The 54,447-nt window shown below is 68.5% G+C and carries 57 protein-coding genes and 1 riboswitch; of the genes, 36 read left to right on the top strand and 21 right to left on the bottom strand.

Translation table 11 applies throughout. From position 1 onward, the window contains the following. Nucleotides 1-76: 76 nt before the first annotated feature. On the top strand, nt 77-1,939 hold the full coding sequence (locus ACFCV3_RS34355; protein ID WP_376037378.1) for an alpha/beta fold hydrolase: 1,863 nt from the start codon (nt 77-79) through the stop codon (nt 1,937-1,939). A gap of 42 nt (nt 1,940-1,981) precedes the next feature. Here ACFCV3_RS34355 and ACFCV3_RS34350 read toward each other — a convergent pair whose 3' ends face one another. Beyond that, complete coding sequence (locus ACFCV3_RS34350) at nt 1,982-2,482, bottom strand: GbsR/MarR family transcriptional regulator (protein ID WP_376037376.1); 501 nt, start codon at nt 2,480-2,482, stop codon at nt 1,982-1,984. 74 nt (nt 2,483-2,556) lie between these two features. Here ACFCV3_RS34350 and ACFCV3_RS34345 point away from each other — a divergent pair, with 74 nt between their 5' ends. The 7 genes from ACFCV3_RS34345 (at nt 2,557) to ACFCV3_RS34315 (ending at nt 12,144) form a co-directional block, all read left to right on the top strand. Further along, nucleotides 2,557-3,456 carry an ATP-binding cassette domain-containing protein gene (locus ACFCV3_RS34345; RefSeq protein ID WP_376037373.1) on the top strand — a complete coding sequence of 300 codons (900 nt, stop codon included), beginning with the start codon at nt 2,557-2,559 and terminating at the stop codon, nt 3,454-3,456. Next, nucleotides 3,453-5,051, top strand: a complete 1,599-nt coding sequence (locus ACFCV3_RS34340; RefSeq protein ID WP_376037370.1) for an ABC transporter permease — start codon at nt 3,453-3,455, stop codon at nt 5,049-5,051. The genes ACFCV3_RS34345 and ACFCV3_RS34340 overlap by 4 nt, the downstream gene beginning before the upstream one ends. A gap of 92 nt (nt 5,052-5,143) precedes the next feature. Further along, nucleotides 5,144-9,022 (top strand): hypothetical protein, encoded by a 3,879-nt coding sequence (locus tag ACFCV3_RS34335; RefSeq protein ID WP_376037368.1) that lies wholly within the window; start codon nt 5,144-5,146, stop codon nt 9,020-9,022. 30 nt (nt 9,023-9,052) lie between these two features. Beyond that, nucleotides 9,053-9,436: a TIGR03618 family F420-dependent PPOX class oxidoreductase gene (locus ACFCV3_RS34330; RefSeq protein ID WP_376037365.1), complete on the top strand. Its 384-nt coding sequence runs from the start codon at nt 9,053-9,055 to the stop codon at nt 9,434-9,436. Next, complete coding sequence (gene cbiE / locus ACFCV3_RS34325) at nt 9,426-10,691, top strand: precorrin-6y C5,15-methyltransferase (decarboxylating) subunit CbiE (RefSeq protein ID WP_376037363.1); 1,266 nt, start codon at nt 9,426-9,428, stop codon at nt 10,689-10,691. Before ACFCV3_RS34330 ends, cbiE begins: the two co-directional genes overlap by 11 nt. After that, nucleotides 10,688-11,428: a precorrin-4 C(11)-methyltransferase gene (cobM, locus tag ACFCV3_RS34320; RefSeq protein WP_376037361.1), complete on the top strand. Its 741-nt coding sequence runs from the start codon at nt 10,688-10,690 to the stop codon at nt 11,426-11,428. The genes cbiE and cobM overlap by 4 nt, the downstream gene beginning before the upstream one ends. Beyond that, nucleotides 11,425-12,144 carry a cobalt-precorrin-6A reductase gene (locus ACFCV3_RS34315; RefSeq protein ID WP_376037359.1) on the top strand — a complete coding sequence of 240 codons (720 nt, stop codon included), beginning with the start codon at nt 11,425-11,427 and terminating at the stop codon, nt 12,142-12,144. The genes cobM and ACFCV3_RS34315 overlap by 4 nt, the downstream gene beginning before the upstream one ends. Here ACFCV3_RS34315 and ACFCV3_RS34310 read toward each other — a convergent pair. After that, nucleotides 12,132-12,830, bottom strand: a complete 699-nt coding sequence (locus ACFCV3_RS34310; RefSeq protein WP_376037356.1) for a class I SAM-dependent methyltransferase — start codon at nt 12,828-12,830, stop codon at nt 12,132-12,134. The genes ACFCV3_RS34315 and ACFCV3_RS34310 overlap by 13 nt on opposite strands. Nucleotides 12,831-12,902: 72 nt before the next feature. On the opposite strand from ACFCV3_RS34310, the gene rpe reads away from it, so the two are divergent. Continuing rightward, a complete protein-coding gene (rpe, locus tag ACFCV3_RS34305; RefSeq protein ID WP_376037354.1) occupies nt 12,903-13,565 on the top strand; it encodes a ribulose-phosphate 3-epimerase in 663 nt (220 codons plus the stop codon). Here rpe and ACFCV3_RS34300 read toward each other — a convergent pair. Continuing rightward, nucleotides 13,533-14,747 (bottom strand): MFS transporter, encoded by a 1,215-nt coding sequence (locus tag ACFCV3_RS34300; protein WP_376037352.1) that lies wholly within the window; start codon nt 14,745-14,747, stop codon nt 13,533-13,535. The two genes, rpe and ACFCV3_RS34300, sit on opposite strands and share 33 nt — an antisense overlap. Nucleotides 14,748-14,789: 42 nt before the next feature. On the opposite strand from ACFCV3_RS34300, the gene ACFCV3_RS34295 reads away from it, so the two are divergent. After that, nucleotides 14,790-15,584 (top strand): HAD-IIA family hydrolase, encoded by a 795-nt coding sequence (locus ACFCV3_RS34295; RefSeq protein ID WP_376037350.1) that lies wholly within the window; start codon nt 14,790-14,792, stop codon nt 15,582-15,584. Here ACFCV3_RS34295 and ACFCV3_RS34290 read toward each other — a convergent pair. From ACFCV3_RS34290 to ACFCV3_RS34275, 4 genes are all read right to left on the bottom strand, one after another. Further along, nucleotides 15,574-16,299, bottom strand: a complete 726-nt coding sequence (locus tag ACFCV3_RS34290) for a polysaccharide deacetylase family protein (protein WP_376037348.1) — start codon at nt 16,297-16,299, stop codon at nt 15,574-15,576. The two genes, ACFCV3_RS34295 and ACFCV3_RS34290, sit on opposite strands and share 11 nt — an antisense overlap. Nucleotides 16,300-16,427: 128 nt before the next feature. After that, nucleotides 16,428-17,171, bottom strand: coding sequence for an amino acid ABC transporter ATP-binding protein (locus ACFCV3_RS34285; RefSeq protein WP_376037345.1), 744 nt, complete (start codon nt 17,169-17,171; stop codon nt 16,428-16,430). Continuing rightward, the gene (locus ACFCV3_RS34280) at nt 17,155-17,907 is read right to left on the bottom strand and encodes an amino acid ABC transporter permease (RefSeq protein ID WP_376037343.1); all 753 of its coding nucleotides are present in this window, start codon (nt 17,905-17,907) and stop codon (nt 17,155-17,157) included. Before ACFCV3_RS34280 ends, ACFCV3_RS34285 begins: the two co-directional genes overlap by 17 nt. Then, nucleotides 17,907-18,761, bottom strand: coding sequence for an ABC transporter substrate-binding protein (locus tag ACFCV3_RS34275; protein ID WP_376037340.1), 855 nt, complete (start codon nt 18,759-18,761; stop codon nt 17,907-17,909). The genes ACFCV3_RS34280 and ACFCV3_RS34275 overlap by 1 nt, the downstream gene beginning before the upstream one ends. 214 nt (nt 18,762-18,975) lie before the next feature. After that, nucleotides 18,976-19,109, top strand: a riboswitch (FMN riboswitch). Nucleotides 19,110-19,243: 134 nt separating this feature from the next. Between ACFCV3_RS34275 and ribD the strand changes: the two genes are divergently transcribed. The 5 genes from ribD to ribH are packed head-to-tail and all read left to right on the top strand — an operon-like array spanning nt 19,244 to nt 23,285. Then, nucleotides 19,244-20,284 carry a bifunctional diaminohydroxyphosphoribosylaminopyrimidine deaminase/5-amino-6-(5-phosphoribosylamino)uracil reductase RibD gene (gene ribD / locus ACFCV3_RS34270; protein WP_376037338.1) on the top strand — a complete coding sequence of 347 codons (1,041 nt, stop codon included), beginning with the start codon at nt 19,244-19,246 and terminating at the stop codon, nt 20,282-20,284. Then, nucleotides 20,285-20,905 (top strand): riboflavin synthase, encoded by a 621-nt coding sequence (locus ACFCV3_RS34265; RefSeq protein ID WP_376037336.1) that lies wholly within the window; start codon nt 20,285-20,287, stop codon nt 20,903-20,905. Next, nucleotides 20,902-21,576, top strand: a complete 675-nt coding sequence (gene pnuC / locus ACFCV3_RS34260) for a nicotinamide riboside transporter PnuC (protein ID WP_376037333.1) — start codon at nt 20,902-20,904, stop codon at nt 21,574-21,576. The genes ACFCV3_RS34265 and pnuC overlap by 4 nt, the downstream gene beginning before the upstream one ends. Then, the gene (locus tag ACFCV3_RS34255; RefSeq protein ID WP_376037330.1) at nt 21,577-22,815 is read left to right on the top strand and encodes a bifunctional 3,4-dihydroxy-2-butanone-4-phosphate synthase/GTP cyclohydrolase II; all 1,239 of its coding nucleotides are present in this window, start codon (nt 21,577-21,579) and stop codon (nt 22,813-22,815) included. Beyond that, nucleotides 22,815-23,285 carry a 6,7-dimethyl-8-ribityllumazine synthase gene (gene ribH, locus ACFCV3_RS34250; protein WP_376037328.1) on the top strand — a complete coding sequence of 157 codons (471 nt, stop codon included), beginning with the start codon at nt 22,815-22,817 and terminating at the stop codon, nt 23,283-23,285. Before ACFCV3_RS34255 ends, ribH begins: the two co-directional genes overlap by 1 nt. A gap of 90 nt (nt 23,286-23,375) precedes the next feature. Here ribH and ACFCV3_RS34245 read toward each other — a convergent pair whose 3' ends face one another. Then, the gene (locus ACFCV3_RS34245; RefSeq protein ID WP_376037327.1) at nt 23,376-23,909 is read right to left on the bottom strand and encodes a MarR family winged helix-turn-helix transcriptional regulator; all 534 of its coding nucleotides are present in this window, start codon (nt 23,907-23,909) and stop codon (nt 23,376-23,378) included. A 55-nt stretch (nt 23,910-23,964) separates the two neighbouring features. Here ACFCV3_RS34245 and ACFCV3_RS34240 point away from each other — a divergent pair, with 55 nt between their 5' ends. After that, complete coding sequence (locus ACFCV3_RS34240) at nt 23,965-24,672, top strand: SDR family NAD(P)-dependent oxidoreductase (protein ID WP_376037324.1); 708 nt, start codon at nt 23,965-23,967, stop codon at nt 24,670-24,672. Here the strand turns inward: ACFCV3_RS34240 and ACFCV3_RS34235 are convergent. Further along, entirely contained in the window at nt 24,662-25,612 is a 951-nt protein-coding gene (locus ACFCV3_RS34235; RefSeq protein WP_376037321.1) for a hypothetical protein, read from the bottom strand. The two genes, ACFCV3_RS34240 and ACFCV3_RS34235, sit on opposite strands and share 11 nt — an antisense overlap. Before the next feature lie 63 nt (nt 25,613-25,675). On the opposite strand from ACFCV3_RS34235, the gene ACFCV3_RS34230 reads away from it, so the two are divergent. From ACFCV3_RS34230 to ACFCV3_RS34210, 5 genes are all read left to right on the top strand, one after another. After that, the gene (locus tag ACFCV3_RS34230) at nt 25,676-26,662 is read left to right on the top strand and encodes a helix-turn-helix transcriptional regulator (protein WP_376037318.1); all 987 of its coding nucleotides are present in this window, start codon (nt 25,676-25,678) and stop codon (nt 26,660-26,662) included. A gap of 84 nt (nt 26,663-26,746) precedes the next feature. After that, nucleotides 26,747-27,454: an MBL fold metallo-hydrolase gene (locus ACFCV3_RS34225; protein ID WP_376037315.1), complete on the top strand. Its 708-nt coding sequence runs from the start codon at nt 26,747-26,749 to the stop codon at nt 27,452-27,454. 12 nt (nt 27,455-27,466) lie between these two features. After that, nucleotides 27,467-27,730: a phosphoribosyl-ATP diphosphatase gene (locus tag ACFCV3_RS34220; protein WP_376037312.1), complete on the top strand. Its 264-nt coding sequence runs from the start codon at nt 27,467-27,469 to the stop codon at nt 27,728-27,730. Nucleotides 27,731-27,777: 47 nt separating this feature from the next. Further along, a complete protein-coding gene (gene hisG / locus ACFCV3_RS34215; protein ID WP_376037309.1) occupies nt 27,778-28,626 on the top strand; it encodes an ATP phosphoribosyltransferase in 849 nt (282 codons plus the stop codon). A gap of 1 nt (nt 28,627) precedes the next feature. After that, nucleotides 28,628-29,092, top strand: a complete 465-nt coding sequence (locus tag ACFCV3_RS34210; protein WP_376037306.1) for a PH domain-containing protein — start codon at nt 28,628-28,630, stop codon at nt 29,090-29,092. On the opposite strand, the gene ACFCV3_RS34205 is transcribed toward ACFCV3_RS34210, so the two are convergent. Next, nucleotides 29,070-29,954, bottom strand: a complete 885-nt coding sequence (locus ACFCV3_RS34205) for an aldose 1-epimerase family protein (RefSeq protein ID WP_376037303.1) — start codon at nt 29,952-29,954, stop codon at nt 29,070-29,072. The genes ACFCV3_RS34210 and ACFCV3_RS34205 overlap by 23 nt on opposite strands. 187 nt (nt 29,955-30,141) lie before the next feature. Between ACFCV3_RS34205 and ACFCV3_RS34200 the strand changes: the two genes are divergently transcribed. From ACFCV3_RS34200 to ACFCV3_RS34190, 3 genes are read left to right on the top strand one after another with little or no spacing between them, the layout of a single operon-like run. Continuing rightward, nucleotides 30,142-30,495, top strand: coding sequence for a YciI family protein (locus ACFCV3_RS34200; protein WP_376037301.1), 354 nt, complete (start codon nt 30,142-30,144; stop codon nt 30,493-30,495). Then, a complete protein-coding gene (locus ACFCV3_RS34195) occupies nt 30,492-31,721 on the top strand; it encodes an RNA polymerase sigma factor (RefSeq protein ID WP_376037299.1) in 1,230 nt (409 codons plus the stop codon). Before ACFCV3_RS34200 ends, ACFCV3_RS34195 begins: the two co-directional genes overlap by 4 nt. Then, nucleotides 31,721-32,308, top strand: a complete 588-nt coding sequence (locus ACFCV3_RS34190; RefSeq protein ID WP_376037296.1) for a maleylpyruvate isomerase family mycothiol-dependent enzyme — start codon at nt 31,721-31,723, stop codon at nt 32,306-32,308. Before ACFCV3_RS34195 ends, ACFCV3_RS34190 begins: the two co-directional genes overlap by 1 nt. A gap of 471 nt (nt 32,309-32,779) precedes the next feature. On the opposite strand, the gene ACFCV3_RS34185 is transcribed toward ACFCV3_RS34190, so the two are convergent. Next, the gene (locus ACFCV3_RS34185; protein ID WP_376037293.1) at nt 32,780-33,430 is read right to left on the bottom strand and encodes a uridine kinase; all 651 of its coding nucleotides are present in this window, start codon (nt 33,428-33,430) and stop codon (nt 32,780-32,782) included. Further along, the gene (locus tag ACFCV3_RS34180) at nt 33,417-33,899 is read right to left on the bottom strand and encodes a hypothetical protein (RefSeq protein ID WP_376037291.1); all 483 of its coding nucleotides are present in this window, start codon (nt 33,897-33,899) and stop codon (nt 33,417-33,419) included. The genes ACFCV3_RS34185 and ACFCV3_RS34180 overlap by 14 nt, the downstream gene beginning before the upstream one ends. An 88-nt stretch (nt 33,900-33,987) precedes the next feature. Between ACFCV3_RS34180 and ACFCV3_RS34175 the strand changes: the two genes are divergently transcribed. Further along, complete coding sequence (locus ACFCV3_RS34175) at nt 33,988-34,485, top strand: SseB family protein (RefSeq protein WP_376037289.1); 498 nt, start codon at nt 33,988-33,990, stop codon at nt 34,483-34,485. A gap of 96 nt (nt 34,486-34,581) precedes the next feature. Here the strand turns inward: ACFCV3_RS34175 and ACFCV3_RS34170 are convergent, their stop codons facing one another. Genes ACFCV3_RS34170 through ACFCV3_RS34160 form a run of 3 tightly spaced genes read right to left on the bottom strand, consistent with a single transcriptional unit; the run spans nt 34,582 to nt 38,268 of the window. Continuing rightward, nucleotides 34,582-37,080 carry an ABC transporter permease gene (locus ACFCV3_RS34170; protein ID WP_376037286.1) on the bottom strand — a complete coding sequence of 833 codons (2,499 nt, stop codon included), beginning with the start codon at nt 37,078-37,080 and terminating at the stop codon, nt 34,582-34,584. A gap of 25 nt (nt 37,081-37,105) precedes the next feature. Then, nucleotides 37,106-37,846 (bottom strand): ABC transporter ATP-binding protein, encoded by a 741-nt coding sequence (locus ACFCV3_RS34165; protein ID WP_376037283.1) that lies wholly within the window; start codon nt 37,844-37,846, stop codon nt 37,106-37,108. After that, nucleotides 37,843-38,268, bottom strand: a complete 426-nt coding sequence (locus ACFCV3_RS34160; RefSeq protein ID WP_376037280.1) for a DUF1707 domain-containing protein — start codon at nt 38,266-38,268, stop codon at nt 37,843-37,845. The genes ACFCV3_RS34165 and ACFCV3_RS34160 overlap by 4 nt, the downstream gene beginning before the upstream one ends. A 141-nt stretch (nt 38,269-38,409) precedes the next feature. On the opposite strand from ACFCV3_RS34160, the gene ACFCV3_RS34155 reads away from it, so the two are divergent. Beyond that, nucleotides 38,410-39,114 carry a TetR/AcrR family transcriptional regulator gene (locus ACFCV3_RS34155; RefSeq protein WP_376037278.1) on the top strand — a complete coding sequence of 235 codons (705 nt, stop codon included), beginning with the start codon at nt 38,410-38,412 and terminating at the stop codon, nt 39,112-39,114. Here the strand turns inward: ACFCV3_RS34155 and ACFCV3_RS34150 are convergent. Then, nucleotides 39,101-40,261 carry a glycosyl hydrolase gene (locus ACFCV3_RS34150; RefSeq protein WP_376037276.1) on the bottom strand — a complete coding sequence of 387 codons (1,161 nt, stop codon included), beginning with the start codon at nt 40,259-40,261 and terminating at the stop codon, nt 39,101-39,103. The two genes, ACFCV3_RS34155 and ACFCV3_RS34150, sit on opposite strands and share 14 nt — an antisense overlap. A 243-nt stretch (nt 40,262-40,504) precedes the next feature. Then, entirely contained in the window at nt 40,505-41,533 is a 1,029-nt protein-coding gene (locus ACFCV3_RS34145; protein WP_376037273.1) for a LacI family DNA-binding transcriptional regulator, read from the bottom strand. Between the two features lie 85 nt (nt 41,534-41,618). On the opposite strand from ACFCV3_RS34145, the gene ACFCV3_RS34140 reads away from it, so the two are divergent. Genes ACFCV3_RS34140 through ACFCV3_RS34130 form a run of 3 tightly spaced genes read left to right on the top strand, consistent with a single transcriptional unit; the run spans nt 41,619 to nt 44,714 of the window. Then, nucleotides 41,619-42,914 carry an ABC transporter substrate-binding protein gene (locus tag ACFCV3_RS34140; protein ID WP_376037270.1) on the top strand — a complete coding sequence of 432 codons (1,296 nt, stop codon included), beginning with the start codon at nt 41,619-41,621 and terminating at the stop codon, nt 42,912-42,914. Between the two features lie 7 nt (nt 42,915-42,921). Continuing rightward, nucleotides 42,922-43,800 carry a carbohydrate ABC transporter permease gene (locus tag ACFCV3_RS34135; RefSeq protein WP_376037268.1) on the top strand — a complete coding sequence of 293 codons (879 nt, stop codon included), beginning with the start codon at nt 42,922-42,924 and terminating at the stop codon, nt 43,798-43,800. After that, on the top strand, nt 43,797-44,714 hold the full coding sequence (locus ACFCV3_RS34130) for a carbohydrate ABC transporter permease (protein ID WP_376037265.1): 918 nt from the start codon (nt 43,797-43,799) through the stop codon (nt 44,712-44,714). Before ACFCV3_RS34135 ends, ACFCV3_RS34130 begins: the two co-directional genes overlap by 4 nt. An 85-nt stretch (nt 44,715-44,799) precedes the next feature. On the opposite strand, the gene ACFCV3_RS34125 is transcribed toward ACFCV3_RS34130, so the two are convergent. Further along, the gene (locus tag ACFCV3_RS34125; RefSeq protein WP_376037263.1) at nt 44,800-45,699 is read right to left on the bottom strand and encodes a LysR family transcriptional regulator; all 900 of its coding nucleotides are present in this window, start codon (nt 45,697-45,699) and stop codon (nt 44,800-44,802) included. 70 nt (nt 45,700-45,769) lie between these two features. On the opposite strand from ACFCV3_RS34125, the gene gabT reads away from it, so the two are divergent. Further along, the gene (gene gabT, locus ACFCV3_RS34120) at nt 45,770-47,092 is read left to right on the top strand and encodes a 4-aminobutyrate--2-oxoglutarate transaminase (RefSeq protein ID WP_376037260.1); all 1,323 of its coding nucleotides are present in this window, start codon (nt 45,770-45,772) and stop codon (nt 47,090-47,092) included. Further along, nucleotides 47,089-48,462: an NAD-dependent succinate-semialdehyde dehydrogenase gene (locus ACFCV3_RS34115; RefSeq protein WP_376037258.1), complete on the top strand. Its 1,374-nt coding sequence runs from the start codon at nt 47,089-47,091 to the stop codon at nt 48,460-48,462. The genes gabT and ACFCV3_RS34115 overlap by 4 nt, the downstream gene beginning before the upstream one ends. Before the next feature lies 1 nt (nt 48,463). On the opposite strand, the gene ACFCV3_RS34110 is transcribed toward ACFCV3_RS34115, so the two are convergent. Next, nucleotides 48,464-48,826, bottom strand: a complete 363-nt coding sequence (locus tag ACFCV3_RS34110) for a DUF1844 domain-containing protein (RefSeq protein ID WP_376037255.1) — start codon at nt 48,824-48,826, stop codon at nt 48,464-48,466. Nucleotides 48,827-49,135: 309 nt separating this feature from the next. Between ACFCV3_RS34110 and infC the strand changes: the two genes are divergently transcribed. From infC to ACFCV3_RS34090, 4 genes are all read left to right on the top strand, one after another. After that, the gene (infC, locus tag ACFCV3_RS34105; protein ID WP_376037580.1) at nt 49,136-49,825 is read left to right on the top strand and encodes a translation initiation factor IF-3; all 690 of its coding nucleotides are present in this window, start codon (nt 49,136-49,138) and stop codon (nt 49,823-49,825) included. Between the two features lie 80 nt (nt 49,826-49,905). Next, complete coding sequence (gene rpmI, locus ACFCV3_RS34100) at nt 49,906-50,100, top strand: 50S ribosomal protein L35 (RefSeq protein WP_132169842.1); 195 nt, start codon at nt 49,906-49,908, stop codon at nt 50,098-50,100. A 95-nt stretch (nt 50,101-50,195) separates the two neighbouring features. Beyond that, nucleotides 50,196-50,582, top strand: coding sequence for a 50S ribosomal protein L20 (rplT, locus tag ACFCV3_RS34095; protein ID WP_132414996.1), 387 nt, complete (start codon nt 50,196-50,198; stop codon nt 50,580-50,582). A 29-nt stretch (nt 50,583-50,611) separates the two neighbouring features. After that, nucleotides 50,612-51,424 carry a TrmH family RNA methyltransferase gene (locus tag ACFCV3_RS34090; protein WP_376037252.1) on the top strand — a complete coding sequence of 271 codons (813 nt, stop codon included), beginning with the start codon at nt 50,612-50,614 and terminating at the stop codon, nt 51,422-51,424. Nucleotides 51,425-51,482: 58 nt separating this feature from the next. Here the strand turns inward: ACFCV3_RS34090 and ACFCV3_RS34085 are convergent, their stop codons facing one another. Together ACFCV3_RS34085 and ACFCV3_RS34080 are read right to left on the bottom strand one after the other, a co-directional pair. Beyond that, complete coding sequence (locus ACFCV3_RS34085) at nt 51,483-51,860, bottom strand: hypothetical protein (protein WP_376037250.1); 378 nt, start codon at nt 51,858-51,860, stop codon at nt 51,483-51,485. A 190-nt stretch (nt 51,861-52,050) separates the two neighbouring features. Next, a complete protein-coding gene (locus tag ACFCV3_RS34080; RefSeq protein WP_376037248.1) occupies nt 52,051-52,755 on the bottom strand; it encodes a TetR/AcrR family transcriptional regulator C-terminal domain-containing protein in 705 nt (234 codons plus the stop codon). 50 nt (nt 52,756-52,805) lie between these two features. Between ACFCV3_RS34080 and ACFCV3_RS34075 the strand changes: the two genes are divergently transcribed. After that, nucleotides 52,806-54,338, top strand: coding sequence for an MFS transporter (locus ACFCV3_RS34075; RefSeq protein WP_376037245.1), 1,533 nt, complete (start codon nt 52,806-52,808; stop codon nt 54,336-54,338). The last annotated feature ends 109 nt before the right edge of the window (nt 54,339-54,447 follow it).

Raw genomic sequence — 54,447 nt, 5'->3', positions numbered from 1 at the left:
AGTACCTGGTCATCGCCTGTGTGTCCGGCCTACGTTGCTGCTTTCCTGCATCCCCGCCCGGCCTACAGGAGTAGCAGTGTTGAAACCTCGCAAGATTGCAGTGGCCTTGGCAGTGGCGCTCTTCGTGCCGCAGCTGGCCGTCAGTCAGGCCACGGCGGCGCGCCCGGGTCCGGTGGACCCGCCGACGCCGTCCATTCCGCAGCGGTACCTGGTCCAGCCGATCGCCTGGTCGGTCTGCTCGTTCGATGCCGCGGTCAAGAGCGCCTACCCGCAGGCGCCGACCACGAACTGCGCCAAGGTGAAGGTGCCGATGGACTGGGCCCACCCGGATGCGCATCCCGACGTAGAGGTCGCGATTGCCTACAGCAAGGCCACCGGCAAGTCGAAGGGCCTGATGGCCTCCAACCCGGGTGGACCGGGCGGCGCCGGCCTCAACCTCTCGGCCTTTCTCGGGGCCGACAAGCCGCAGTTGTTCAGTGACTTCGACCTGCTCGGCTTCGACCCGCGGGGGTTCGGAACGAGTACGCGGCTGCAGTGCCTGACCACGGCCGAGAAGCTGGCCGCGCTGCCGACGACCCCGGACTACAAGGAGCGCACCCGGCAGACCCACAAGGTCGAGGTGGCCGAGGCCGCGCTGCAGGCCGAGGCCTGTTCGGCAACGGAGTTCGGCCAGTTCGTCAGCAGCCAGCAGACCGTCTACGACATGGACTTCCTGCGCGCGCTCTTCAAGGCCCGCCAGCTGAACTTCATCGGCTACAGCTACGGCACCTGGCTCGGTGGCTGGTACGCCGACACCTACCCGCAGCGTGTCGGCCGGTTCGTGATCGACTCGAACATGGACTGGACCCACACCCAGTGGGAGAACGTGAACTTCGACCCGTTCTCCGGTCAGCGCCGCCGCGACACCCAGCTGTTCCCGTGGATCGCCCGGCACGCCGACCAGATCCAGGGCCTCGGATCCACGTCCCGCCAGGTCACCGCGTCGTACGACCGGATCCGCGCAAAGCTGGTCACGCTGGTCAAGGCCGGTACTTCGGAGGTTCGTGGTGACGACCTGGACGGCACGATCTACAGCGTCAGCTACGGCAACGTCCGCTTCATCCGCGGCACGCTGGACATCCTCGTGCACGACGAATTCACCAAGGACCCGTCGGCCTCGGGCGTGGTCGAACTGCGCCACGTCGACAAGGCGTGGGCCCGGCTCGCTCCGGAGCTGCAGGCCTTCGACACCCTCGCCGCCATCCGCACCCGGTACGGCGTGACCGCCCCGGCCTCGGCCACCGCGGCCGCGGCCGTCAGCACGGACTCGACCCGCTCGATCATCGCCGACGCCCGAGAGGCCGCCGTACAGTCCAAGTCCGCCGACGCCGTGGTGAACCTCGGTTCCATCGGTACGACGGTTCGCTGCAACGACACGGCCTGGAACCACGATCCGAAGTTCTACCTGGCCGAGGCGGACCGGATGGCCCGGAAGTACAGCTTCTTCGGCTACATGGTCGGCGTACCGATGTGTGCCTTCTGGAAGTACAAGCCGCAGGACCGCAAGCTGGACCTGACCGGCTCCCCGCGCCTCCTGATGGTCCAGGGCGAGCTCGACCCGGCCACGGCGTACGAGGGTGCCCTCCGCACCCACCGCGACACCGCCAAGGCCACCCGCTTCGTAGCCATCGACGACGAAGGCCAGCACGGCCAGTACGTCGGCTCCGCCTCCGCCTGCGCCGAAGCCATCGGCGACACCTTCGTCTTCACCGGCGAACTCCCAGCCCGCAACAAGGTCTGCGGTACGACGCCACTGCCCGCCGAACTGTCCGTCTACCCAGTCGACGGCCCGGTGGACGGCAACGCAGTCCACCTGCCCCGCTCGAAGGCCGGTTCACAGAAGGTGAACCCCCTGCTCCAGCAGGCGCTCGACACCATCGCTGCCGGCACCCTGCGGTAGCTGTCGTTGCTGATGAGGGGCCCGGCGTGATCGCCGGGCCCTTTACTTGTTTTCCGCTGCGATCTCGGCGTCGAGTTCCGCGCGGCGGACGACCCAGCGGTCGGAGAGGCCTTTGACCTCCTCGGTGAGGAACTCGAAGAAGCCGAGGGTGATGCGGACCCGGTGGTGGGCGGGCGTTCCGTCACCGGCGTGCTCGAGGACCTGGCGCAGTGAGGTGGACCAGCGGGTGAGGGCCTGGTTCTCGGTCATCATCGTCTGGTACCAGGAGTCGTCCTGGACGACGTACACGTCGCGGCGACCGCCGGGTTCGCGTTCGCGGGTGGCCAGGCGGAGCTGGAGCAGGTAGTTGACCGCGCCGGAGACGGCGGCGGGACTGGCCTGGAGCTGCTCGGACAGCTCGGCCGCGGTCATCCGGCCCTCCTCGCTGGCCAGGATGGCGGAGAAGACCCGGCCGGCCATCCGGGGCCAGCCGGTGTCGGCCAGCAGGTTGCCGAACTGCTCGGCGTACCGCCGGACGGCCTCGTCGTCGCGTTGTGCACTCACCGGCCCATCATCCCCTCTCGGCCCACTCGTTTCGAAGATTCACAAACTTCTGAATGAAGTGTACGTTATGAAACATGACATCAGCCATCGTGGTCTCCGGACTACACAAGTCGTACGGCGCGACACACGCCCTCGACGGTCTCGACCTTGAGGTCGCCACCGGCGAGGTGCACGGATTCCTGGGCCCGAACGGCGCCGGGAAGTCCACCACCATCCGGGTCCTGCTCGGACTGCTGCGCGGGGACGAGGGCGACGTGTCGCTGCTCGGCGGCGACCCGTGGCACGACGCCGCCCAGCTGCACCGCCGGCTGGCCTACGTCCCCGGTGACGTCAATCTCTGGCCGAACCTGACCGGCGGCGAGGTGATCGACCTGCTGGGCCGGCTGCGCGGCGGACTGGACCCGAAGAAGCGCGACGACCTGCTGCGCCGCTTCGACCTGGACCCGACCAAGAAGGGCCGCACCTACTCCAAGGGCAACCGTCAGAAGGTCGCACTGGTCGCAGCACTCGCGTCCGACGTCGAGCTGCTCATCCTGGACGAGCCGACGTCCGGACTGGATCCGCTGATGGAGGAGGTGTTCCGTCAGTGCATCGAGGAGGAGCGGCAGCGCGACCGTACCGTCCTGCTGTCCAGCCACATCCTCTCCGAGGTCGAGGCGCTGTGTGACCGGATCAGCATCATCCGCCGCGGCAAGGTGGTCGAGACCGGCACCCTGGCCGACCTGCGCCACCTGACCCGTACGTCGATCCAGGCGGAGCTGTCCGCCGCACCGAACGGACTGGCGTCGTTGCCTGGTGTGCACTCACTCGATGTCGAGGGCAACCGGGTGCACTGCGAGGTCGACACCGCGCAGCTCGACGGAGTGATGCGGGAGCTCGCTGCGAGCGGCATCAAGAGCCTCGTGGCGCAGCCGCCGACCCTGGAGGAGCTGTTCCTGCGCCACTACGAGGATGACTCGGTGGCCGTCTCATGAAGGACTTCGTCGGTACCGGGACCCTGGTCCGGCTCGCCCTGCGGCGTGACCGGATCCTGATCCCGACCTGGATCGTGGTGTTCGTCGTGATGGCTGCCGGCTCGGCCCAGGCCACCATGGACCTCTACACCGACGTCCCGTCTCGCATCGAGGCAGCCAAGACGTCGAACGCGTCCCCCGCCCTGGTGTCGCTCTACGGCCGCATTTTCGACGAGACCTCGCTCGGGGAGATCTCGCTGTTCAAGCTGACCGCGTTCGGCGCCCTACTGGTCGGACTGCTGGCCTCGATCCTCGTGGTCCGGCACACGCGCTCAGAAGAGGAGTCCGGTCGTCTGGAGCTGCTGAGCGCCGGAGTCCTCGGCCGGTACGCCGCTCTGTCCGCAGCACTGCTCGTATCCATCGGAACCGTCGTACTGCTGGGCCTGCTGACCGCTCTGGCCCTCATCGGCGTCGGCCTCCCGGTAGCCGGCTCATTCGCCTTCGGACTCGTGTGGACCTCGGCGGGGTTGTCCTTCGCGGGCGTCGGCGCCCTGGTCGCCCAGCTGAGCGAAGGCGCCCGGACCGCCAACGGCTTCACCGCCATCGTCCTCGGTGTCTCCTACGTCCTGCGTGCGATCGGCGACTCCTCAGCCGACGGCAAGTCCGAGTGGGTGTCCTGGCTGTCCCCGGTCGGCTGGTCCCAGCAGATCCGCGCGTACGCCGGCGACCGGTACGTCGTCGTACTCCTGCCGCTGGTACTCCTGGCGCTCCTGATCGCCGGAGCGCTCGCCCTGATCCGCCGCCGCGACGTCGGCGCCGGTCTGGTCCGTCCGCGCCCAGGACCGGCAGTCGCCGCACCCACCCTCCGCTCACCACTAGCCCTGGCCTGGCGACTACACCGAGGCTCCTTGTACAGCTGGGGTTTCGCCTTCCTCCTCCTCGGCCTCCTGGTCGGCAACATCGCCAGCAACGTCGACGGCTTCGTCAGCAGCGACAGCGCCCGCGAAATGGTCCAGAAGCTGGGCGGCGTCCAGGCCATCACCGACGCCTTCCTCTCCACCGAAATGGGCATCATCGGCCTGCTCGCCTCGGCGTACGGCATCCAAGCCGCCCTCCGCCTCCGCACCGAAGAAACAGCCCTCCGAGCCGAACCCCTCCTGGCCACCGGCGTCACCCGCACCCGCTGGCTCGCCAGCCACGTCCTGATGGCCCTCCTCGGCACCGGAGTCCTCATCCTGGTAGCCGGCCTGGGCTCCGGCCTCTCCAGCGGCGCCTCCCTGGGCAACGTAGGCCGCCAGGTCCCCCGCATGCTCGCCGCAGCCGCCGTCCAACTCCCAGCCATCTGGCTGGTCACAGCCCTGGTAGTAGCCCTCTTCGGCCTGGCCCCCAAACTCATCACCACCGCCTGGGCCCTCTACGGACTCTTCCTCCTCCTCGGCCAGTTCGGCGCCGTCTTCAACCTCCCCCGATCCGTCATCAACCTAAGCCCCTACGGCCACACCCCCCGCCTCCCCGGAGGCACCTTCACCACCACCCCCGTCCTAGCCCTAACCGCCACAGCCGCCGCCCTCCTAGCCCTAGGCCTAACCACCTTCCGCCGCCGAGACATCGGCTGACCGTTGCAACAAAGTGCAAAACAGTCCTCCCCATCCCTCACCCCCTGTTAGGCTCCGCCCGCTCGGGGTGAGCACCAGGGGAGGACTTCCACATGAGTACGACGTTCAGCCGCCGCCTGCGCGGATCCACCATCCACAGGCTTGCCGCGGTGCTGATCGCAGTACTCCTGGCCGTGACTCTCCTGCCGGCCGCCTCCGCGAACGCAGCTCCGACGCCGCCCCCGAAGGCTGACGTCGAGACCGCGAAACCCACAGCAGCGGATCAGCAGACGGTGAAGCAGGAGGCCACGAAGCCACAGCCGGCGCAGGCGATCCAAGCATGTGGCGGAGCGATTGCCTGGCACACGGTCGTTGGCTGCTCCGAGAATCAGGTGGGCGGAAAGCAGACCTTCACGCTGCCGTCCCTTGGTGCCGCCGATCAACTGGCGCTTCGCATCACGACCGACCCCAGGCATTCCCGGATCAACGGGCTGCTGCGCGGACCGGATGGTTCGCTGTGCTCAGTGGATGCGTTCGATGAACCAAATCTCTGCGCCGCGGGCGTGCCCGGCGACTATGTCCTCGAGATCAGGAACGACGACTTCGCCCCCTTCTCCTACACGCTGTCCGCGGTACCTGTTCTGGCCTCGAACTGTGCGCAGCTGAGTGCGGCGGACCTGTCGCCGGCGGCGCCCGGCCGAAGCGGGGAGCTTCCCCTCGAGATGGCTGCTGACTGCTATCAATTCAGCGGCACCGCCGGCGATGTCGTCCAGATCGGCACGGGACTCCGAATCGCCTCGATGTACGACGCCGAAGCCCGCGAGGTCTGCAACGCTCGCCACAATGCCGAACGCTGCGAACTGAGCGGTACCGGGCCCTACCGGGTGCTTGTCCTCGCGCCGCGATCTTCTGGAACGACGTACACGCTGCGGCTTGCCAGGCTGAACTCGCCGGTCGGCTGTGATGCCTTGCCGGTCGCGCCGTTCGGCGATCCGGGGCCGGCGGCTGCTGCTGGGCATCTCGAGGGCGAGGCGACGGCTTGTCGAACGCTCGAGCTGACCGCGGGGCGGCACTGGCTACGCTGGAACACACCAGGTTTTACGCGCCCGTCCGCTCGGCTCTACACGAGCTCGGGGGATGAGGTCTGCAACGGCTACGAGGGCGAGAGCTGCAGCGTCCCGGCGGCCGGTCGGTACACCGCGCTGTTCGACAACTCGACCGAGTTCGACGGGGCCGACTTCACGTTCTCAGCGGTCGCACTGTCCGGCGATCGCGGTTGTGCGCCGGAGACAGGGACCAGCTGGGATCTGCCGGAGCTGGTCAAGACGTCGGCGTCGGTGGTGCAGGTGGACTGCCAGCCGATCCGGGCGGCGAGTGGCGAGCGAATGCATTTCAGAGCGTCGGCCGTTGGCCAGTACAGCTTCCGCATTCTCGACGCGAACAACGCGCCTGCCTGCGAGCTCAAGGGGGAAGCGCAGGAATGCACGATGTCCGGTACCGCGCCGTTCCGCGTCCTGGTCGATGCGAGCAGGTCCTACGACCTGGAGATCGGCCGACTCTCGAACGCTACCGGCTGTACCCCGCTGGCGTTGACGAAGTTCGGGCAAGGCGGCGCCGTCGCCCCGGCGGGAAGTCGATGCCGCGAGCTCGAAGTGTCGACGCCGACGACCTATGTCGTCACCTCGGACATCAAGTGGAGCGAGCACGGCCCACAGCTGAAGGGCCCGTACGGCGACGACGGGATGCCCGCCTGTGACAGCCTCGAGCGTTGCACGCTGCAGCCGGGCCGGTACGTCGTCCTGGCGCCGGCCGCTGTCCACATCTCGGCGTTCTCGGTCCTTGCCACCGAGGGGTGCACGCCGCAGCCGGCCGATGAGTTCGCTGCGAAGCGAGGCACGCTCGGCGACGACAGCCAGTTCGACTGCATGACGCTGAACGCACCGGCCGGCGCGCTGCTGATGCCGGTTCAGCCCAACGGGAACGTCAACGCGTCCGGATTCGTGCTCGACGCGGCCGGCGTCGGCATGTGCTCGTGGGACTCCAGTGACACCTGTGAGCTCAAGGGCACCCCGCCGTTCCGGGTGCTGATCCGGTCCGACCGCGACGACCCGCCGCATCCCTACGCGCTCATCTTCCCGCGGATCGACCAACCCACTCGCTGCGCGCCACTGCCGCAGGGAGATTTCACTACCGCAGGTGGGGCGAGTGTCACGCTGCGGCCGGAGCGCTTCGCGACCTGCCTCGCGATTCCCGCCGGGGCCCATTCGGGTAGGGAAGCCGTTCAGTACAGCCGGACCGCCGGTTCGGGAACCGCACGTTTCGATGTTCTGGACGACACCGGACACCGGAGCTGCGGGTCCTACACGGCCGCGTCGGATCATGAGTTCTGTTTGCTCGGCAACCGCGCCTATCAGGCACTCGTCGTGGGGTCCGATGCCACCTCGACCGTCCAGGTGGTCCGCCGTGACATCACGGAGACAGCCAAGGGGTGTACGGCGATCACCTCGACGGCGGTCGGGAGCGCGGCGGCGAACGGAACCATCGACAACACCTTGTTGCGCTGCTACTCGCTGAAGGGTGCGGCGACGGATCGATTCGTGCTCAATGTCCGTGACAAGGCCGCCAGCGTGGGTGCGATCGCCTTCGGGTCGGCGAGCACCGGTTGTACGTCCGCCGCCGAGGGGATGTGCGTGGCCACCGGAAGTTCGTCGTACCAGGTGATCACCTGGAACGACGACACCGTAGGTCCTCGTGGGGTCTACCGGCTGGAGGCGTTCAAGGTCGCTACCGCGGCCGGGCCGGTGGCGGAGTGCACGAAGATCGCAGAGTCCGGGTACGGATTCGGGCCGCTGACCGGAGAGCTGAGCGCGTCGCGGACCGCTACCTGCGCGACATTCCCGGCGGCGGAGCGGAACGACTTCACCGTGACGCTGGCCAATCAAGCGGGTGCTCCGCATCCGGCGTTCCGCGGCTACGGCGGCAAGGGCCGCCAGAACTGCAGCTCGTTCGGCCCGAGCAGCCCGGAGACGGTGTGCAGCTTCTACAGCTCGGAGGACGAAGGGACGTGGATCGAGACCGCGTTGATGAGTCTGCCGGAGACGGAACCGGTCTCGGCGATGAAGTATCGGCTGAGCGCCGTCTGCCAGCAGCCGTTGTGCGGTGGGGCGACGTTCGGGGTGACCGGGGTGTCACCGGCCGGTGCTCCGGCGGGATCGGTGGCGACGGTCACCGTCAAGGGGAAGTCGTTGCATGTGAAGGACGTCGTGCGGTTCGAGGCTTCGGGGAAGCCGAACGTGGTTGGCGTGGTGAAGTCGGTGTCGGCTGATCGGACGGCGGCTACGGTCTCGGTGAATCTGGCGGGGGCAGCCACGGGGATTCGGAACCTGGTTGTCGATTCGTTCGCCGGTACGTCCGGAACAGTGGCCAACGCGTTCACGGTGGGCCCGGCGGCTCTGCTTTCGGTGCAGGCTCCTACTGTTGCCGCGCCGGTGCGGGTGGGGTCGGTGGCCAAGGCGAATGTGGGTACCTGGTCGCCGGCAGCTACCTCGTACACGTACCAGTGGCGGGACAACGGGGCTGCGATTCGTGGAGCCGGAGCGGCGACGTACACGCCTGGGGCTGCGCTGCTGGGGCACAAGTTGAGTGTGACGGTGACTGCGGCGCGGGCGGGGTATGCGAGCAAGGCGGTGACTACGGCTGCGGTTGCGGTGGCGACTGGGTTGGCGCCGAAGGCGACCAAGGGGCCGGTGGTGACGGGGACCTACAAGGTGGGGAAGACCGTCACCAGTTCGGCTGGGACTTGGGCGCCGGCTTGTACGGCGGTGCGGTTCCAGTGGTATTCGGCGGGCAAGGCGGTTGTGGGTGGGACCAAGGCTTCGTTGGTGCTGAGCAAGGCGATGGGGGCGAAGGCGTTGTACGTCGCTGTGACATGTGCGCGGACTGGGCACGCTTCGGGGGTGGCGTCGACCAAGCCGGTGACGGTGGCGGTCTGACCGCTGTAGTGAGGCGTCTACGATCGCTGGGTGCTTTGGACTGAGCGGTTGGTGGAGTTTTGGAGTGAGCGGCATCTGGGGGTGCTGAGCACTGTGCGGGGGGACGGGTCTGTGCATGTGACGCCGGTGGGGGTGACGGTGGATGCTGAGGCAGGCGTGGCTCGGGTGATCTGTTCGGGGGCGTCGTATAAGGCTCGGGTGATTCGGCGGCTGGGGAGTGCTGCGGTGGCGGTGACGCAGGTGGATGGGCGGCGGTGGAGCACGCTGGAGGGGCGTGCGGTGGTGGTGGACGAGCCGGAGCGGGTGCGGGATGCGGAGTGGCGGTATGCGCGGCGGTACAAGGAGCCGCGGGTGAATCCGCAGCGGGTGGTCATCGAGATCACGGTGACGAAGGTGCTCGGCAATGGTGGTTGAGGTCGTTGGTGTCGGGGCGGACGGGTGGGATGGTCTGTCGCCGGCTGCTCAAGAGGTGATTGCCAAGGCTGATGTGCTGATGGGGAGTGCGCGGCAGCTTGGGCTGGTTCCGGACGGTACGGCGGAGCGCCGGGCCTGGCCGTCGCCGTTGTCGGAGGCGCTGCCGGGGTTGCTGGCGGAGTACCGGGGGCGGCGGGTCTGTGTGCTGGCCAGTGGGGATCCGACGTTCCACGGGATCGGTACGACGCTCGTTCGGTTGCTGGGGGCAAGTGCTGTGCGGGTGATTCCGCATCCGTCGAGTGTTTCGCTGGCGTGTGCTCGGCTGGGGTGGGCGCAGGAGCAGGTGCAGGTGGTCAGCCTGGTGGGGCATCCGACTGAGCTGGTGCATCCGCAGGTGCAGCCGGGGCGGCGGTTGGTGGTGCTGAGCTGGGGTGCGCGGACGCCGGGGGAGGTGGCTGCGCTGCTGGTTGCTCGGGGCTATGGGGCTAGTGAGTTCACGGTGCTGGAGCAGTTGGGCGGACCGGGCGAGCGCTTGACCAGTACGACGGCTGCCGCTTGGACTGGTGAGGTGGACCCGCTCAACGTGATCGGCGTGCACTGTGCGGACGGACCGGTGTTGTCGACGGCACCTGGGTTGCCGGACGCGGCGTACGAGAGTGATGGGCAGCTGACGAAGCGTGAGGTGCGTGCGGTGACGCTGTCGCGGCTGGCGCCGGTGCCGGGGCAGTTGCTGTGGGATGTCGGTGGGGGAGCGGGCAGCATCGCGATCGAGTGGTCCCGTCATCACCCGTCCTGTCGAGCGATCGCGTTCGAGCGTGACGAGGAGCGGGTACGGCGGATCGAGCGAAATGTGGCAGCGCTCGGGGCGAACGTGACGGTGGTGCACGGCGCGGCTCCAGGCGTGCTGAGCGAGGCGGGTGGGCTCGGGGGTGGTGCCGGAGGGCTCGGGGTTGGTGAGGCGCCCGGCGGGGCCGGTCGGCTCGGAGGCGGTGGGGCGGATGGGCCGGATGCGGTGTTCGTGGGTGGCGGAGCGACAGCCCCCGGGATGATCGAGGCGTGCTGGGCGGCGCTGCGGCCCGGCGGGCGGTTGGTGGTGAACGGCGTGACGCTGGAGACCGAGGTACTGATCGCACGCTGGTACCAGGAGCTGGGCGGTGATCTGGTGCGGCTGGACGTGCAGCGGGCCTCAGCTGTCGGTGGGATGACCGGCTGGCGTCCGGCGATGCCGGTGACGATTTGGAGTGTGACGAAGTGACGGTGCACTTCATCGGAGCCGGGCCGGGTGCTGCGGATCTCATCACGGTCCGCGGGCGGGACCTGATCGGTGCGTCGCCGGTCTGCTTGTACGCCGGTGCGCTGGTACCGGTTGAGCTCCTCGGCCACTGCCCGCTCGGAGCGCGCAAGGTGGACACCGCGAACCTCGACCTGGACCAGATCGTCGCTGAGCTAGCAGCCGCACACGATGCGGGTCTCGACGTGGCCCGGCTGCATTCGGGGGACCCGTCGGTCTTCAGCGCGATGGCCGAGCAGATGCGGCGGCTCGACGCGCTCAACATTCCGTACGACGTCACTCCCGGCGTACCGGCGTATGCCGCGGCCGCTGCGACGCTCAACCGGGAGCTGACCGTGCCAGAGGTCGGTCAGACAGTCATCCTGACCCGCATCGGCGGCCGAGCCTCGGCTATGCCCGCAGGTGAAAACCTCACCACGCTGGGTGCGAGCGGGGCCACGCTGGTACTGCACCTGGCTGTGCAGCAGATCGATCGCGTGGTCGAAGAGCTCCTGCCGAACTACGGCGCCGACTGTCCGGTCGCAATGGTCGCCAAAGCCTCGCGAGATGACGAAGAGGTGCTGCGGGGCACGCTGGCCGACATTGCGCAGCAGGTGCAGGCTGCGGGCATTCGCCGTACGGCGGTCATCGTGGTGGGGAAGGTGCTGGCGGCAACGGAGTTCCGGGACAGCCACCTGTACTCGACGACGCGTGAGCGATGAAGGTCCTGCTGCTCGGCGGTACCGGTGAGGCACGTGCGCTGGCCGCACTGCTCACGGATGTCGACGTGGTGTCGTCGTTGGCAGGCCGGACCAAGGATCTGCGGTTGCCGCCCGGTGAAGTCCGGGTCGGGGGATTCGGCGGGGTCGACGGTCTGACTCGTTGGCTCCAGGAGAACCGGGTCGATGCGGTGATCGACGCGACGCATCCGTTCGCCGCAACGATGACCGAGCACGCGGTCGCCGCGACACGGGCGGTCGGCGTACCGCTGCTGGTACTCCGTCGGCCGGGCTGGGTGGCGGGCCCGGGAGACGACTGGCACTGGGCGGAGACGGCGGACGACGCGGCTGAGCTCCTGCCGTCCCTCGGTGCGCGGGTGTTCCTCACGATCGGCCGTCAGGGGCTGGAGACGTTCGCGAACACCGGCCTCTGGACGCTCGCGCGCTGCGTGGACCCACCCGAGCCCGCACCGACCTGGTGCACCCTCCTGCTCGACCGAGGCCCGTACGACGTCGCCGGCGAACTGGACCTGCTCCGCCGGCACCGGATCGACGTACTGGTCACCAAGGACAGCGGTGGTCCGCAGACCGAGGCGAAGCTCACCGCGGCCCGCGAACTCCGGCTCCCAGTGATCCTGATCCACCGCCCAGCTGCGCCACTCGGCGTACCTGTGGTCGAGACACCGGCCGCCGCGGCCGCCTGGCTTCAAACTCTCTGACAGCGGAAGTAGAGCAGACCGGGCACGGATTGCCAGACCGGGCGATCGCCGACCGGCTCCATCATCTTGACGATGGGTAGTCCTGCCGCCGTCAATGTGTTGACGTACGTCGACAGCGTCCGGTGGTAGGAGACCCGTGGCAGGATCTCCAGCCGCGTGACGCTGTTGTACGGTCCCTCGTCGAAGTAGCGGCCGACGATGCGGCGGGTCGAGCCGTCGACGTGGTCGATCAACTCACCGTCGGCCGGTGTCTTGTAGCAGGGATGGATGATCGATGCGGCGAACCACCCGCCAGGCTTGAGGATCCGCGCGATCGACCGCACGGTCGGCTCGAGCTCCGGGATGTCCATCAACGCCATGTGACACACCACTGCGTCGAACGAGGCGTCGGCGATACTGCGGAGTTCGTGTGCATCGTCGTGGACGTACTCGATCCCGCGCGGCGACTCCTGCTCGAGTCTGCGGGCATGCGCCAGGAGCGACACCGAGGCATCGATGCCGACCACTCGCGCTCCGAGATCGGCCAGACGGCGTGCGTCACGACCTTGACCGCAGGCGACCGCGGCAATGCGCTGACCGTGCACATCGCCGACGAGCGCGTCGAAGGTCGGATCGTCGAAACCGGCACCGACGCCCGCGTGGTAGGCGTCTGCCAGTTCTTCGTAGGCACTTGTGAGGTTCACCATGTTCGCTCAACGGCCGCTGGGCGAACGGCGTTCCGGATTCGCTATCGGCAGACGGCTGGATAGATTGGGCGCATGGGGATTCAGATCGCACCGAGCATCCTGGCCGCGGATTTTGCCCGGCTGGCCGAGGAAGCCGCAGCCGTGTCGAATGCCGACTGGCTGCATGTTGATGTGATGGACAACCACTTCGTGCCGAACCTGACGCTGGGGTTGCCGGTGGTGGAGTCGCTGGCCAAGGCGACCGATACCCCGCTGGATCTGCATCTGATGATCGAGGACCCGGACCGGTGGGCGCCGGGGTACGTCGAGGCGGGCGCGTCCAGCGTCACCTTCCACGTGGAGGCCTGCCGGGCGCCGATCCGGACGGCCCGGGAGATCCGGGCCAAGGGCGCGCGGGCGGCGATGGCGCTGAAGCCCGCTACCCCGATCGAGCCGTACGAGGACCTGCTGGCCGAGCTCGACATGATCCTGATCATGACGGTGGAGCCCGGGTTCGGCGGGCAGAAGTTCCTGGACGTGTGCGTGCCGAAGATCCGCCGTACCAAGGAACTGCTGGACAAACACGGTCTCGATCTGTGGATCGAGATCGACGGCGGAGTCTCGGCCGAGACGATCGAGCGGTGCGCGGAAGCCGGTGCCGATGTGTTCGTGGCCGGTTCGGCGGTCTACGCCGCCGACGACCCGAACGCGATGGTCGAGAAGCTACGCGGTCTCGCCGAGCACGCCGCCGGCTGACCGGTCCGCGGCCGACTGCTCGGGCGGGATCCTGAGCAGCAGCACCGCCGACAGCGCGGCGAGTGCGGTGGCGACCAGCCAGACATAGCGAACACCGAAGCTCTCGACGACCGCACCGGCGACCGCCGACCCGATCGCGGCACCACCCATCGCTGCGCTGCCCATCCAGCCGAACACCTCGGTCCGGACGGTGTCCGGTGTCAGCGCACCGAGGCGTTCGTACAGTGCGCCGATCGCGGGTGCCAGCGTCACGCCGGACACGGTCAGTGCAATGCCGAGTGACACCGGTGACCAGGTCGCGAACACGCACAACAGCATCCCGGCCGTGACCAGGACAGCTCTGCGCCACAAGTACGACGTACGCCGCCCCGGGAGCGCACCCGCGACCGCACCGCCGACCAGGCTGCCGAACGCCCAGACTGCCTCCATGATCCCGGCGATCAGCCGGTTCCCGTGCTCGTCCGCGAACGCGACGATCCCCAGTGAGATCCCGCTGAACGCCATGATCCACAGGCCGAACGACAGGATCAACGGCAGGCGGTGGCGATGCCAGAGCAACTGACGTGCTGTCAGTGGCTGTGGACTGTCCGCGTCGCGGGGGAGCGGCCTGGGTTGTCGGAGCGCATACCACCAGATGAACAGTGCTGACATCGATGCCGCCAGCAGCACGCCGAGCCGCGGGCTGGCCACGCTCACAGCCGTTGCCCCGAGCATCGGGCCGACGATGAACAGCAGCTCCTGCGCGGTCGCATCCATCGAGTACGCCGTGCGCAGCGCCGGCCCCTGAACCACCCGCGGCCACGCGGCCCGCAAGGTCTGCATCACCGGCGGAACCAGCCCGCCCGCGAGAAACGTCAAGACCGGCAGCACACGGTAGAGCCCAGCGGGAACGACGGCCACCAGCAAGAGCACCACGCTCCACGACACGCCGGTCACCAGCAGCACCCCGCGAGCCCCACGCCGGTCGGCGGTGCGGGCCCAGAGCGGGCCGGCGATCGCCATTCCGATCGAGTACCCCGCCGCGACCACGCCCGCCCAGCGGAACGAACCGCTCAGGTCCTTGGCCAGGAATGCCACCGGCACCATGGTCGCGAGCACCGGCAGCCGCGCCAGCAGCGACGAGGCCAGCAACCCCATCACGCCAGGCGTCCGCCACAGCTCGCGATACCCGGAAAGCTCCATGGCCGCATTCTGTCTCCCGCCACCGACAATTACGATGGCTGAATGAGCGAGCACAAGCCGGTGGAGAGCTGGCTGACCGACATGGACGGCGTGCTGGTGCACGAGGAGCGTGCGATTCCGGGGGCGGCCGAGTTCATCGCGACGTTGCAGCGCTCGGGCAAGAAGTTCCTGGTGCTGACCAACAACTCGATCTTCACCCCGCGGGATCTGCGTGCGCGATTACTTGCCGCGGGCATCGATATTCCCGAGGACGCGATCTGGACCAGCGCGCTGGCCACGGCGCAGTTCCTCGACGACCAGCGCCCGGGCGGTACGGCGTACGTGATCGGGGAGGCGGGGTTGACGACGGCCCTGCACGAGATCGGGTACGTGCTGACCGACCGCGCGCCGGACTACGTCGTACTGGGTGAGACCCGGACGTATTCGTTCGAGGCGATCACCAAGGCGATCCGGCTGATCGCGGACGGTGCGCGGTTCCTGGCCACCAACCCGGATCCGACCGGCCCGTCCCAGGAGGGGCCGTTGCCGGCGACCGGTTCGGTGGCGGCGCTGATCACCCGCGCGACGGGCGTTGCGCCGTACTTCGTCGGCAAGCCGAACCCGCTGATGATGCGCAGCGCCCTGAACCGGATCGAAGCGCACTCCGAGACGGCGGTGATGATCGGCGACCGGATGGACACCGACATCATCAGCGGTCTCGAGGCCGGTCTGCGGAGTGTGCTCGTGCTGTCCGGGTCGACCGGTGAGCACGAGGTCGACCGGTTCCCGTACCGCCCGACGCGGATCGTCGAGTCGATCGCCGACGTCGTACCGCTGGTGACCGAACTCAGCAGTTGAGCGTTCGGAAGCCGTATCCCTGCGCCTTGAGCTTCTCCAGGATGTTCGGGAGCGCTGCGATGGTCTGACTACGGTTCCCGCCGCCGTCGTGCATCAGGATCACCGAACCGCTCTCCACACTGCTCAGCACCCGCTTCTCGATCACCGCGGCACCCGGCTTCGACCAGTCCCGCGAGTCGATCGTCCACAGCACCAGCTCCTTGCCGAGTGCCTTCGCGCGCTGCCGGACGGTCGTACTCACCCCGCCGTACGGCGGCCGCAGGCAGGTCGGCGTGACCCCGGCCGCGGACCGGATCGCCTGGTCCGTGTCGCCGACCTGCTTCCGGAACCCGGCCGCTGTCTGATGCCGGAGATCGGCATGCGTCCAGGTGTGATTCTGGATGACGTGCCCCGCGGCGTGGATCCGCTTGGTCAGCTCCGGATGCCGCGCCACGTTCTTCCCCACCTCGAAGAACGTCGCCTTCACCTCGTACTTCGCCAGCACCTCGAGCACCTTCGGTGTGTACGCCGGATCGGGACCGTCGTCGAACGTCAGTACGACGTACTTGGTGGGCAACGGTGTCTTGACCGGCGCAGCCGCAGCAGGCGGCGCTGGAGCCGGCGGCGTGTGCGGCCGGGCCGCCGCCACCACGATCGTCCCGATCACCGCACTCACGGCGACCAGCATCGCCAGCCCGGTCAACCGCTGACCGTTCCGCGTCAGTCGAGTCTCCATGTGTCCCCCAGAGCGGGTGGGCCTCACTCCACCCGCCCACCTTCGCCCGCCCACTGCCAAAACCCGGCTCCCACGCCGCTGCCCCGTCAACTACCCCGCATATCGGACGCCGCAGTACCTCAGGGCAGTTACAGGACTTGGGAGAGGAATTGCTGGAGTCGTGGCGACTCCGCGGCGGTGAAGATCTGGTCGGGGGCACCGGATTCGACGACGACGCCGTGGTCCATGAAGGCGACCTGGTCGGCGACCTCGCGGGCGAAACCCATCTCGTGGGTGACGACGACCATGGTCATGCCGGACTGGGCGAGGTCGGCCATCAGGCTGAGGACGCCTTTGACGAGCTCTGGGTCGAGGGCCGAGGTGGCCTCGTCGAAGAGCATCACCTCGGGCTTCATCGCCAGTGCCCGCGCGATCGCGACTCGCTGCTGCTGACCGCCGGAGAGGTTGCCCGGCCGGGCGTCGGCCTTCTCCGACAGACCGACCAGCTCCAGTTGCTCCGAAGCCGCGGCCCGGGCCTGCTCCACGTCGAGCTTCTTGATCTTGCGCAGGGGGAGCGTGATGTTCTCGGCCACGGTCTTGTGCGGGAACAGGTTGAAGTGCTGGAAGACCATCCCGATCCGTCGCCGCAGGACGTCGGGGTTCCCGGTCAGGACCGACTCGCCGCCGAGCAGTACGTCGCCGGCCTCCGGCTCGATCAGCCGGTTGATCGTCCGCAGCAACGTCGACTTGCCGGATCCCGACGGGCCGATGACGCACGCCGTCCGGCCGGCCGGTACGGCGAGATCGACGCCGCGCAGGACCTTGTTCGTACCGAACGCGAGCTCGACGCCACGGACTTCGAGGCTCGCGGCGAGCTCAACGGTGGTCGGCATACGCGGGCTCCTCCAGTACGGCGGTGTCGGTGGGCCGGCCCTCGCGCAGCCGCTTGTCGATGTAGTTCACGAGGTGCGTGAGCGGGATCGTGATCACCAGGTAGAAGATGCCGGCCAGCAGCAACGGCGACAGGTTGCCGTCCGTCGCCGCGGAGTCCTGCCCGATCCGGAACAGCTCACGCTGACTGGCGAGCAGCCCGAGGAAGTACACCAGGCTGGACTCCTTCACCAGCGCGATGAACTGGTTGACCAGCGCGGGCAGCACCCGGCGGATACCTTGCGGGATCACGACCAGCCGCATGCCGTTGGTGTAGCTGAAGCCGAGCGCCCGCGCGGCCTCCAGCTGACCCTTCTCCACACTCTGGATCCCGGAGCGGAAGATCTCCCCGATGTACGCCGACGCGATCAGCGACAGCGCCAGAATCCCCAGCGGATAAGGGTTCGGGCCCCACCAGTGCCGGGTGATCGGGGACAGGCCCTGACCGATCAGCAGGATGGTCAGGATCGCCGGCAGCCCGCGGAAGATGTCGGTGTAGATCTTCGCCGGCCACCGCAGCCAGCGCTTCTTCGACAGGGCGAAGACCGCCACGACCATGCCGAGCACAGTGCCCAGCACGACCGAGGCGGCCGCCAGGATCAGCGTGTTGACCAGTCCCACCTTGAGCATCTCGGGCAGGACCGCCTTCATCGACTCCCAGTCGAGGAAGGTGTCGTTCAGCGTGGACCAAACGTCCATCAGGCTTTGGGTGCCGTGAACTTGACGGTGCCGCTACCCGGCTTGAACGACGCCGGTACGGCGCGCCCCGGGTAGTACTGCTCGACCAGCTTGGTCCAGGTGCCGTCGGCAATGACCTCGTCGAGGGCCTTGTTCACGGCCTCCCGCAGCTTGTCGTTGCTCTTGGCCACCGCGTACGCCGTCGGTGCGGAGCTCAGCTCCTTGGCGGCCAGGATGACCACGCCGCCACCCTGCTCCTTGGCCATCTTCTCGCCGATCTCGGCCGGCGAGATCCACGCATCCGCCGTACCGGCCTTGAGCTGGCCGACGGCGGCGTTGTAGTTCGGAACCCGGACCGGGTCGAGGTTCTTACTTGTGGCGTAGTCGTCCTGGACGGTGCCCTGGACCACCACCACGCGCTTGCCGCCGAGCTGGTCGAACTTGGTGATCCCCGAGGTCTTGGTGGTGTTCAGGCCGAGGTAACCGAAGTCGTAGCCATTGCTGAAGGCAACCGTCTTCTTCCGGGCCTCGGTGATCGTGATCGACGAGCTGCCGAGGTCGAACTGGCCGCCGTTCACCTGGGAGAGCAGCGCGGAGAAGTCGGTACCCACGAACTCGGGCTTCAGGTTCAGCTTGGCCGCGACCGCGGTGATCAGGTCGTTGTCGAACCCGGTGAACTTGCCGTCCTTGACGTACACGTTCGGCGGTGCGTCGGTGAGGGTCCCGATCCGCAGCGTGCCGGCCTTGAGCAGGCCGAGGTCCGGCCCGCTCGCGGCCTGGTCGTCACCGCTGCCGCAGGCAACCATCGACAAGGCCAGCGTCAGCACGGCTCCGGCAGCGGTCAGACGACGGAAAGGAGCGCTGAAGGCGCGCACGGGTGTCTCCTCAATACGTTCAGGTGGTACGCAGGGCGAACCACCCCGCTCGCATCGAGCCAACACCACCTCGGCAGTGCTCATTCCCCGTCGACACCCACTGAGACGGCGCCGCAATGTCTACCGAACCTGTGGTATTAGCCGTCTTGGAATGTGACCTGCGTCGTGGCGGGGCTTGCCATCGGGGGCATACTGGAGTCACGAGTGAACCCACTCGCGTGCTCCGGGGTCGGTGAAATTCCGAGCCGGCGGTGACAGTCCGCGACCCGGCTGCTGAAGTTGGCAGCCGGTTGACCTGGTGGAATTCCGGGACCGACGGTGAAAGTCCGGATGGGAGGCAGCACGCGATCGGCGGGAGAGCTCCGACGTTCGCGAAGACGGTGCCCGGGCTGAGGCCTGCGCATAGCTGAGCGGTCGCGCGGAGAGCTGTACGTCGGTCGTCAACGGCCCCGGTGTGCGTCCGTGACGACGAGGGACCGTAAGTGACGAACGCAGGGCCTCATGTATCGCCGATCGACGTCGCCTGGATGCGGCGCGCGATCGAGCTGGCCGCCCGCGGGATCGGCAGCACCCACCCGAACCCGGTGGTCGGCTGCGTGATCACCGCCGCCGACGGCAATCCGGCCGGCGAGGGTTTCCATGCCGTGGCCGGTGGCCCACATGCCGAGGTCGAGGCGCTGCGGATGGCGGGACCACGAGCACGCGGCGGTACGGCGTACGTGACGCTCGAGCCGTGTAATCACACCGGCCGCACCGGGCCGTGTGCCGACGCGCTGATCGAGGCCGGCGTGGCCCGCGTGGTGTACGCCGTGCCGGATCCGAACCGGCAGGCGTCCGGCGGAGGCGACAAGCTTCGCAGCAAGAACATCCAGGTCGAGCAGGGCCTGCTGCAGGACGAGGCCGAGGCCGGCAACCACATCTGGCTGCACAGCGTGCGGACCGGACGCCCCTTCGTGACGTGGAAGTTCGCGACCACGCTGGACGGTCGCTCGGCCGCTCCGGATCGGACCAGCAAGTGGATCACCGGGCCGGCCGCGCGAGCCGACGTACACCGTCATCGGGCCGAGTGCGACGCGATCGCGGTCGGGACGCAGACCGTGCTCTCCGACGATCCCGAGCTCACGGTCCGGGATGCGAACGACGTACCGGCGCCGCGGCAGCCGCTGCGCGTAGTGGTCGGCGATCGGGAGATCCCAGCGACCGCGAAGGTCCGCAACGACCGGGCAGCCACGCTGCTGCTGCCCACCCACGACCCTGCCGAGGTACTGCGGCAGCTGGACGATCGCCAGATCCGGCACCTCTGGCTCGAAGGCGGGCCGACCCTGGCCGCCGCGTTCCTGCGCGCCGGTCTGGTCGATCAGATCGTCGCGTACGTCGCTCCGGCCGTCCTCGGCTCCGGGTTCGCCGCGATCGGTGACCTCGGTGCGGAATCGATCGGCCACCTGCGGCGCTTCAACCTCTTGGACGTCACCCGCCTCGGCGACGACGTCCGGCTGACCCTGTCTCCCCTGGGAGGGAAGTAGATGTTCACCGGAATCATCGAGGAACTCGGCACCGTCGAGGCGCTCGACCTGCTCGACGGCGACGCCGCGCGACTCACCATCCGCGGGCCCAAGGTGACCGAGGACGCCGGTCACGGCGACTCGATCGCGGTCAACGGCTGCTGCCTGACAGTCGTCGAGTACGGCGACGGCCTGTTCACCGCCGACGTGATGCACGAGACGCTCAAGCGGACCAGCCTCGGCTCGGTCGAGAAGGGCTCGAAGGTCAACCTGGAGCGCGCGGTCACCGCACACGCCCGGCTCGGTGGTCACATCGTGCAGGGTCACGTGGACGGCGTCGGCACGATCGCGAGCCGGACCCCGTCCGAGCACTGGGAGGACGTCCGGATCGCGGCCGGTCCGGAGATCCTCAAGTACATCGCCGAGAAGGGCTCGATCGCGGTCGACGGGGTCTCGCTCACCGTCACCGATGTCGACGACGCGACCGGCACCTTCGGGATCAGCCTGATCCCGACCACGCTCGAGCTGACCGTGCTCGGCGCCAACTTGGTCGGCGACACCGTGAACCTCGAGGTCGACGTGATCGCCAAGTACGTCGAGCGCCTGCTGCAGGCCGGAACCGTTGCTGGGGGCACCGAATGAACCCGATCGACTGGTTGCTGCACGCACATCTGGTGATCGGCGACTCGGAGCTGCGGGTCCGCGAGATCGTCGGCAACGTCTTCGGCCTGGCGAGCGCCCTGCTCGGGATGCGCCGGCTCGTCTCGGCCTGGCCGGTGGGCATCGTCGGCAACGTGCTGCTGTTCACCGTGTTCGTCGGCGGCATCTTCGGTACGCCGGAGGACAAGGACCTCTGGGGCCAGGCCGGGCGGCAGGTGTTCTTCTTCCTCGTCAGCGTCTACGGCTGGTACCAGTGGTACCAGACTCGTCACCACGGTGCGGCGGTAGCAGTGCGACCGCGCTGGGCAACCGGGCGGGAGCGGCTCGAGCTGCTGGGGATCGGCGTGGCGCTCTACGCGATCGGCTTCTTCGTACTGCGGGCGCTGGGTTCCTGGGGCCCGCAGTGGGATGCGTGGATCCTCACCGGCTCGATCCTGGCGACGTACGGGATGGCCCGTGGGTACGTCGAGTTCTGGCTGATCTGGATCGCGGTCGACCTGGTCGGCGTACCGCTGCTGATCCAGGCGGGGTTCTATCCGTCGGCCGCGATGTATGTGATCTACGGACTGTTCTGCGTCGTGGGCTTCGCGTCGTGGTGGAAGATTCAGAATCGTGAGCGGGTCAGCCCGCCGGAAGCTGTGGTGGTGGGTTAGATGGGTGACGTGCTGAAGCTCGACACGATCGAGCATGCGATCGACGAGATCCGGGCCGGGCGGCCGGTCGTCGTGGTCGACGACGAGGACCGGGAGAACGAGGGCGACCTGATCTTCGCCGCCTCCAAGGCGACGCCGGAGTTGCTGGCGTTCCTGATCCGGTACAGCTCGGGTGTCGTCTGCGTGCCGATGGAGGGCGCGGAGCTGGATCGGCTCGGTATCCCGCTGATGACCCCGCACAACCGCGAGCGGATGCGGACGGCGTACACGATCTCGGTCGATGCGCGGGACGGGATCACGACCGGGATCTCGGCGGCGGACCGGGCCCGGACAATTCGCGTGCTGTCCGATTCGGCCTCCGAGTCCTACGACTTGGTGCAGCCCGGGCACATCTTCCCGCTGCGGGCGCGGGAGGGCGGCGTACTGGCTCGTCCTGGTCACACCGAGGCCTCCGTTGATCTGGCACGTCTTGCCGGACTGAACACGACGGCAGTGATCTCCGAGCTGGTGAACGACGACGGCACCATGAAGCGCGGTCAGGATCTGCGGACGTTCGCCGACGAGCACGGGCTGGTGCTGGTCTCGATCGACGACCTGATCCGGTACCGGCGCCGTACCGAGACCCAGATCGAGCGGGTCGCGACCACCACCCTGCCGAGCCGGTACGGCGATTTTGTTGCCCACGGCTACCGAAACACGGTGGACGGTTCGGAGCAGCTGGCGCTGGTTCGGGGTGACCTGAAGGACGGGCCGGTGCTGGTCCGCCTGCACTCGGAGTGCTTGACGGGTGACGTGTTCGGGTCGCTGCGGTGTGACTGTGGTCCGCAGCTCGACGAGGCGATGCGGCAGGTCGCGGCTGAAGGTGGTGTGGTGGTCTACCTTCGCGGTCACGAGGGCCGGGGGATCGGACTGCTGCACAAACTGCAGGCCTACGAACTGCAGGACGCCGGCCGGGACACGGTCGAGGCGAACCTGGACCTCGGGCTGCCTGCCGACGCTCGCGACTACGCCGCCGGTGCGCAGATCCTGGCGGACCTGGGCGTGAGCGAGGTGCGGCTGCTGACGAACAACCCCGACAAGGTGTCGGGCGTCCAGGGGTACGGGATCGACGTGGTCGAGCGGCGCAGCATCTCGATCGACCCGACCGAACACAACCTGCGCTACCTGCGCACCAAACGCGACCGCATGGGCCACCATCTACCGGGCAGCCCCTCGACCGATGAACAAGGAGCCGGCTGATGTCGGGTAGTGGAGCACCAACGATCGAAGCCCCTCGCGCCGAAGGAGCCCGCGTCGCGATCGTCGCCGCGCTGTGGCACCCCAAGGTGACCGACTCGCTGGTCGCCGGTGCCATTCGCGCGCTCGACGACTCCGGTGTCACCGACTACAAAGTCATCCGCGTCCCCGGCTCCTTCGAGCTTCCGGTCGCGTCCCTGCACGCGGCCAAGGCCGGCTACGACGCCGTGATCGCGCTCGGCGTCGTCATCCGCGGTGACACCCCGCACTTCGAATACGTCTGCCAGGCAACCACCGACGGGCTCATGCAGGTCGGCGTCACCACCGGCGTCCCCATCGGTTTCGGCGTCCTGACCTGCGACAACGACCCCCAGGCCCTCGACCGCGCCGGCCTGCCGGACAGCCGCGAAGACAAGGGCTACGAGGCCACCCAAGCCGCCCTCTCCACCCTGGTCGCAGTCCGCGCGCTGTAGCACTAACGACAGGAGGTGTGCGCCGACTTCGGCGCACGCCACGCTCAGCGTGTTGCCGGGAAGGGCTTCCCGGTGGACTACCTCCTGTTGTTAATGCCGGTTGGTTCGGCTGGTGACGTCGTCCAGGAGTTGCTGGAGGGCGGTTGCGAGCTGGGCGCGGTTGTCCGGGGTTAGGGAGGCGACGAGTTCGGCTTCGCGGGTGAGGACCTGGTCGACGCTGCGCTCGATCAGGGCGTGGCCGGCCGGGGTGAGGGTGACGACGACGGCGCGGGTGCCGTCGGGGTCCGGGCGCCGGGTGACGAGGCCGGCGTCCTCGGCTCGGGTGACGCGCTGGGAGATGGCGCCGGCGGTGACGAGGGTACGGCGGGCCAGTTCGCGGGTGGTGAGTTCGTAGGGTTCACCTGCTCGGCGGAGGACGCTGAGGAGGTCGAGGGTGGCCGGGTCGATGCCGAGGTCGGCGAGGACGCGGCGGCGGTCGTCGGCGAAGAGCTTGGCCAGCCGCCAGAGCGGGGTGACGATCTCGATCGAGTCCGTCGGGGTGCCGGGGCGCTCGCGTTCCCAGGCGCGGGCGATCTCCGCGGCGGGGTAGGGGCTGGGGGCGTCGAGCGGGTAGTTGTCGGTCACTCGGTCATGCTACGTTTAGATCTAAACATTTAGGTCTAAACGTGAGGATGACGTGATGCGGACGATCGTGGTGACCGGGGGAGCGACCGGAATCGGCCGGGCGACGGCGGAGCTGTTCCGGGCGGACGGTGACGAGGTGGTGATCACCGGTCGCCGGGCCGAGACCCTGGCCAAGGCTGCAGCGGAGATCGGCGCCCGGCCGGTGGTGTGCGACGCGACCGACCCGGCCCAGGTCGAGCAGTTGCTGGCCGCGTTGCCCGAGCGCGTCGACGTACTGGTCAACAACGCCGGTGGGAACACCGACTTCGGCCGTCCCGAGGGGAGTCTGCAGCAGCTGAAGGACAACTGGCTGGCCAATCTCGAGGCCAACCTGATCAGCGCCGTACTGACGACGGCCGCGCTGGCGCCGCGGTTGACGACCGCCGTCGTCCACCTGGGATCGATCGCCGGCGCGCGGGGTTCTGGCTCGTACGGCGCTTCCAAGGCGGCGCTCGCGATGTGGAACGCCGATGTCGCGGCCGAGCTCGGGCCCCGCGGTATCAACTCGAACGTCGTCGCGCCGGGGTTCACCGCGGAGACCGAGTTCTTCCAGGGCCGGCTGACCGCCGAGCGGCGGCAGACGTTGCTGGAGGCAACGTTCACCAAGCGCGAGGGTGAGGTCGGCGACATCGCGGCCACCATCCACTTCCTCGCGTCGCCCGCCGCTCGGCACCTCACCGGCCAGGTCCTGCACGTGAACGGCGGCGCCCTGATTACCCGCTGATCCTGGTGTGCTCCATGAACCAGTTGGTGACCCACGTCGTACCGCCGTCGTCGGAGAAGTCCTGGTGCCAGGCGGCCTTGTCGGTGCCGGGGGTCCAGGTGAAGCGGACGTCGATCGGGCGGCCCTCCCAGACGTCGGGGCCCTCGAAGATGCCGAGACCGTCGTCGCCGAAGGACCCGATGACCGGGGTCTCCAGCTGGCCGCGAAGGCTGTTGATCCAATGGATCGACCAGGTCTTCGCGACCGGGTTGAACAGCCGCAGGGTGGCGCCGCGGAAGCCCTCGGTCGGGAACCAGCCTTCGTCGAAGCTGATCGCCCCGTCGAAGTACGTCGTCACCTGCATCTCGGACTCGACTTCGTACCACTCGTGCGGTTCGCCGAGGGCAGGCCGCCGACGGCGGTTGGCCATGTGCCAACGGCCGACGAGGAAGTCGAAGTCGCCGGTCACCTTGGGTACGTCGAGCGGCGGGGCCGGCGTGGTTCGGCGGGTGAAGTCCATCGTCCAGTTCACCTCCCACGTCTCACCGCCGTCTTCGGAGAATGCCTGCTCCCAGTGGGCGGTCTGGACGGTGATGCCGGACCACTCGTAGCTGCAGAGCACCGTGCGGCCGTCGACGATCTCTTCGCCGACCATGCGGCAGCTGGAGCCGTCGGGGGACCAGCAGCCGCGGACCGGCGGGCCGAGCTCCATCGTCGAGCTGCTCACCCACCAGATCGACCACTCCGAGGTCGTGGGATCGAAGAGGCGGACGGAGAGCCCGTAGGTGCCCTTGGTCGGGAAGCGCATCTCGTCGAGGCTGATCGCGCCGTCGAAGTAGGTCTTCGCGGTGGTGGTGCCGTCGTACTCGATCCATTCGCCGGCCACCAGTTGCCGGTGCCGGACGTCGAAGTCGCCGTTCAGGAAGTCGAAGTCACCGGTCGCTTTGGTCCATGTCGTCATACGGAACAGCCTGCCGCTGAAACCTGACAAAGCATGGCAGTGTTTCGGGATACTCTCGATGACATGCGTTCGAGCCGGCTGTTGTCGATCCTGCTGTTGCTGCAGACCCGCAGGCAGCTGACCGCGCGCGAGCTGGCCGATGAGCTGGAGGTGTCGCTGCGGACCATCTACCGGGACGTGGAGGCACTCGCCGCGGCCGGAGTGCCTGTGTACGCCGACCAGGGCCGGGCCGGCGGCTATCGCCTGGTCGAGGGGTACCGCACCAGGCTGACCGGTCTGACCGAGCAGGAGGCCGCTGCGCTCTTCCTGGTCGGCATGCCCGGTCCCGCCGCCGCGCTGGGGCTGACTGCCCAGACGAACGCCGCGGAACTGAAGCTGCTCGCCGCACTGGCGCCGGACCAGCGTGACCGGGCCGGGCGGCTCAAGAACCGCTTCCACCTCGACACGCCCGCCTGGTACGCCGACGCCGAGACCTCACCACACCTGTCCGCCGTGGCCGACGCCGTACTGCACGACCGCCGGATCAAGGTCCGTTACCGCCGCTGGTCCGCGCCCCGCGAGGTCGACCGCGTGCTGGAACCGCATGGACTGGTCCTGAAGAGCGGCAGCTGGTACGTCGTCGCTGCCACGGAGACCGGGATGCGGACGTACCGCGTCTCCAACATCCTCGAGCTCACCCCCACCGACGAACAGTTCACCCGGACCGGTGACTTCGACCTCCCGCAGTTCTGGCAGGACCACCTGCAGTACTTCGACCAGTCTCGTTTCACCGCCCAGGCAGTAGTCCGGGTCTCCGCCAACCTGGCCGCCCACATGTACGACGTCTCCTTCCCCCAGCTCGTCGCCGCCGTAGCCGCCACCGCCCCCGAGCCGGACGGCGCCGTCGTCGTCACCCTCCCGATCGAGTCCATCCCGAACGCCGCCGCCACCCTCGCCCGCTTCGGCAACGCCCTGGAAGTCCTGGAACCGCCCGAGCTCCGAGCCGAGCTGGCAACCCTCGGCCGCACCCTCACCACCCTCTACGGATCGCCCGAAGAACAGGACGTATAGGCCTACTAGGCGGCAGCGCCACGCTCAGCGCCGGCCGCGCCGAGGCTCAGCAGCCGTATACCTCCTGTCGTTAGAGTCGGCGACATGCTGCGACAGCTGACCGAGCGGGTGTGGTTCTTTCCGCACGATCCGGATGGGGACGCGATCAAGCCGTCGGTCGGGGTGATCGCGGATGAGCGTGGCAGCGTGGTCGTGGATGCGGGGAACGGGCCTGAGCACGCACGGGAGGTGCAGGCGGCGATCCAGCAAGCCGGACTGCCCGAGCCGCGGTGGCTGGTCTACACGCATCACCACTGGGACCACACCTGGGGCGCCTGCGCCTGGGAGGGCGTGACTGTGGTCGCCCACGCCGCAGCAACCGAGCTACTCCGCCACGAGGCGCAGCGGCCGTGGAGCCACCGCTACCTCCATGACGAGGTGAAACGGGAGCCCAAGCTCGGACCGAGCTTCCGGGCCCGAGCACTCGCCGTACCGGACTGGGACGGCTTCCGCATCGTCACACCGGACCGGACCTTCGACGACACGCTCACGCTCCCGACAGGCGTCGTACTGCGGCATCTGGGCGGCAACCACGCTCCTGACTCGCTCATGGTGCTGGCCGACGGGGTGGCGTTCGTCGGGGACGCCTTCTACCCGCCGCCGTTCCACGTCCGCACCGAGAGCGACACCCTGGATCACGGCATGGTCCGGCGGCTGCTGGCCGAGAAACACCCCTGGTACGTCGACGCCCACTCGGCGCCGCGCGGTCCGTCCAGCGGACCTGGGGACCCGGAGGCGGACGGCGCACCGTAGGCTGGGGCCGCGATGAAGACCTTTGAGGAGCTGTTTGCCGAGCTGGGCGACAAGGCTCGCACGCGGCCGGAGGGATCCGGGACCGTGGCGGAGCTGGATGCCGGCGTGCACACGATCGGCAAGAAGCTGGTCGAGGAGGCCGCCGAGTCCTGGATGGCGGCCGAGCACGAGGGCACGGAGCGGGCCGCCGAAGAGCTGTCCCAGCTGCTGTACCACGCGCAGGTCATGATGATCGCGCTCGATCTGAAGCTCGAAGACGTCTACCGACATCTGTAGGAGTTCCGCAGACCCACCGGTTCAGTTTCGACAGATTGGGCAGTGCCATGCTGCGCGTCGCAGTACCGAACAAGGGCTCCTTGAGCGAGTCCGCGATCGAGATCCTCACCGAGGCCGGCTACAAACAGCGCCGGACCACCAAAGACCTCTCCCTGACCGACGTCGCGAACGAGGTGGAGTTCTACTACCTCCGCCCGCGCGACATCGCCGTGTACGTCGGCGAAGGCACCCTGGACGTCGGCATCTCCGGCCGTGACCTGGTGCTCGACTCGCACGCCGACGCCGACGTGATCATGGGGCTCGGCTTCGGCAGCTCCACCTTCCGGTTCGCCGGTCCGCCCGGGGTGGCGACCTCGGTGAAGGACCTGGCCGGCAAGCGGATCGCCACCTCGTACGCCGGAGTCCTGTCCGACCACCTGGCCGAGAACGGGGTCGATGCCTCCGTCGTCCGCCTGGACGGCGCGGTCGAGTCGGCCGTCGCGCTCGGGGTGGCCGACGTGATCGCCGATGTCGTCGAGACCGGTACGACGCTTCGCCAGGCGGGGCTCGAGGTCTTCGGCGAACCGATCCTGCAGTCCGAGGCGGTCCTGCTCCGGCGGCACGGCGTGGAGGCCCCGCCGGCCGGTCTGCAGCAGCTCGTCCGCCGGATCGAAGGCGTTCTGATCGCGCGCAACTACGTGATGATGGACTACGACATCCCCGCCGACCAGATCGACGCGGCGACCGAGGTCGCGGCCGGTCTGGAGTCGCCGACGGTCTCGCCACTGCACCGGGCGGGCTGGGTCGCCGTCCGGGTGATGGTGCAGCGGGCCGAGGCGCAGCGCATCATGGATCAGCTGTGGGAGGTGGGAGCCCGTGCCATCCTCACCACAGACATTCACGCGTGCCGCATCTGAGATGAGCGCCACCGACCGGTTGCTGACGTTCCATCCGCGCAGTGTGGCGATCATGGCGTCGGTGATGGGGTTCTCGCTGATCGCGCTCTTCGGGGTGATCTGGACCCAGTTCGACCAGGGCACCAGGGACACGTTCAGCTGGTTCCAGCGGTTGACGCTGCTGGCGTTCTTCGGCGCCATCCTGTGGCTCCTCTACCGGATGGCCACGGTCCGGATCACGGCGTACGCGGACCGGCTCCACATCCGCAACGTGTTCAAGTCGTACACGCTGCCCTGGTCGGACGTCAGCGCGCTGCGGTTCCGCGCGGGCGATGCCTGGCTGCAGCTGTTCGATGCCGAAGGCAACCGGATCGGCGTACTGGCGATTCAGGCTGCTGAGGGTGGCCGGGCGAGCAAGGCCGCCAAGGAGCTGGCGGCCGTTGCCCGCGCACACGGTGCAGGACCTAGGCAGACACCCGGAAGCTAGTCTCGTGTGACTGACCGGGCTCCAGGACCACCAGGTCCTGCCCGGTCACGAACGCGTCCGGCGGACACGTCATCGGTTCCACGGCCAACGCCGTACGGCCGATCGCGCTCCCGGTGTAGAGCTGCATCCACGGCGTGTCCCCACTGAGGGTCGCCCGCGCACCGGAGTCCGGATCCGACAGGGTGACGGACCACGCGCTGCCCAATCCGGTGAAGGCGTTGTCGATGTCGAGCTCCCCGAGCACGCGGCCCGTGCTGAAATCGAACGGCGAACCGGTCACCGGCGCGAGCCCGATGGGCGATAGCCGGTCCGGCGAAACCTCCAACCACTCCGAGGCGCTGAACTCCAGCACGCACTCGTCGATCGGCCGCCCCACGCTCAGATACGGGTGCGCGCCGTACCCGTAGGGCGCTGCCGTGGCACCGATGTTCACGGCCGTCGCGGTCACGGTCAGCCCGTCGTCCAGGCGGTAGCGCAGCCGGAGTTCGAGCTGATGCGGGTACCCAGGCTGACCGTGCAACCGATGGCCGGCCTCCACGTACGCCGGGTCGCTGCCGTCGTCGAGGCGGATCCAGTTCGCCCACCGGGTCAGCCCGTGGATCGCGTTCCGCCGGGCCGGCTCGGTCAGGTACAGCTGCTGGTCGACCCCACCGAACGAATACTTCCCGTCGGTGATCCGGTTCGGCCACGGGAACAGGTGCTGCCCGATCCCCGCATGCGCCGGCTCGTCCGCCCCGAACCCGAGCAGCAACTCCCGCCCCTCGAACGTGAGCCCGCGCAACCCACCACCCACACTCACCACGGTCCCGGCGTACCCGCCGCTCGTGATCGTCCACTGGTCACCCGAAGGCAGCACGCTCATACCCCCATCCTCACAAATCCTGTCGGTAACGACACGTAATAGTCCGACCAGTGGCGCCGATCCAGGCGTGGCCGCTCCGGCAGCAGGCCGATTTCGGCCACCTCTACGTGTTCTTACCGACGGCCTGTCCATATCGGCCTGACCCGTTCGTGGTGATGCTGTAGACACGCCAACAGGAGGTAACGCCGTGAAGTACTTGCTGCTGATCAACGCCGGTGAACTCGACCTGACCGGGGGAGCGGTCGGGTGTGAGCCGGAGGACTGGATGCGGTTCGACAAGGAGATCACCGAGGCCGGGGTGGTCGTGGCGTCGGAGTCGCTGGCGGACCTGGTCACCCAGACCCGGGTGCAGGTGGACAACGACGGTCAGCGGACCGTGACGGACGGTCCGTTCGCCGAGACCCGTGAGGTGCTCGGCGGGTTCTACGTGATCGACGTCCCGGACCTGGACGTCGCGCTCGACTGGGCCGCCAAGTGCCCGGGCTCGCGAGCCGGCGGTTCGGTCGTCGTCCGGCCGGTCGCGGAGTTCCCGGGCGCATGACGATGGACCAGGTCGAGGCAGTCTTCCGGGAGGAGCGTGGCCGGTTGCTGGCTGCGCTGGCTCGGCGGTTCGGCGACCTCGACCTGGCCGAGGAGGTAGCCGCCGAGGCGATCGAGACGGCGCTGGTCCGCTGGCCGGTCGACGGCGTACCGCCGAACCCGGGCGGCTGGCTGATGACAACCGCCCGGCGCAAGGCGGTCGACCGGCTGCGCCGGGACCAGGTGTACGCCGCCAAACTCGCGATCCTGCAGGTCGACGCGGACCGGGCCGAACCGCCGCGACCTGGCGGAGAGTTCCCGGACGACCGGCTGGAACTGTTCTTCACCTGCGCGCACCCGGCGCTGGCTCCCGAGGACCGCGGCGCGCTGACGCTCCGCTGCCTGGCCGGACTCAGTACGCCGGAAGTCGCACGAGCGTTCCTCGTCCCGGTGGCAACGATGGCGAAGCGGATCGTCCGGGCCAAGGCGAAGATCCGCGACGCCCGGATCCCGTTCCGCGTCCCGTCGAAGGACGAGCTGCCGGAGCGGTTGCCCGGCGTACTGCAGGTGATTTACTCCGTCTTCACCGAGGGGTATGCGGCCAGCTCGGGACCGTACCTGCAGCGCCTCGACCTCGCCGAGGAAGCAATCCGGCTCGCGCGGATCCTGCACGGCTTGTTGCCGGGCGAGCGCGAAGTCGCCGGTCTGCTCGCGTTGATGCTGCTCGTGCACGCCCGCCGCGACGCCCGGACAGGTCCCGACGGGCAGGTCGTCCTGCTCGAGCACCAGGACCGGAGTCGCTGGGACCACGACCAGATCACCGAAGGCCGCGCGCTGGTCGTCAGCGCGCTGACCGGCGGCCCGGCCGGACCGTACGCCGTACAGGCCGCGATCGCCGCCGTCCACGACGAAGCCCCCACCTTCGCTAGCACCGATTGGCCGCAGATCGTCGCCCTGTACGACGTCCTGTCCGCGCTGGACGGGTCACCGGTGATCGCCCTCAACCGGGCCGCCGCGATCGCCTTCCGCGACGGACCCGAGGCCGCCCTGACTCTGCTCGACTCCCTGTCCGGCGAGCCTCGGCTGCGCGACTACCACCCGTACGCCCTGGCCCGGGCAGACCTCCTGCACCGCCTGGACCGCCGTACCGAAGCGATCGCCGCCTACGAGCAGGCGCTGAAGCTCGCCGGCTCCGACCCCGAGCGCGTGCACATCCGCGCTCGCCTGACAGCTCTTAAGGACATCTGATGGACTACTACCCCCGGATCGAGGCCGAACGCCTCGACCTCGCCGACTTCCTCGACACCTTGACCGACGCCGACTGGCGAGTCCCATCCCTCTGCCCCGCGTGGACCGTCCACGACGTCGTCGCGCACCTCACGCTCTCCACCCGCACCACGCTGTCCGACGTACTGCGCGGCGCGATCCGTGCCCGCGGCAACTGGGAGCGGATGGAGGCCGACGCAGCCGTCGAGCGGGCGGCCCGGTTCACGCCGGCCGAGCTGATCGCGCAGTTCCGCGAGACCGCGGCCTCGACCAAGCGCTCACCGGGCTCGAAACCGCTCGACACCCTCACCGACGCCCTCGTCCACGGCCAGGACATCGCGATCCCGCTCGGCCGCGAGCGGCAGATGCCCCTAGACCTCGCCCAGGCCGCGCTCGACCACGTCCTGAAGAGCCCCTTCTACGGCGCCCGCAAGCGCTTCCGCGGCACTCGCCTGATCGCAACCAACACCGACTGGTCAGCCGGCACAGGCTCCACCGAGCTGCGTGCACCGGTGCAGGACCTGCTGCTGGTCGCAACCGGCCGCAGACCATCACTTGTCACAGGGTAGGCCGGGTGCCAGCCTGACACCCATGAAGAGCCTGTACGCCGCCGTCGGCGGAATGGACGGGATGGCTCGACTCGCACCTGGTTAGCACGAGCGTGTGCTGCCCGACGAGATGGTGAGCCATCAGGCGCCGGCCCCGGCCGCGCTGCGCCCGCCACAGCGAGCGGTCCCCCAAGGCCAGCCGCCGGCCCCGGCCGCGCTGCGCCCGCCACAGCGGGCGGTCACCCAAGGTAGGCAGGCTTACGATCCCAACCTCTCGGCCGCAGCGGCGATCGGCCACCAACGACCTCTTCGGCCGCATGGGCGCCTCCGCTGCGGCGCGGCGGTGATGCGGCCGAGAGTGTCGGCTGGGCTGCTCGCCGCTGCGGCCGTCTGTTATGACGCAAGATGCCGTGTGCTGTGGTGACCGGGTGCCGGGTGCCGTCTGCCGTGGTGACCGTTTGCGGTGGGTGGCATGCGGCCGTGGGACGGGCTTCAGGAGGCGGCTGAGTCGTGAGGTAGGGCTACTGATTTCGCGACTAGCTCGGCGGTCGGGTCGTGTGGCACGTCGGGGTTGCCGTCGACGATGACTTGGGCGCGGTCGCGGGTGGACTGGGTGGCGAAGTGGTCGCGTTCCCAGCGCATCCACTCGAGCCAGTGGTCGCGGAGCGCCTCGCCGTCGCGCTCGATGCCGCGGTCCAGGCGGACCTCGTTGGTGGTCTCGATCCACAGTCGCAGTGATTGCCACTGGTCGGCGTCGCGGTCGCAGGAGGTGACGCCTTCGACGATGAGCAGGTCGACGGTGACCGGTACGACGTGGAGCTCGGCGTAGGCGCCGGTGTTCCAGTCGTAGCGGCGGTACCGGCCTTCGCGGCCGTCGGACAGTCGCTGCAGGACGTGGTCGCGCAGGAGGCCGAATCCACGCTCGGCACCGGCCCAGCCGTCGTACAGGTCGTCCATGTGGATGACGAAGGTGTTCAGGTCACGGGCCTTGGCCCGGGCTTCGAAGCGGCCGGCGAGGGTGGACTTGCCGGAGCCGGCCGGGCCGTCGATGGAGATCAGCCGGGTCCGGCCCAGCCGCGGGGGCGCGGCCTGGACGTGGTCGAGCAGGGAGTCCAGGGTCAGGGGGGTCTCAGTTGATTCCATGGCGCTTCAGGATGTCCTCGATCTCGTCGAAGTCCGACGAATCCTGCTGCCCACCCTTGGTCTTGGGCGGGGCAGCTTTGGCAGGGGCCGCCGACGCGGGCGCCGGACCGGTGGTGGTCAGTTCACCGGCGGGCTTCGGTTGTTTCTGCTTCTTCTCCTTCGGTGTCCGCGACCGCGCCACGCCGGAGACGACGTACAGCACGACCGAGACGCCGAACAGCGCGAAACCGGCCCAGACGGCCGGTGACAAGGCCACGTGGGTGACCCAGCTGACCGCCGACCGCACCACGTCCCAGACCAGCTCCAGCAGCCCGGTCAGGAAGAGCGAGACCGGCAGCAGTGACCAGGCCACTCCGCGCGTCCCCGCCGCGAGCCCGCGCCGCCGCCAGGCGGCCCACGAGCCGATCAGGCCGAGCAACGTGAGGCCCACGCAGAACGGCAGCAGCGTCAAATCGTTGAAGTCAGGCACATACCCAGGCTCGCACAGTCAGCCCGCGATCCAAGGGGGGTACAGCCCTGACGCCACCCTGAAACCGTGCTCCGGGGACAATAGGCGGGTGCAACCAGCAGAACGGCGTTTGGCATTCACAGGCTTCGACAACGACGACGGTACGGCGGACGCCGGGCTGGCGGCGGCGCTGGCGGCCGGGGACCACGGGGCGATGCTGGCGGCGCTGACCCGGGCGCGCCTGCTGGTGCCGGTGGTCGCGATGCTCGGTGAGGTCGAGTACGACGAGAAGGGCCTGGCGCACGACAAGACGTCGGATATGGCGGTCGCGCTCCTGCAGGGCCAGGACGGCCGGAACGCCCTGCTCGCGTTCACCGGCACCGAGAGCCTCGCCCGCTGGAGCCCCGACGCCCGCCCGATGCCCGCCCAGACCCAGCTGGTCGCCACAGCGGCCATCCAGGAAGGCGCCGCCGCGATCGTCCTCGACATCGCGGGCCCGGCGGCCGGCGTGATCGAGGAGGACGACGTACGCCGCCTGGCCGCCGGCCACCAAGTAGTCCGCCTCGAAGACGGCACCTACGCCTGGATCGAACCCGCCACCCCCTAACCGCATTTCGCTGGCTAGGCACCCGCGTTGGGGGTTAAGCACCGTGGATACGGGTGCAGAACCCCCAATTTGGGTGCCTAGCCAGCCAAATCGCGCTCAGCCGACGGGGGAGGAGAGGGCGTCCATGGGCTTGGGGCGCATGGAGATTCGGCCGGTGATGGCGGTGGTGGGGAGGACCAGGAGCAGTACGACGGCGACCCAGGCGAGCAGGATCCAGGGCGGACCGGAGGGGATCGGCCAGCCGCGGCTCGCGACCGCGATCGGGAGCACGGTGAAGGCGGCTGCGATCAGCCCGATCACCAGCCCGAGGCCCGCGATCACCAGGCCTTCCAGCATCAGCATCCGCGACACCTGCCGCCGGGTCGACCCGGTCAGCCGCTGCAGCCCGAATTCCCGGCGCCGATCCAGGACCGCGACCGCGATCGTGTTCACCGAGGCGATCGCCGTGTACGCGACCGCGATCCCGGCCAGCAGATAGGCGATGTACGCGTCGACTCCGAGCCCGGCGTCGTACCCGTCGCCCAGCATCTCCCGGCCACCGGCCGTTGCGCCGGGCCACTTCGAGAGGTCGACCGCTGTCTCGTCCGCGGTCTTGAGCAGCAGCATGCTCGGCAGACCGGTCGTGGTGTGCGCGGCCAGCAGTTCGGCGGGTAGCAGCAGCGGCTCGTAGCCCGACGGTCCCTCGGCCAGCGCGACCACCTTCACGGTGACCAGCGCGTTGTCGCCCAGCCGGACACCGAGCTCCGAACCCACGTCCACCTTGAGTTTCTTCGCCGTACCGGGTGGCAGTGCGATCGTCGAACCGCGCAGATCGTCCAGCGAACCCTTGGTGACCTTGCCTTCGTAGACCGGCCCGCTCAGACCGAGCAGCGGCCAGGCGTCGCTCGTGTGGGAGTCGTCGTACGGCGTCTCGATCCAGCCCTTGCTGCGGACGAGTTCGGAGACCGCGGTGACGCCGGGCAACCCTTTGACGTACTCGGTCAGCGGAGCCGGGATGCCGCCGGTGGAACTGGTGATGACGACGTCCGCGGCCAAGCTGCCGGTGGCGGCCTCGACGGCCGCCTTCTGCTGGGTGGTCTGGGCGTAGATGTTGCCCAGAGCAATGGTTGTGGCGATGGTGATCGGGATCAGGATGGCCGCGAACTGCACCGCCCGGACCCGCAGATTGATCACCGCGAGTACGCCGCTGGTGCCGCGCTTCTCGAGCAGCGTGGTCAGCCGCGGTACCAGCGCCCGCTGGATCACCAGCGGCGCGAGGATCGCCACCGCGATGGAACCGGTCAGGCCGGCCGGCCCGCCGATCGCTGCCGCGTTCGTGGGGCTCATGAAGAGGGTGGAGGCCGCGATCGACACGGTCACGCCGGCGAAGACCAGGCCGATCAGGATCCGCACCCGGCCCAGTGCAACAGCCGGTACGGCGGCCTCCGCGAGCGCCTGGATCGGACGGATCTGGGCAGCTCGCTGAGCGGCGATCCCGACGGTCACCCGCAGTACGACGAAGGTCAGCAGCGCGGCGCCTGCGAACGGCAGCACGCCCTGGTCGAACCGCAGTTGCGCCGGCACGATCCCGCCGTCGGTCAGCAACCCGAAGATCCAGCCCCCGGCGAACCGTCCGCACAGCAACCCGAGCACGAGCCCGAGCAAGCCGACCACCATCGTCTCGGCGATCACCATCTTCGCCACCTGCCTTGGCGTCGCCCCACTGGCCCGGAGCAATGCGAGCTCACGCCGTCGCTGGCGTACCGACAACCCGATCGTCGCCGACACCACCAGCGCCATCACCACAGCCACCATCCCACCGAAGACGCCGGACATGATGATCAAGGGCAAGCTCGTCGCAATCCCGCGGTACTCCGCAACGCCCCGATCGTCACCGGTGTAAGCCTTCACCCCCGCAGGCAGAGCAAGCGTCTTCGCCAACTCCCGCACCGAGGTCCCGTCCGCCGGGAACACCCCGATTGCATCCGGTGCCGGCGCCAGCCGCTCAGCCTCCGAATCCGCAAAAAACACCGACGGTACGCCGACCGCCCGCTCCGCCACCGCGATTCCCGCCACCGTGTACTGCTGCCGGGTACCGCGGACAGTCACGATGATCTGGTCACCGGGCTTGGCAGATCCAGCCAGCCGCTGGTCAACCACCACCTGTCCAGGCTGGGGCGCGCGTCCGGTCGTCAGGCGGTACGGGGTGAGTGGCGCAGATGCCCACCCGTGCCCGATCAGCACCTCGCCAGCAGCCGCGGCCTCTCCGGCGCCAGGCGCGCCGCGTGCCTGCGTGATCACGGCGGGGAAGGTGCGATCCACGATTGCGTTCGCGACTCCCGGCGTACTGGCGAGCTTGTTCGCGAGGTCCGCGTCGACCCGGTGGCGCTCGGGGAAGGCGGCGGAACCGGAGCCGTTCGGGGGGTGGTAGGCGGGGTCGCCGGTGACGATGAGAGGGGCGGCAGCGAGTCGCTGGGGCGGGGCGTTCAGGCGGAGGCCGGTCTCCAGGAGACCGCCGGCGGCGGCGAGCAGGGCGCTGCCGAGGAGGAGCGCGACGAAGATCGCCAGGAAGGCTGCGGTCCGGTGGCGCAAGGTGGTGAGCGCGAGACGAAACATGATGTGGTCTCCGAGGGGTCGTGGCTCAGGGAGTAGTGGGGGAGAGGCTTAGGTGGGCTAGTTCGGCGGCGACTGTTTCGGGGGAGGGGCGGTCTGACTCGGAGACGATTTGGCCGTCTACCAGGAAGACGACGCGGTCGGCGTATGAGGCGGTTACTGGGTCGTGGGTGACCATGACGATGGTTTGTCCGAGTGCTCGCGACTGGTCCCGTAGCAGTGCCAGGACCTCCAGGGCGGTGACGGTGTCCAGGGCCCCGGTTGGTTCGTCGGCGAAGGTGATTGCGGCGCGGCCGGCCAGGGCGCGTGCGATCGCGACGCGTTGCTGCTGACCGCCGGACAGCTCGCTCGGGCGGTGCCCGACACGTTCGGCAAGACCGACCCGTGCGATCACCGAGCTCACCCACGCCTCGTCCGGCGACTTCCCGGCCAGCGTGAGCGGCAGGACGACGTTCTGGCGTACGGTCAGCGCTGGCATCAGGTTGAAGGACTGGAAGACGAAGGCGACGTGCTCACGCCGCAACTCGGTCAGTGCGGTCTCGTCGAGTCCCAGCAAGGACTTCCCGGCCAGCGAGACCTGACCGGACGACGGCGAATCCAGACCGGCCGCACAGTGCAGCAGCGTGCTCTTGCCGGACCCGGACGGCCCCATCACCGCAGTGAAGGAGCCCTCCGCGAATCCGTAGGTGATACCGCCCAGCGCGGTGACCGCGCCCGGACCGGTGCCGTAGACCTTGCGGACGTCCGTGAGCTGCACCGGGGCGTTCACGCGCCCACCTGTACGTCGGTCTTGCGGTGGTAGGACTCGTGGGTCCACCACAGGATCGCGACGACCATGCCCAGGCCGAGGTCGGACCAGAGCCACCACGGCCAGTCGAAGTGCCCGAAGACGGCCAGCGTCACCCAGATGACGAACTGCACGACGCAGGCGACCAGCCACACGCCGGTGACGGCCCGCAGCGCGACGGTCAGACCACGCGGCGGCGTTGCGTCGGCGATCCCGGCGAACACCTGGCGGAGGTCGCCACGGTTCCGGGCGTTGCCGAGCAGCTCCTGACGGTCGGCGGCGGCGGACGGGGCCAGCGCACCCCGGCGTACGGCGTTGTCGAGCTTGGCAGCGGCCGAGCGGCGGTCGGATTCGCTCAAGGCGATCTGGTCAGGAAGCAACAGGGGATCGAGAAGAGTGTTCATCGGAGGAGCCCTTTCACGGAGTGTGGCTGATGTGAAATAGCGTAGGGGTTGAACAGTTTCACGTCCCAGGGTGCTCAGCCGCCGATCGGAGGTGGTGGTAGGCCCCCTTGCCTGGTGGTGCGAGTACGCGAAGATGGGGGCATGACCGCAGAGCTGCCACCCGGACTCACGCTGGCCTGGGGCGTCCAGCCGGTCCAGCGGCGCGGCCCGAAGCCGGGGTTGTCGGTCGAGCAGATCGTCGCCACCGGGATCGAGCTCGGCGACACGGCCGGGTTCGAGGCGATCTCGCTGCAGAAGATCGCGGCGCACCACGGCGTCACCACGAATGCGATGTACCGCTACGTGCGGTCCAAGGACGAGCTGATCGTGCTCGTCCACGACAAGGCGATCGCGGCGCCGCCCGAGCTACCGGCCGGCTGGCGTCCGGCGGCGACCGCGTGGGTGCACGCGCTGGTCGACCGGTACGGCGAGCGCCCGTGGCTGCTCGACATACCGATCCGCGGCGCGCCCGTCACGCCGAACATGATGCGCTGGGCCGAGGTGATGCTGCAGGCCTTCGCCGAGACGCCGTTGAGCCAGCACGACGCTCTCGGCTGCCTGATGCTGCTCGACGGGTTCGCCCGCAACTACGCGACCATCGCCCGCCAGCTGGGCGCGAACGACGACGTACCGGTCCAGGCCGAGCAGGTAGGCGCCTTCCTGGTGCCGCGCCTCATCGAGCACAACTACCCGATGCTCGTCGCCCTCTACACCAACTCCGAGTACAACGACGGCCTGGACGACGACCTCGAATTCGGCCTGACCCGCACCCTCGACGGCATCGAGGTCCTGATCAAGGCAGGGTGATGCGGACCGGCCCTTCGGTCCGCGCGGCCACCCACTGGAGGTGGAATTCGCTGCCGGGGGCAACTTCCGGGCGGCGCTCCGGCTGGGTGTGCAGGTTGATCGGTGCGGTCAAGGTGGTCACGGCGGGTTCGACCGGTACGCCGTTCGCCCGCACCGACGCGATCACCTCGGCCAGCGCCTGGGCGGCCGGCTTGCGTTCGTGGTCGACGGTGAACAGACCCAGGTCGTACTCGCGGTCTGGGAAGTCCAGCAGCCGCCGGTCGATGTCATGCGACGACCACCACGTCACGCCGTACAGGGCTGGGTTCGGCAGCACGTTCTCAACCGTCCGCCGCGTGAACTCCGCCTGCAAAGAGACCGGAATGTCCGGCCCCGGCACGCCGACCTCCTGCAGCCACACCGGCCGAGACGGATCCAGCGACGTCGCAGCCGCGAGCTCGACCAGGTAGTCGGCATGGCTGAGCGTCGCCGGACCCATCGGCCCGTCCACTCGCGAGACCCCGTTGAACACCCAGGAATGGACCGTACTCAGATCACCCAGATCCACCGCATCAGTCGGCAGGAACGGATGATCAGCCTTGTACCAGGCATCGTCGAACACCGAATGCAACGCCAGTACGTCGGGCGCCGCCTTCCGCACGGTGTCCAGCAGCTCCCCGGCCCACGCGGTCGACGCCCCGGCGGTCGTCGGGCTGTCCGGCCAGAGGTTGTTCACCTCGTTCCCGAGGGTGATCGCGAACAGGTTCGGCTTCTCCGCGACCGCGCGGGCCACGGTGTCGACGTACGCCGTCAATCCGTCCCGGACCGTGGAATCCTCGAACAGGCTGGCCTTGTGCCAGGTCAGCACCCACGACGGCAGGAAGTCGAAGCTCGACAGGTGACCCTGGATCAGGTCGACCGCCACCGACAGTCCGTGCTCGGCGGCCGCATCCAGCGTGTCCAGCAGGTCCTCGATCGCGCGCTCGCGCAGGATCGCCCGGTTCGGCTGGATCCACGGCCAGACGGGGAACACCCGCACGTGGTCCAGGCCCAGCCCGGCCAGATCCGCGAAGTCCCGCCGTACGGCGTCGCCGTCGTAGTCGAGCCAGCTGTAGAACCAGCCGCTCGAAGGAACGTAGTTCGCGCCGAACCGCGGATCCAAACCCATGATCCGCATGCTAAATCGGTTTAGCCCTCCGGAGCAACTGCCGTACCATCCGAGCGGATATCCCTCCCTGTCGCCCCTTCTCCCCCTCCCGAAGACCGGAGAACGGACATCTGGACGGGTTATCCGTCCGTGTCGCCCCTGCGCGGCGATCCCGCGACCGGAGAACGAGCATGTGGAGGGGTTATCCGTCCGTGTTGCCCGTTCTCGGGGGTCCTGAAGGTGGGAGAACGGCAACTGGAGGGGTTATCCGTTGGTGTGTGCGGGGGGAGCGGTGGACTCGCGGACGGTGAGGACGGGGTCGGCGGTGCGGCGGTTGACGACGGCGGTGGGGTCGGCGATGACTTCGAGCAGGACCTCGGCGGCCTGGCGGCCGAAGTCGAACGTGTCGCGGGACATGGCGGTCAGGGCCGGGTGCATGAGCTGGGTGAGGATCGAGTCGTCGAAGGCGACGATCGACAGGTCGCCGGGCACCGAGACGCCCATCTCCATCGCGACCCCGAGGCCGGCCACGGCCATCACGTCGCTGTCGTAGACGATCGCGGTCGGCCGGTCCGCCTGGGCGAGGAGCCGGCGGGTGGTCGCGGCGCCCTCGGCGTCGCTGAAGTCGGTGGTCAGGGACGGCGCGTCGAGCAGGCCGAGGCGTGGGGCAGCATCGCGGACGGCGCGGATCCGCCGCTGCGTATGCTGGAAGATCGGCGTACCGGCGACGTGGGCGATCCGGCGGTGACCGAGCGCGGCCAGATACTCCACGATCGTGAGCATGGCGTCGCGGTCGTCGGCCCAGACGGAGGCGAGCTGGCCCTTGCCGCCGCGGCCGCCGATCACCACCGCGGGGAGCTCGAGCTCCTTCAAGGCATCGATCCGGGGATCGCGCACGGTCAGATCGACCAGGATCACGCCGTCCACGCGGTGTTCGGACGTCCAGCGCTTGTACACCTCGACCTCGGTCTCGGTGTCCTCGACGATCAGCAGCTGCAGCGAGATCGACTCCGCGGACAGCCCCGACTGCACGCCGGACAGCAGATGTGCGAAGAACGGCTCGACCCCGAGCGTGCGCGCCGGGCGGGCGATCACCATCCCGACCGAGTCCACCCGCGACGCGCCCAGCGCCCGCGCGGCACTGTGCGGCCGCCACGCCATCTGCTCGGCGATCCGCAGGATCCGCTCCCGCGTCGCCTCGCTGACGCCCGGCCGCCCGTTCAGCGCGAACGACACCGCACCCTTGGACACTCCGGCCCGCTGTGCGATGTCCGCAATCGTCGGTCTGGCCACGGTACCTCCCTCACCCTTGACAGCGGATTCTACGATGTGAATAGTTCGGGAGCTATACCGGTTTATCAAACCCTGGAGAATCCCCATGCGTAGACGCCGTTCGGCGCTGGTGGCGTTACTTGCCGCCTCGGCCCTCACTCTGGCCGGCTGCGGCCTCGGCTCGTCCGACAGTTCCGGTGACGGCGGCGCGAAGCCGACCGTCGGTGCGGACGCCCAGGTGACCGGTGCGGTCTCGCTGCAGACCTGGGCCCTGAAGCCGAAGTTCACCGCGTACGTCGAAGGTGTGATCAAGGCCTTCGAGGCGAAGTACCCGGGCACCAAGGTGACCTGGCTGGACCAGCCTGGTGATGGTTACGACAAGAAGGTCCTGAGCCAGGCCTCGGCCGGCGACCTGCCCGACGTGGTCAACCTGCCGCCGGACTTCGCGCTCCCGCTGGCCAAGCAGAACCTGCTGCTCGACGTCGCCGCGGCCGACCCGAAGATCAAGGACGAGTACGTCGAGGGCGGCGTGCAGGCGTACCAGTACCAGGGCCTGAACGGCACGTTCGGCTACCCCTGGTACCTGAACACCGATATCGACTACTGGAACTCGGACAAGTTCGCCGCGGCCGGTCTGGACGCGAAGAACCCGCCGAAGACCTTCGACGAACTGCTCGCGGCCGCGAAGGTCATGCACGACAAGACCGGTGGCAAGGAATACCTGATGAGCCGGCTGCCCGGTATCGGTGACCTGACCAACGCGGGCGTGAAGATCCTGTCCGACGACGGCAAGAAGTTCACCTTCAACACCCCTGAGGCCGCCGCGCTGCTGGACAAGTACCGCGACGCCTACAAGGCCGGCTACCTGCCGCGCGACATCCTGACCCAGGAGTACCTGGGCAACTCCAAGCTCTTCACCCAGTCCAAGGTGGCCTGGACCACCGGTGGCGGGAACGCGATCCAGGACTTCACCAAGGACAACCCGTCGCTGAAGGGCAAGATCGTCCCGTCGCCGGCCCTCGACACCCCGCCGCTGTACGTGCAGGGCCTGTCGGTCTCGGCCAAGACCAAGAACCAGGCGGCCGCGATCGCGCTGGCCCGCTTCGTCACCAACGCCGAGAACCAGGCCGCGTTCGCGAAGATCGTCAACATCTTCCCGTCCACCAAGGCCTCGGCGAGCGACCCGTACTTCTCGAAGTCCGACGGTACGCCGGAGTCCGACGCGAAGGTGCTCGCGTTCGAGTCGCTGGCCAAGGCGAAGGTGCTCACGCCGCCGATCATCAGCGGTGCCACCAACGACTTCATCGGCCAGCAGATCTCGCTCGCGATCGCCGGCAAGATCACCTCGCAGGCAGCCCTGGACGCGGCCGTGAACAAGGCCAACCAGCTCCTGACTCAGTAAGGACGTAATGCGCTACCAACGGTGGTTTACCCCGTGGGTGCTGGTGATTCCAGCACTCACGTGGTTGCTCGTGTTCAACCTGTGGCCGTCGATCAACACGGTGATCCTGTCGTTCACCAATGCCAAGCCGCTCGGCGGCGGCACGTTCGTCGGGCTGAAGAACTTCGAGACCTTGCTGCACGACGAGCAGTTGCGGTGGGCGCTGCTGAACAGCGTCATCTACATGGTCGTCTGCCTGCCGTTCCTGACCATCATTCCGCTGCTGCTCGCCGTACTGGTGGAGAAGAAGCTGCCCGGGATCACGTTCTTCCGGACCGCGTTCTACACCCCGGTGGTCGCCTCGGCCGTGGTGGTGGCACTGATCTGGCAGTGGATCCTGGACGACCGCGGCCTGGTCAACGGTCTGGCCGAGAAGCTCGGTGTGATCTCCGGGCCGTTGCCGTTCCTGTCCGACCAGTGGTTGCTGCTGCTGAGTGCGATCAGCCTGACGATCTGGAAGGGGCTGGGGTACTACATGATCATCTACCTGGCCGCCCTCGGGAACGTCGGCCGCGAACTGCACGAAGCAGCGGCGGTCGACGGTGCGAATGCGCTGCGGCGGTTCATCCACATCACGATCCCCGGTGTCCGCGGAACGATGATCCTGATTTCGATCCTGATCTCGGTGTCGGCTCTGCGGGTCTTCTCCGAGCTGTTCATCCTCAGCGGTGGCAAGGGCGGTCCGGGTGGTCGCGACAACTCGGTCGTGATGCTGATCCAGCAGTACAGCCAGGGCTTCGAGGGCAACCTCGGCTACGCCTCGGCGCTGTCGATCGTGCTGTTCTTCGTCACCGTCGTCCCGATGCTCGTCCTGGCCCGTCTCAACCGCCGAGGTGCCGAAGCGTGAGCACAGTAACGGATCCCGCACGTCCGATCGCTCTGCCTGATCAGCCCGGTACGCCGAAGCGGCGGCGGAGCGGGACCTTCGGATTCAACACCGTGTCACCCCGGGAGAAGGTGGCCCGGTACGTCCTGCTCGTGTTCGTGCTGCTGATCACGATCGGGCCGTTCCTCTGGCAGCTGTCGACCTCGCTGAAGGGGTCCGGTGAAGACATCTACACCCGGATCCCGCGGCTGCTTCCGTCCCAACCGACCTTCGACCACTACAAGGCGGTCGCCGACACGATCCCGGTCTGGGACTACGCGCGGAACTCGCTGGTGGTCGCCGTACTGGTTGTCGGCGGCAACGTCATCGGCGCCTCGCTGGCCGGGTTCGCGATCTCGCGGTTGCAGTTCAAGGGCCGCAAGCTGGTGCTCGGGCTGTTCCTGGCCACGCTGGTGCTGCCGGGTGAGGTCACGATCATTTCGCAGTACGTGACGGTCCGGGAGTTCGGTCTCGCGAACACGCTGTTCGGTGTCGCGCTGCCCGGCATGATCGGCGCGCTGAACGTGCTGCTGATGTACAACGCCTTCCGCTCACTCCCGATCGAGGTCGACCAGGCCGCGGTCGTGGACGGCGCGAACGCCTGGCAGCGGTTCGTCTTCATCGGCCTGCCCTCGGTCCGCGGAACCATCAGCGTGGTGGCGATCTTCGCCTTCATCGGTGCCTGGGACGACTTCCTCTGGCCCCTGATCGTCTTGACGGACCCCGACAAATACACCCTCACCGTCGGCCTCCAGTACCTCTCCGGCACCTTCAGCAACAACCCTCGCCTGATCGCGGCCGGCACCATGATCGCCTTCATCCCGATCGTGATCGTCTTCGCCACCCTCCAACGCTTCTTCTTCAAGGGCGTCGAGGAAGGCGCCGTCAAGGGCTGATCGGTCGCGAACGACACGTAGTAGTCGGCCCGCCGAGTGCCGCTCACGCCTGCGAACCGGCGCCGGATCACCTCGGCGGCCACCACTACGTGTCGTTACCGACGTGGTAGCGGGTGGCGACGAACTGGCTGAGGCGGTCGGCTATGTGGGCTAGGGCGGCTCGGGCTGGGTGGCGGGAGTCCCAGGCGCTGACCAGGCGGACCGAGAGCTTGCCGTCGTCGGTTTGGACAGGCAGCGCTCGGAGGCCGAACTGCGGGTCGTCCGAGACCACCGCGACCCCGCGGCCGGCCGCGGCGAGTGCTTGGGCGACGGTGCCGTCGGCCGCCTCGATCGGGCGCTGGTAGCTGCGGTCGGCGCGCCGGAGCGCGGCGTCGAGGGAACTGCGGGAATTGAAGGTGGCGGGTGGCAGGATCAGCCGCTCGGCCGGCTCCTCGACCAGTTCGGCGAGGCGGAGGCGGGCGCGGCGTGCCCAGCGGTGGTCGGCTGGGACGCACGCCCAGACCGGCAGCACGGCCAGCGTCGTACTCTCGTACGGCGCTCCCGCGGCCGTGCTCGTCACCGCGAGGTCGGCCCCGCGCCCCAGCACCTCGGCCGCCGTCTGCCCGTCGGCCTGGAAGACCTCCGGGATCGGGTCGTCGGCGTCCAGCGTGGCGATGAACGGCGCGACGACGTCTCGCAGGGTCGTCAGGGGAGCGCCGATCGTGAGGCGGTCGAGCCGGCCGCGGGCCTGGTAGGTGGCAGCGACGCGCAGGGCATCCGCTCGCTCCAGCACCTCCTGCGCCAGCGGCAGTAGCGCCTGACCGGCTCGGGTGGGGGTCAGCCGGCCGCCGGTGCGGTGGAAGAGCTCGACGCCAAGCTCCTGCTCGAGCTGCCGGAGCTGCCGGGACAGCCCGGGCTGGGTGATGTGCAGCCGGTCCGCTGCGGCGGTGACCGTCCCGGCGTCGACCGTCTGCACGAAGTACTGCAATGTGCGGAGCTCCACCATGCCTCCCAGGCATGCCAATCGTGCAGAACAAGTATTGGACAGCATAGAACGCCGACCGAAGACTGGGAGGATGACGATCGAACAGCGACGCATTCTGACGACGGCGATTCCGGGCCCGACATCGGCCGGGCTGATGGCACGTAAACAAGGCGCGGTCGCGGCCGGTGTGGGGACGACGCTGCCGGTCTTCGCGGTCGCCGCCGACGGCGGGGTCGTGGTCGATGCCGATGGCAACCAGTTGATCGACCTCGGGTCCGGGATCGCGGTCACCACCGTCGGGGCCCGGGCGCCGCGGGTGGTCGAGGCCGTCAAGGCGCAGCTCGACGCGTTCACCCATACCTGCTTCATGATCACTCCGTACGAGGGCTACGTCGCCGTGGCCGAGGCGCTGAACCGGCTGACCCCGGGCGATCACGACAAGCGCACCGCGCTGTTCAACTCGGGTGCGGAAGCGGTCGAGAACGCGGTCAAGATCGCCCGCGCCTACACCGGCCGGCAGGCGGTCGTCGTCTTCGACCACGCCTACCACGGCCGGACCAACCTGACTCTGGCGATGACGGCCAAGAATCAGCCGTACAAGCGCGGGTTCGGCCCGTTCGCCGCCGAGGTCTACCGCGCGCCGGTCTCGTACCCGTATCGCGACGGCGGGCTGGACGGCGCGGCCGCCGCGGCCCGCGCGCTCGACGTGATCGAGAAGCAAGTTGGCGGGACCGAGGTCGCGGCGGTGGTGATCGAACCGATCCAGGGCGAGGGCGGTTTCGTCGAACCGGCTCCCGGCTTCCTGCCGGCGCTGGCGGAGTGGTGCCGGGTCAACGGTGCGGTCTTCGTGGCCGATGAGGTGCAGAGCGGGTTCGCGCGGACCGGCGACCTCTTCGCCTGCAACCACGAGGGCGTCGTACCGGACCTCGTCGCGACCGCCAAGGGGATCGCGGGCGGTCTGCCGCTGTCTGCGGTGACGGGCCGGGCCGAGATCATGGACGCACCGCAGGTCGGCGGTCTCGGTGGCACGTACGGCGGAAACCCCCTGGCGTGCGCGGCCGCACTGGCGGCGATCGAGACGATCGAGGCCGACGGCTTGGTGGCGCGGGCGCGGCAGATCGAGGAACTGATCAAGCCGCGGCTGCTGCTCGCGCAGAAGGAGGACGACCGGATCGGCGACGTCCGCGGGCGGGGGGCGATGATCGCGGTCGAGCTCGTGCAGCCGGGGACGTCGGTGCCTGCGCCGGAGCTGGCCAAGGCGGTCGCTACTGCTTGCCATCAGCAAGGAATCATCGTGCTGACCTGTGGTACCTACGGCAACGTGCTGCGGTTCCTGCCCCCGTTGACGATCAGCGACGACCTGCTGGTCGAGGCCCTGGAGATCGTTGTCGCGTCGCTGCGGGAGATCTCATGATCACGGTGCTGAACCCGGCCGACCTGACCGTCGTCGGCGAGGTCCCCGATGGCACGCCGGTCGATGCGACCGCGGCTGTCGATGCGGCCGCAAAGGCCTTCCCTGACTGGGCCAAGACGGCGCCCCGGCGACGGTCCGAGATCCTGTACAAGACCTTCGAGCTGATGCTGCGCGACCGCGAGAAGCTGGCCGAACTCATCAGCTCGGAGAACGGCAAGTCCCGGGCCGACGCTCTGGCCGAGGTGGGTTATGCCGCGGAGTTCTTCCGCTGGTACGCCGAGGAGGCGGTCCGCCCGGGTGGCGACTACGGCTCGGCTCCGGCCGGCGGCGTACGGACGATCGTCACCGCCAAACCGATCGGTGTCGCCGCCCTCGTGACCCCGTGGAACTTCCCGGCCGCGATGGCGACCCGCAAGATCGCCCCGGCCCTCGCTGCAGGCTGTACGGCGGTACTCAAGCCGGCGGCCGAGACTCCGCTGACCGCGCTGGCGATCGCCGAGCTGCTCACGGAGGCCGGCGTACCGGCTGGAGTGCTGAGCGTCGTGACGACCACGGACGCGGCCGGCGTCGTCTCCACCTGGCTCTCCGACTCGCGGGTGCGGGTGATCTCGTTCACCGGCTCGACCCCGGTCGGCAAGGCGCTGCTGCGGCAGGCGGCGGACCGGGTCGTCGTGACTGCGATGGAGCTTGGTGGCAACGCGCCGTTCGTCGTCACCGAGGACGCCGATCTCGAGCAGGCGGTCGCGGGCGCGATGATCGCGAAGTTCCGCAACGGCGGTCAGGCTTGTACGGCGGCCAACCGGTTCTATGTGCACGAGGCAGTCGCCGATCGGTTCACCGAGCTGTTCGGTCGCGAGGTGGAGAAGCTTGCCGTCGGCCCCTATTCCGGGGGTGCGCAGATCGGCCCGCTGATCTCGGACGCCGCCGTCCAGCGGGTGACGTCGGTCGTCGACGAGGCCGTCGGAGCCGGGGCCCGCATCACGCACCAGGCCGCCGTACCGGCTGCTGCTGGGCACTTCTACCCGCCGACGGTACTGCGGGATGTCCCCGACGACTCGACGTTGTTCACCGAGGAGATCTTCGGCCCGGTCGCCTCGATCGCCACCTGGTCGGACGACGACGAGCTCGTCGCCCGGGTCAACGACTCCGAATACGGACTGGCTGGTTACGTGTACGCCGGTGAGCTGGGCAGGGCGATCCGGATCAGCGAGGCGCTGGACGTCGGCATGGTCGGGGTGAACCGCGGCCTCGTCTCCGACCCGTCAGCTCCCTTCGGCGGCGTCAAGCAGAGCGGCCTCGGTCGCGAGGGCGCTCGGGACGGACTGCGCGAGTACCAGGAGACGCAGTACCTGAGTATCGACTGGCCCTAGGTCAGCGGGCGGCGGGGTAGACGGCGCCGGTGTACTTCTCGCCGGGGCCGGCGCCGGGCTCGTCGGGGATGGACGAGGCTTCCTTGAAGGCGAGTTGCAGGGAGCGGAGGCCGTCGCGGAGCGGGGCAGCGTGGTGGTGACCGAGGGACGGTGCCGCGGCGTCGAGCAGGCCGGCGAGCGCGTCGATCAGGGAGCGGGCCTCGTCGAGATCCTTGTGCTCGGGGAGGTCCTCGGCCAGGCCGAGGTTGACCGCGGCCGCGCTCAGCAGGTGCAGGGCAGCGGTCGAGATGATCTCCACACTCGGTACGTCGGCGATGTCGCGGGAGGCGGTCGGGGACTGCGGAGTGGAGAGTTCGTCGGTCATGGTGTTACTGTTGCATAGCGACCGATCCGGTCCGGCGGTGCCCCATGGGTGGAATACCCGAGGAGCTCCGGTGGTTGGATCCAAGCGGAGGGCCACCTCCCACCCAGCTGATGAACAGTCAGCGGGTCCCGGTCACGCCGAGACTCCGGTCTTGGCGATCGTACGGCGTACCACCGGTGACGGTTGGTGAGTTGTTGATCAGGGAATTGGGCCTTCGTGTGTTAGTCGCACGGAGGCCTTCGTCGTTTCTTGAGGAGACCTCGAGCGGCGAAGAGGTGGTACCGGAATCAGAACAACCCAGGAGGACCCATCACCATTGAACTGCGCGTCAACGAGCGCATCCGCGTTCCCGAGGTGCGTCTGGTCGGACCGAACGGTGAGCAGGTAGGCATCGTCCGGATCGAAGACGCACTGCGGTTGGCACAGGAAGCCGATCTCGACCTGGTCGAGGTTGCGGCCACGGCACGCCCGCCGGTCTGCAAGCTGATGGATTTCGGCAAGTACAAGTACGAGACCGCGCAGAAGGCGCGCGAGTCCCGCCGGAACCAGACCAACACCGTCATCAAAGAGATGAAGCTGCGGCCGAAGATCGACCCGCACGACTACGAGACCAAGAAGGGTCACGTCGTCCGCTTCCTCCGTGCCGGTGACAAGGTGAAGATCACCATCATGTTCCGCGGTCGCGAGCAGTCGCGGCCGGAGCTCGGCTTCCGGCTGCTGCAGCGGCTGGCCGAGGACGTCAGCGAGCTCGGCTTCGTGGAGTCGAACGCCCGCCAGGACGGCCGGAACATGATCATGGTTCTCGGACCGCACAAGAAGAAGTCCGAGGCGCGCGTGGACGTGGACGCCGAGAAGGCGAAGAAGCAGGCCGAGCGTGAGGCCGAACTGGAAGCGGAGCGCGTCGAGCGGGCCGCCCAGGTCAAGGCACACGAGGCCGAGATCGCCGCCGGTGCCACGAAGAAGCCGAAGGGTCCGGCAGACAACCTCGACCCGGAGTGAAGGACTGCTCCGGCTCCCGGCCGGAGCACCGTCACTGTGAGTTCGAGTCAACGAAAGAACAATCCAGGAGTTCATTAGCCATGCCGAAGATGAAGACCCACTCGGGGATGAAGAAGCGCGTCCGCGTCACGGGCTCGGGCAAGCTGCGCCGCGAGCAGACCGGTGTCCGCCACCTCGCCGAGGCGAAGTCGTCGAAGCGCAAGCGCCGGCTGAGCGGCACGGTCGAGGTTGCGCCGTCGTTCGCCAAGAAGGCCAAGAAGCTTCTCGGCATCTGAGGCTCCCGCCTCGCGGGGCCTCGTGGCCCTTCCCCCCGAACATCCGCCGTACCGGCCCAGCCCGGTCGCGGCGCAGAACCAAGGAGTAACACCTCATGGCACGCGTGAAGCGGGCAGTCAACGCCCACAAGAAGCGCCGGGTCGTACTCGAGCAGGCCAGCGGCTACCGCGGCCAGCGCTCGCGGCTGTACCGCAAGGCCAAGGAGCAGGTCACCCACTCGCTCGTCTACGCCTACCGTGACCGCAAGGCGCGCAAGGGCGACTTCCGCAAGCTGTGGATCCAGCGCATCAACGCTGCGGTCCGCGCCGAGGACCTGACCTACAACCGTTTCATCCAGGGTCTGCGCCTGGCCGAGATCGAGGTCGACCGCAAGATCCTCGCCGACATGGCCGTCAACGACCCGGCGGCGTTCTCCGCGATCGTGCAGCTGGCCAAGGCCGCTCTGCCGGCCGACGTCAACGCGCCGACCAGCGCGGCCTGAGCACTACCGTTTCCGGACGTAGCACCCGAGTGGCGAGCCCTGGTCTGCTGACCGCGCAATCCGTGCGGATCAAGCAGGCCCGGCGGCTCGCCACTCGTGCGTTCCGCCGCAAGACCGGCCGCTTCCTGGCCGAAGGCCCGCAGGCGGTCCGCGAGGCCCTCGAGCATCGTGAACTCGTCCTCGAGGTGTACGCCGAACCTTCCGTGGCAACGCGGCATCGCGATCTGCGCGACCTGGCCGCCGCGGCCGACGTACCGTGGTTCGACGTCGACCGGGCCGGCGCCGAGGCGCTGAGCGAAACCGTCACCTCCCAAGGTGTCGTCGCCGTCTGCTCACTCGTCGACGTCTCGCTGGAGCAGGCCGTTCTCCCGTCTGCCCGCCTGGTCGCCGCCGGCTTCCAGGTGCGCGACCCCGGCAACGTCGGGACCTTGATCCGTACGGCGGACGCGGCCGGCGCGGATGCCGTCGTACTGTCGACAGAGTCGGTCGACCCGCACAATCCGAAGGCCGTCCGGGCCAGCGTCGGCAGCATCTTCCACCTGCCGATCACAGTCGAGGCCGACCTCGCCACCGCCGCCACAACCTGGCGGGCCCAAGGCCTCCAGGTCCTGGCCGCCGACGGCTACGGCACCACCGACCTCGACACCTGTATCGACGACGGCACCCTCGCGAAACCGACAGTCTGGCTCTTCGGCAACGAGGCCCACGGACTCCCCGACGGCTTCGACGCCTTCGTCGACCACTCCGTCAAGGTCCCCATCTACGGCCGCGCCGAGTCCCTCAACCTCGCCACCGCCGCCGCCATCTGCCTCTACGCCTCAGCCCGCGCCCAACGCCACTGACCGAAGAACCTCGGACACCTGACCAGGTGCCCGAGGTCCGGTCGATCCGGGGTACGGGTCAGGTGACGTTGGTGCAGGTGCTGCCGAGGTTGTAGAAGTTGCCGCCGCCGTCGTTGCGCCAGGCTTCTCCGCAGTAGCTCTTCGAGCCGCGCAGGACGTTGACGCCGCCCAGGTTCACGCGGTGGGTCTGGACCGGGTTGGTGTCCGGGCCGTTGATGCCGTTGGTCTTGAAGTGACCAGGCCAGTTGCCGCAGATGTTCTGCGACTCGACGTACCAGACCTTGCGCCACTGGGCGTCGACCGTCTCGTAGTTCACGAAGACGCGGAGGCAGCCGTTGGTGGTCGCGTTGCTCGCCCAGGCCTGGGTTGCGGCGATGCCGGTTCCAGCGATACCCAGGGTGAGGGTCGCGGCCACCATGGCGAAGCGCTTGATCATGAAGTGCTCCTTCGATTGGTTACGGAGGGTCCATGGTCAGCGCAACCCAGTGTCACCGACGGCTACTCCGTGTTCTCCTCGAAAGTCTTGACATGACGTTCCGTTGATGTAGAGGAGCGTTTCGCGCGGTGAATCGGCGAAAGTGACGGAGCGTAGCCGACGAGCCTCACTGAAAGGGTTGACGGATCGATCACTCCGTGTGATCGATCCGGGCGGCGATGCCTTCGAGGACTATCTCGAGGCCGTAGGTGAAGGAGTCGTAGAACATGGCGTCGATGTCGCCGGTGGTGCGGCGGCGGGCGGACTCCTGCATGATCGGGTCGGCGACGGGCTCGGTGCGTTCGCGGACTTCGGCGGCGAGCTGGTCGAGGGTCTGGCCGCCGCGGCGGGCCATTTCGCGGGTGGCGACCTCGCCGCCGGTGCTGCCGAGGACGAAGGACATCACGGTGCCGAGGGCGAAGTCGGCGGTGCGGCCGGTGAGGCCGGCGGCGGCGATCAGGGCCAGGCCGCGGGTGCCCATCGTCATCGCGTTCGGGCCCATGCTCGGGCGGGTGTACATCACCTCGGGGAGCCAGGGGTGCCGCATGATCGTCGCGCGCATGCTGTGCGCGAACAGCAGCAGGCCGCTGCGCCAGCCGGCCAGCTCCGGTTCGGGGATGTCGATCTCGCCCCAGACCTCGTCGATGAGCAGGTCGATCAGGTCGTCCTTGGTCGGGACGTGCCAGTAGAGGCTGGTGGCGCCGGAACCGAGTTTGGTGGCGAGCTTGCGCATGCTGAGGCCGGCCACCCCCTCGGTGTCGAGTGACTCCAGTGCGGCGCGCACGATCTGCTCGCGGGTGAGCGTCTCGCGGGCGGGGGCCGCCTTCGGCTGCCGGGTCCAGATCGATTCCTTCACGGGAAACATCCTACTGGAACACTGTGCGAGTTGTGTCGTACAGTGTGCGAGTGACTAGTACACCGTTCGAGTCGGCCGCTGCCGAAACTGCCGCTGGGCATCCACGCCGCTGGTGGATCCTGCTGATCCTGTGTCTGAGCCTGATGGTGCTTGTCGTCGACAACACCGTGCTCAACCTGGCCATCCCGTCGCTGATGCGCGATCTGGGCGCCACTCCCGCCGACATCCAATGGGTGATCGACGCCTACATCCTGGCTTTCGCGGGCCTGCTGCTGACCGCCGGCAGCCTGTCCGACCGCTTCGGCCGCCGGAAGATGCTGCTGATCGGCCTGGTCCTGTTCGGCGCCGCGTCGCTGCTGGCCACGCTGGCCGAGACTCCGTGGCAGCTGATCGTCTGCCGCGGTCTGATGGGGGTCGGTGGCTCCCTGCTGATGCCGAGCACGCTGTCGCTGCTCTTCACCGTGTTCCCGCCGGAGGAGCAGCGCAAGGCAATGGCCGGCTGGTCGATGGTCGCGATGGTCGGGGTGATCGCCGGCCCGACGATCGGCGGCGTCCTGCTGAACCACTTCTGGTGGGGTTCGATCTTCCTGCTCAACGTCCCCATCGCCGTCGTCGCGATCATCGGCGCCATCGCCCTGATCCCGGAATCCCGCGGCCCGGCCCGGAACGTCGACCCACTCGGCGCCGTACTGACTGTCATCGGGATGGCGTCGGTCGTGTGGGCGATCATCGAGATCCCCACCAAGGGGTTCGGGTCGGCGCAAGTCCTTGGTGGGCTGGCGGTTGGAGCCGTCGCGCTGACGGCGTTCGCGCTCTGGGAGAAGCGGAGCGCGCACCCGATGGTCCCGCTCGAACTGTTCAAGGACCGCCGGTTCAGCGGGACCAGCTTCTCGATCGTGCTGCTGTCCTTCACCGCAGGCGGTCTGATGCTCGCTCTGACCCAGTACCTGCAGTTCGTCCTCGGCTACAGCCCACTGAAGGCCGGCCTGGCACTCATTCCGTACGCCGTCGCCGCGACCGTCTTCAACGTGCTCGGCGCGACGCTGGGCAAGAAGCTCGCCGACCGCACGCTGATCGCCCTCGGCCTGGCAGTCATCGCCGGTGCGTTCGCGATCCTGTCCCAGGTCTCCGGTACGACGGGCTACGGCCTGCTGATCGCCGGCCTGATGGTGATGGGGATCGGCGGTGGCCTCGCCGGACCGGCGGCGTACACGTTGCTCATGCAGGCGGTCCCGGCCGAGCACCGCGGTGTCGGTTCCGCCATGAACGACACCGTCCAGCAAACCGGCGGTGCGCTGTCGGTCGCCGTACTGGGCAGTGTCCTGGCCGCGGCCTACTCAGCCAACCTCCCGGACGCCGTTCCCGAGGCAGCCCGCGACTCCATCGCCGCCACCCTCGCCCTCGGCCCCGAGTTCGTCGCGGCAGCCCGAGACTCCTTCACCAACGCCATGACCATCGCGATGACAGTAGGCCTGGTCGGAGCCCTAGCCGGAGCCCTGGTAGCCCTGGCCGTCCTCCCCCGCCGCTCACCCCCCGACCCCACTCCCAACCCCGCCCCCTCCGAACACGATTTCGCTGGCTAGGCACTCAACGTGGGGGTTCGGGACGCGGTAAACAAGGTGCCAAACCCCCAAAGCGCTGGGCCACCCCCCAAAATAGGGGGGGGGGGGGTTTGGGGGGCGCTGAACGGGG

This window comes from Kribbella sp. NPDC056345, from assembly GCF_042262745.1.
Lineage (GTDB): Bacteria > Actinomycetota > Actinomycetes > Propionibacteriales > Kribbellaceae > Kribbella.
Note: the sequence above shows the minus strand (reverse complement) of the source record. Positions and strands in the feature narration are given on the sequence as shown.

Coding starts and splice junctions, on each gene's coding strand:
- ACFCV3_RS34345 (WP_376037373.1), top strand. CDS start 2,557: ATGACATCAGCCATCGTGGTCTCCGGACTACACAAGTCGTACGGCGCG.
- ACFCV3_RS34340 (WP_376037370.1), top strand. CDS start 3,453: ATGAAGGACTTCGTCGGTACCGGGACCCTGGTCCGGCTCGCCCTGCGG.
- ACFCV3_RS34335 (WP_376037368.1), top strand. CDS start 5,144: ATGAGTACGACGTTCAGCCGCCGCCTGCGCGGATCCACCATCCACAGG.
- cbiE (WP_376037363.1), top strand. CDS start 9,426: ATGGTGGTTGAGGTCGTTGGTGTCGGGGCGGACGGGTGGGATGGTCTG.
- ACFCV3_RS34315 (WP_376037359.1), top strand. CDS start 11,425: ATGAAGGTCCTGCTGCTCGGCGGTACCGGTGAGGCACGTGCGCTGGCC.
- ACFCV3_RS34310 (WP_376037356.1), bottom strand. CDS start 12,830: ATGGTGAACCTCACAAGTGCCTACGAAGAACTGGCAGACGCCTACCAC.
- rpe (WP_376037354.1), top strand. CDS start 12,903: ATGGGGATTCAGATCGCACCGAGCATCCTGGCCGCGGATTTTGCCCGG.
- ACFCV3_RS34300 (WP_376037352.1), bottom strand. CDS start 14,747: ATGGAGCTTTCCGGGTATCGCGAGCTGTGGCGGACGCCTGGCGTGATG.
- ACFCV3_RS34295 (WP_376037350.1), top strand. CDS start 14,790: ATGAGCGAGCACAAGCCGGTGGAGAGCTGGCTGACCGACATGGACGGC.
- ACFCV3_RS34290 (WP_376037348.1), bottom strand. CDS start 16,299: ATGGAGACTCGACTGACGCGGAACGGTCAGCGGTTGACCGGGCTGGCG.
- ACFCV3_RS34285 (WP_376037345.1), bottom strand. CDS start 17,171: ATGCCGACCACCGTTGAGCTCGCCGCGAGCCTCGAAGTCCGTGGCGTC.
- ACFCV3_RS34280 (WP_376037343.1), bottom strand. CDS start 17,907: ATGGACGTTTGGTCCACGCTGAACGACACCTTCCTCGACTGGGAGTCG.
- ACFCV3_RS34265 (WP_376037336.1), top strand. CDS start 20,285: ATGTTCACCGGAATCATCGAGGAACTCGGCACCGTCGAGGCGCTCGAC.
- pnuC (WP_376037333.1), top strand. CDS start 20,902: ATGAACCCGATCGACTGGTTGCTGCACGCACATCTGGTGATCGGCGAC.
- ACFCV3_RS34255 (WP_376037330.1), top strand. CDS start 21,577: ATGGGTGACGTGCTGAAGCTCGACACGATCGAGCATGCGATCGACGAG.
- ribH (WP_376037328.1), top strand. CDS start 22,815: ATGTCGGGTAGTGGAGCACCAACGATCGAAGCCCCTCGCGCCGAAGGA.
- ACFCV3_RS34240 (WP_376037324.1), top strand. CDS start 23,965: ATGCGGACGATCGTGGTGACCGGGGGAGCGACCGGAATCGGCCGGGCG.
- ACFCV3_RS34235 (WP_376037321.1), bottom strand. CDS start 25,612: ATGACGACATGGACCAAAGCGACCGGTGACTTCGACTTCCTGAACGGC.
- ACFCV3_RS34230 (WP_376037318.1), top strand. CDS start 25,676: ATGCGTTCGAGCCGGCTGTTGTCGATCCTGCTGTTGCTGCAGACCCGC.
- ACFCV3_RS34225 (WP_376037315.1), top strand. CDS start 26,747: ATGCTGCGACAGCTGACCGAGCGGGTGTGGTTCTTTCCGCACGATCCG.
- ACFCV3_RS34220 (WP_376037312.1), top strand. CDS start 27,467: ATGAAGACCTTTGAGGAGCTGTTTGCCGAGCTGGGCGACAAGGCTCGC.
- hisG (WP_376037309.1), top strand. CDS start 27,778: ATGCTGCGCGTCGCAGTACCGAACAAGGGCTCCTTGAGCGAGTCCGCG.
- ACFCV3_RS34210 (WP_376037306.1), top strand. CDS start 28,628: ATGAGCGCCACCGACCGGTTGCTGACGTTCCATCCGCGCAGTGTGGCG.
- ACFCV3_RS34205 (WP_376037303.1), bottom strand. CDS start 29,954: ATGAGCGTGCTGCCTTCGGGTGACCAGTGGACGATCACGAGCGGCGGG.
- ACFCV3_RS34195 (WP_376037299.1), top strand. CDS start 30,492: ATGACGATGGACCAGGTCGAGGCAGTCTTCCGGGAGGAGCGTGGCCGG.
- ACFCV3_RS34190 (WP_376037296.1), top strand. CDS start 31,721: ATGGACTACTACCCCCGGATCGAGGCCGAACGCCTCGACCTCGCCGAC.
- ACFCV3_RS34185 (WP_376037293.1), bottom strand. CDS start 33,430: ATGGAATCAACTGAGACCCCCCTGACCCTGGACTCCCTGCTCGACCAC.
- ACFCV3_RS34170 (WP_376037286.1), bottom strand. CDS start 37,080: ATGTTTCGTCTCGCGCTCACCACCTTGCGCCACCGGACCGCAGCCTTC.
- ACFCV3_RS34160 (WP_376037280.1), bottom strand. CDS start 38,268: ATGAACACTCTTCTCGATCCCCTGTTGCTTCCTGACCAGATCGCCTTG.
- ACFCV3_RS34155 (WP_376037278.1), top strand. CDS start 38,410: ATGACCGCAGAGCTGCCACCCGGACTCACGCTGGCCTGGGGCGTCCAG.
- ACFCV3_RS34150 (WP_376037276.1), bottom strand. CDS start 40,261: ATGGGTTTGGATCCGCGGTTCGGCGCGAACTACGTTCCTTCGAGCGGC.
- ACFCV3_RS34140 (WP_376037270.1), top strand. CDS start 41,619: ATGCGTAGACGCCGTTCGGCGCTGGTGGCGTTACTTGCCGCCTCGGCC.
- ACFCV3_RS34135 (WP_376037268.1), top strand. CDS start 42,922: ATGCGCTACCAACGGTGGTTTACCCCGTGGGTGCTGGTGATTCCAGCA.
- ACFCV3_RS34125 (WP_376037263.1), bottom strand. CDS start 45,699: ATGGTGGAGCTCCGCACATTGCAGTACTTCGTGCAGACGGTCGACGCC.
- gabT (WP_376037260.1), top strand. CDS start 45,770: ATGACGATCGAACAGCGACGCATTCTGACGACGGCGATTCCGGGCCCG.
- ACFCV3_RS34115 (WP_376037258.1), top strand. CDS start 47,089: ATGATCACGGTGCTGAACCCGGCCGACCTGACCGTCGTCGGCGAGGTC.
- ACFCV3_RS34110 (WP_376037255.1), bottom strand. CDS start 48,826: ATGACCGACGAACTCTCCACTCCGCAGTCCCCGACCGCCTCCCGCGAC.
- rpmI (WP_132169842.1), top strand. CDS start 49,906: ATGCCGAAGATGAAGACCCACTCGGGGATGAAGAAGCGCGTCCGCGTC.
- rplT (WP_132414996.1), top strand. CDS start 50,196: ATGGCACGCGTGAAGCGGGCAGTCAACGCCCACAAGAAGCGCCGGGTC.
- ACFCV3_RS34085 (WP_376037250.1), bottom strand. CDS start 51,860: ATGATCAAGCGCTTCGCCATGGTGGCCGCGACCCTCACCCTGGGTATC.